This is a genomic window from Bacillus sp. R86525 (assembly GCF_042466195.1).
Taxonomy (GTDB): domain Bacteria; phylum Bacillota; class Bacilli; order Bacillales; family Bacillaceae_G; genus Bacillus_A; species Bacillus_A nitratireducens.
Window position 1 is genome coordinate 4032094 of sequence record NZ_JAXHPX010000007.1, and the last position, 57671, is coordinate 4089764.

General features: G+C 34.7%; 63 protein-coding genes, 1 pseudogene and 2 riboswitches (2 of these 66 only partly in view). Of the genes and pseudogenes, 15 read left to right on the forward strand and 49 right to left on the reverse strand.

Annotated elements, in window-relative coordinates:
* The 3 genes from SJY24_RS23475 to SJY24_RS23485 form a co-directional block, all read right to left on the reverse strand.
* A protein-coding gene (locus SJY24_RS23475; RefSeq protein ID WP_144506213.1) for an SseB family protein crosses the window boundary here: on the reverse strand, positions 1-157 show its 5' end (the start). It extends 242 nt beyond the left edge of the window; 157 of the gene's 399 nt are visible here — the first part of the coding sequence; its start codon is at positions 155-157; its stop codon lies off the left edge, out of view.
* An 87-nt stretch (positions 158-244) separates the two neighbouring features.
* Entirely contained in the window at positions 245-799 is a 555-nt protein-coding gene (locus SJY24_RS23480) for a cysteine hydrolase family protein (RefSeq protein ID WP_377866359.1), read from the reverse strand.
* A 13-nt stretch (positions 800-812) separates the two neighbouring features.
* Positions 813-1286, reverse strand: coding sequence for a carboxymuconolactone decarboxylase family protein (locus SJY24_RS23485; protein WP_377866360.1), 474 nt, complete (start codon positions 1284-1286; stop codon positions 813-815).
* Between the two features lie 63 nt (positions 1287-1349).
* Between SJY24_RS23485 and SJY24_RS23490 the strand changes: the two genes are divergently transcribed.
* Positions 1350-1802: an Lrp/AsnC family transcriptional regulator gene (locus SJY24_RS23490; protein ID WP_001175507.1), complete on the forward strand. Its 453-nt coding sequence runs from the start codon at positions 1350-1352 to the stop codon at positions 1800-1802.
* Positions 1803-1896: 94 nt separating this feature from the next.
* Positions 1897-2079 carry a DUF3913 family protein gene (locus SJY24_RS23495; RefSeq protein ID WP_000707108.1) on the forward strand — a complete coding sequence of 61 codons (183 nt, stop codon included), beginning with the start codon at positions 1897-1899 and terminating at the stop codon, positions 2077-2079.
* Between the two features lie 29 nt (positions 2080-2108).
* Here the strand turns inward: SJY24_RS23495 and SJY24_RS23500 are convergent, their stop codons facing one another.
* The 19 genes and pseudogenes from SJY24_RS23500 to SJY24_RS23590 form a co-directional block, all read right to left on the reverse strand.
* A complete protein-coding gene (locus SJY24_RS23500; RefSeq protein ID WP_377866361.1) occupies positions 2109-3122 on the reverse strand; it encodes a CPBP family glutamic-type intramembrane protease in 1014 nt (337 codons plus the stop codon).
* Positions 3123-3384: 262 nt separating this feature from the next.
* Positions 3385-4161, reverse strand: a complete 777-nt coding sequence (locus SJY24_RS23505; RefSeq protein ID WP_377866362.1) for an ABC transporter permease — start codon at positions 4159-4161, stop codon at positions 3385-3387.
* A complete protein-coding gene (locus SJY24_RS23510) occupies positions 4161-5063 on the reverse strand; it encodes an ABC transporter ATP-binding protein (RefSeq protein WP_377866363.1) in 903 nt (300 codons plus the stop codon). Before SJY24_RS23510 ends, SJY24_RS23505 begins: the two co-directional genes overlap by 1 nt.
* A gap of 14 nt (positions 5064-5077) precedes the next feature.
* Entirely contained in the window at positions 5078-5866 is a 789-nt protein-coding gene (locus SJY24_RS23515) for an ABC transporter permease (RefSeq protein WP_377866364.1), read from the reverse strand.
* Positions 5863-6561 (reverse strand): ABC transporter ATP-binding protein, encoded by a 699-nt coding sequence (locus tag SJY24_RS23520; RefSeq protein WP_377866365.1) that lies wholly within the window; start codon positions 6559-6561, stop codon positions 5863-5865. The genes SJY24_RS23515 and SJY24_RS23520 overlap by 4 nt, the downstream gene beginning before the upstream one ends.
* The gene (locus tag SJY24_RS23525) at positions 6558-6938 is read right to left on the reverse strand and encodes a GntR family transcriptional regulator (RefSeq protein WP_377866366.1); all 381 of its coding nucleotides are present in this window, start codon (positions 6936-6938) and stop codon (positions 6558-6560) included. The genes SJY24_RS23520 and SJY24_RS23525 overlap by 4 nt, the downstream gene beginning before the upstream one ends.
* A gap of 193 nt (positions 6939-7131) precedes the next feature.
* Positions 7132-8499 (reverse strand): putrescine aminotransferase, encoded by a 1368-nt coding sequence (locus SJY24_RS23530; RefSeq protein ID WP_377866367.1) that lies wholly within the window; start codon positions 8497-8499, stop codon positions 7132-7134.
* On the reverse strand, positions 8500-9993 hold the full coding sequence (locus tag SJY24_RS23535; RefSeq protein ID WP_377866368.1) for an aldehyde dehydrogenase family protein: 1494 nt from the start codon (positions 9991-9993) through the stop codon (positions 8500-8502).
* 391 nt (positions 9994-10384) lie between these two features.
* Positions 10385-12514, reverse strand: a complete 2130-nt coding sequence (locus tag SJY24_RS23540) for a sigma 54-interacting transcriptional regulator (protein WP_016119865.1) — start codon at positions 12512-12514, stop codon at positions 10385-10387.
* Positions 12515-12658: 144 nt separating this feature from the next.
* The gene (locus SJY24_RS23545) at positions 12659-12907 is read right to left on the reverse strand and encodes a biotin/lipoyl attachment domain-containing protein (protein ID WP_000291043.1); all 249 of its coding nucleotides are present in this window, start codon (positions 12905-12907) and stop codon (positions 12659-12661) included.
* Between the two features lie 27 nt (positions 12908-12934).
* A complete protein-coding gene (locus SJY24_RS23550; protein WP_377866369.1) occupies positions 12935-13225 on the reverse strand; it encodes an SAV0927 family protein in 291 nt (96 codons plus the stop codon).
* Between the two features lie 18 nt (positions 13226-13243).
* The gene (locus SJY24_RS23555) at positions 13244-14524 is read right to left on the reverse strand and encodes a Glu/Leu/Phe/Val family dehydrogenase (protein WP_377866370.1); all 1281 of its coding nucleotides are present in this window, start codon (positions 14522-14524) and stop codon (positions 13244-13246) included.
* Positions 14525-14689: 165 nt separating this feature from the next.
* Positions 14690-16060, reverse strand: coding sequence for an APC family permease (locus tag SJY24_RS23560; RefSeq protein ID WP_377866371.1), 1371 nt, complete (start codon positions 16058-16060; stop codon positions 14690-14692).
* Positions 16061-16479: 419 nt separating this feature from the next.
* Entirely contained in the window at positions 16480-17448 is a 969-nt protein-coding gene (nrdF, locus tag SJY24_RS23565; RefSeq protein WP_001203023.1) for a class 1b ribonucleoside-diphosphate reductase subunit beta, read from the reverse strand.
* 93 nt (positions 17449-17541) lie between these two features.
* Positions 17542-18492: a ribonucleotide reductase large subunit gene (locus tag SJY24_RS23570; RefSeq protein WP_306295567.1), complete on the reverse strand. Its 951-nt coding sequence runs from the start codon at positions 18490-18492 to the stop codon at positions 17542-17544.
* Between the two features lie 383 nt (positions 18493-18875).
* Positions 18876-20003: pseudogene (locus tag SJY24_RS23575) on the reverse strand (ribonucleotide reductase N-terminal alpha domain-containing protein); the annotation flags it as partial.
* The gene (gene nrdI / locus SJY24_RS23580) at positions 19990-20349 is read right to left on the reverse strand and encodes a class Ib ribonucleoside-diphosphate reductase assembly flavoprotein NrdI (RefSeq protein WP_000959445.1); all 360 of its coding nucleotides are present in this window, start codon (positions 20347-20349) and stop codon (positions 19990-19992) included. The pseudogene SJY24_RS23575 and the gene nrdI, both read right to left, overlap by 14 nt.
* 479 nt (positions 20350-20828) lie before the next feature.
* Complete coding sequence (locus SJY24_RS23585) at positions 20829-21143, reverse strand: hypothetical protein (RefSeq protein WP_377866372.1); 315 nt, start codon at positions 21141-21143, stop codon at positions 20829-20831.
* A 25-nt stretch (positions 21144-21168) separates the two neighbouring features.
* Positions 21169-21363: a hypothetical protein gene (locus SJY24_RS23590; protein WP_000360788.1), complete on the reverse strand. Its 195-nt coding sequence runs from the start codon at positions 21361-21363 to the stop codon at positions 21169-21171.
* 261 nt (positions 21364-21624) lie between these two features.
* On the opposite strand from SJY24_RS23590, the gene SJY24_RS23595 reads away from it, so the two are divergent.
* Complete coding sequence (locus SJY24_RS23595; protein WP_377866373.1) at positions 21625-22203, forward strand: GNAT family N-acetyltransferase; 579 nt, start codon at positions 21625-21627, stop codon at positions 22201-22203.
* A gap of 59 nt (positions 22204-22262) precedes the next feature.
* Here SJY24_RS23595 and SJY24_RS23600 read toward each other — a convergent pair whose 3' ends face one another.
* Entirely contained in the window at positions 22263-22865 is a 603-nt protein-coding gene (locus SJY24_RS23600) for a histidine phosphatase family protein (RefSeq protein WP_377866374.1), read from the reverse strand.
* Between the two features lie 91 nt (positions 22866-22956).
* Positions 22957-23115 (reverse strand): hypothetical protein, encoded by a 159-nt coding sequence (locus tag SJY24_RS23605; protein WP_377866375.1) that lies wholly within the window; start codon positions 23113-23115, stop codon positions 22957-22959.
* Between the two features lie 255 nt (positions 23116-23370).
* Between SJY24_RS23605 and SJY24_RS23610 the strand changes: the two genes are divergently transcribed.
* Positions 23371-23556: a YkvS family protein gene (locus tag SJY24_RS23610; RefSeq protein WP_001165083.1), complete on the forward strand. Its 186-nt coding sequence runs from the start codon at positions 23371-23373 to the stop codon at positions 23554-23556.
* A 54-nt stretch (positions 23557-23610) separates the two neighbouring features.
* On the opposite strand, the gene queF is transcribed toward SJY24_RS23610, so the two are convergent.
* Genes queF through queC form a run of 4 tightly spaced genes read right to left on the reverse strand, consistent with a single transcriptional unit; the run spans position 23611 to position 25989 of the window.
* On the reverse strand, positions 23611-24108 hold the full coding sequence (gene queF / locus SJY24_RS23615; RefSeq protein ID WP_000918893.1) for a preQ(1) synthase: 498 nt from the start codon (positions 24106-24108) through the stop codon (positions 23611-23613).
* A gap of 18 nt (positions 24109-24126) precedes the next feature.
* The gene (gene queE, locus SJY24_RS23620) at positions 24127-24843 is read right to left on the reverse strand and encodes a 7-carboxy-7-deazaguanine synthase QueE (RefSeq protein WP_377866376.1); all 717 of its coding nucleotides are present in this window, start codon (positions 24841-24843) and stop codon (positions 24127-24129) included.
* Positions 24836-25327, reverse strand: coding sequence for a 6-carboxytetrahydropterin synthase QueD (gene queD, locus SJY24_RS23625; RefSeq protein ID WP_097810148.1), 492 nt, complete (start codon positions 25325-25327; stop codon positions 24836-24838). The genes queE and queD overlap by 8 nt, the downstream gene beginning before the upstream one ends.
* Entirely contained in the window at positions 25327-25989 is a 663-nt protein-coding gene (gene queC, locus SJY24_RS23630; protein WP_227077966.1) for a 7-cyano-7-deazaguanine synthase QueC, read from the reverse strand. Before queC ends, queD begins: the two co-directional genes overlap by 1 nt.
* A gap of 93 nt (positions 25990-26082) precedes the next feature.
* Positions 26083-26126, reverse strand: a riboswitch (PreQ1 riboswitch).
* 207 nt (positions 26127-26333) lie between these two features.
* On the opposite strand from queC, the gene SJY24_RS23635 reads away from it, so the two are divergent.
* Positions 26334-27542, forward strand: a complete 1209-nt coding sequence (locus SJY24_RS23635) for an ATP-binding protein (protein ID WP_377866377.1) — start codon at positions 26334-26336, stop codon at positions 27540-27542.
* A 9-nt stretch (positions 27543-27551) separates the two neighbouring features.
* Here SJY24_RS23635 and SJY24_RS23640 read toward each other — a convergent pair whose 3' ends face one another.
* From SJY24_RS23640 to SJY24_RS23655, 4 genes are all read right to left on the reverse strand, one after another.
* Entirely contained in the window at positions 27552-27668 is a 117-nt protein-coding gene (locus tag SJY24_RS23640) for a DUF6254 family protein (protein ID WP_000038254.1), read from the reverse strand.
* 184 nt (positions 27669-27852) lie between these two features.
* Complete coding sequence (locus tag SJY24_RS23645) at positions 27853-28386, reverse strand: DinB family protein (protein WP_377866378.1); 534 nt, start codon at positions 28384-28386, stop codon at positions 27853-27855.
* Positions 28387-28525: 139 nt separating this feature from the next.
* Positions 28526-30220: a M3 family oligoendopeptidase gene (locus SJY24_RS23650; RefSeq protein WP_377866379.1), complete on the reverse strand. Its 1695-nt coding sequence runs from the start codon at positions 30218-30220 to the stop codon at positions 28526-28528.
* A 160-nt stretch (positions 30221-30380) separates the two neighbouring features.
* Positions 30381-30827 carry a MarR family winged helix-turn-helix transcriptional regulator gene (locus SJY24_RS23655; protein ID WP_000203343.1) on the reverse strand — a complete coding sequence of 149 codons (447 nt, stop codon included), beginning with the start codon at positions 30825-30827 and terminating at the stop codon, positions 30381-30383.
* Positions 30828-31020: 193 nt separating this feature from the next.
* Here SJY24_RS23655 and SJY24_RS23660 point away from each other — a divergent pair, with 193 nt between their 5' ends.
* Positions 31021-32517 (forward strand): DUF3149 domain-containing protein, encoded by a 1497-nt coding sequence (locus tag SJY24_RS23660; protein WP_377866380.1) that lies wholly within the window; start codon positions 31021-31023, stop codon positions 32515-32517.
* A gap of 29 nt (positions 32518-32546) precedes the next feature.
* Here the strand turns inward: SJY24_RS23660 and SJY24_RS23665 are convergent, their stop codons facing one another.
* On the reverse strand, positions 32547-32828 hold the full coding sequence (locus SJY24_RS23665) for a Spo0E family sporulation regulatory protein-aspartic acid phosphatase (protein WP_377866381.1): 282 nt from the start codon (positions 32826-32828) through the stop codon (positions 32547-32549).
* A 481-nt stretch (positions 32829-33309) separates the two neighbouring features.
* Here SJY24_RS23665 and SJY24_RS23670 point away from each other — a divergent pair, with 481 nt between their 5' ends.
* Positions 33310-34080: a divergent polysaccharide deacetylase family protein gene (locus SJY24_RS23670; protein ID WP_377866382.1), complete on the forward strand. Its 771-nt coding sequence runs from the start codon at positions 33310-33312 to the stop codon at positions 34078-34080.
* 62 nt (positions 34081-34142) lie between these two features.
* Here the strand turns inward: SJY24_RS23670 and cbpA are convergent, their stop codons facing one another.
* The 11 genes from cbpA to SJY24_RS23725 all read right to left on the reverse strand — a co-directional run bounded on the left by cbpA (position 34143) and on the right by SJY24_RS23725 (position 46842).
* On the reverse strand, positions 34143-34766 hold the full coding sequence (gene cbpA, locus SJY24_RS23675; RefSeq protein ID WP_377866383.1) for a cyclic di-AMP binding protein CbpA: 624 nt from the start codon (positions 34764-34766) through the stop codon (positions 34143-34145).
* Positions 34767-34891: 125 nt separating this feature from the next.
* Positions 34892-35521 (reverse strand): class II aldolase/adducin family protein, encoded by a 630-nt coding sequence (locus SJY24_RS23680; RefSeq protein ID WP_377866384.1) that lies wholly within the window; start codon positions 35519-35521, stop codon positions 34892-34894.
* Positions 35522-35770: 249 nt separating this feature from the next.
* Positions 35771-38071 carry an NEAT domain-containing leucine-rich repeat protein gene (locus tag SJY24_RS23685; protein WP_377866385.1) on the reverse strand — a complete coding sequence of 767 codons (2301 nt, stop codon included), beginning with the start codon at positions 38069-38071 and terminating at the stop codon, positions 35771-35773.
* A 438-nt stretch (positions 38072-38509) separates the two neighbouring features.
* Positions 38510-39292, reverse strand: a complete 783-nt coding sequence (locus SJY24_RS23690; protein WP_098763079.1) for a DeoR/GlpR family DNA-binding transcription regulator — start codon at positions 39290-39292, stop codon at positions 38510-38512.
* 40 nt (positions 39293-39332) lie between these two features.
* Positions 39333-40517 carry a saccharopine dehydrogenase family protein gene (locus tag SJY24_RS23695; protein ID WP_377866386.1) on the reverse strand — a complete coding sequence of 395 codons (1185 nt, stop codon included), beginning with the start codon at positions 40515-40517 and terminating at the stop codon, positions 39333-39335.
* Complete coding sequence (gene phnW, locus SJY24_RS23700) at positions 40514-41611, reverse strand: 2-aminoethylphosphonate--pyruvate transaminase (RefSeq protein WP_377866387.1); 1098 nt, start codon at positions 41609-41611, stop codon at positions 40514-40516. The genes SJY24_RS23695 and phnW overlap by 4 nt, the downstream gene beginning before the upstream one ends.
* Before the next feature lie 16 nt (positions 41612-41627).
* Positions 41628-42422 carry a phosphonoacetaldehyde hydrolase gene (phnX, locus tag SJY24_RS23705; RefSeq protein ID WP_377866388.1) on the reverse strand — a complete coding sequence of 265 codons (795 nt, stop codon included), beginning with the start codon at positions 42420-42422 and terminating at the stop codon, positions 41628-41630.
* A 179-nt stretch (positions 42423-42601) separates the two neighbouring features.
* The gene (locus tag SJY24_RS23710; protein WP_377866389.1) at positions 42602-44359 is read right to left on the reverse strand and encodes a putative 2-aminoethylphosphonate ABC transporter permease subunit; all 1758 of its coding nucleotides are present in this window, start codon (positions 44357-44359) and stop codon (positions 42602-42604) included.
* Positions 44360-45361, reverse strand: coding sequence for a putative 2-aminoethylphosphonate ABC transporter ATP-binding protein (locus tag SJY24_RS23715; RefSeq protein WP_377866390.1), 1002 nt, complete (start codon positions 45359-45361; stop codon positions 44360-44362).
* A gap of 20 nt (positions 45362-45381) precedes the next feature.
* Positions 45382-46458, reverse strand: coding sequence for a putative 2-aminoethylphosphonate ABC transporter substrate-binding protein (locus SJY24_RS23720; RefSeq protein WP_000750898.1), 1077 nt, complete (start codon positions 46456-46458; stop codon positions 45382-45384).
* A gap of 228 nt (positions 46459-46686) precedes the next feature.
* Positions 46687-46842, reverse strand: a complete 156-nt coding sequence (locus tag SJY24_RS23725) for a hypothetical protein (protein ID WP_000960560.1) — start codon at positions 46840-46842, stop codon at positions 46687-46689.
* 97 nt (positions 46843-46939) lie between these two features.
* On the opposite strand from SJY24_RS23725, the gene SJY24_RS23730 reads away from it, so the two are divergent.
* Complete coding sequence (locus SJY24_RS23730; protein WP_000404296.1) at positions 46940-47323, forward strand: DUF3905 domain-containing protein; 384 nt, start codon at positions 46940-46942, stop codon at positions 47321-47323.
* A gap of 38 nt (positions 47324-47361) precedes the next feature.
* Here the strand turns inward: SJY24_RS23730 and SJY24_RS23735 are convergent, their stop codons facing one another.
* The 5 genes from SJY24_RS23735 to phaR form a co-directional block, all read right to left on the reverse strand.
* Positions 47362-48711 carry a TrkH family potassium uptake protein gene (locus tag SJY24_RS23735; protein WP_377866391.1) on the reverse strand — a complete coding sequence of 450 codons (1350 nt, stop codon included), beginning with the start codon at positions 48709-48711 and terminating at the stop codon, positions 47362-47364.
* Between the two features lie 22 nt (positions 48712-48733).
* Entirely contained in the window at positions 48734-49927 is a 1194-nt protein-coding gene (locus tag SJY24_RS23740; RefSeq protein WP_377866392.1) for an NAD(P)/FAD-dependent oxidoreductase, read from the reverse strand.
* A 94-nt stretch (positions 49928-50021) separates the two neighbouring features.
* On the reverse strand, positions 50022-51107 hold the full coding sequence (phaC, locus tag SJY24_RS23745) for a class III poly(R)-hydroxyalkanoic acid synthase subunit PhaC (RefSeq protein WP_071744751.1): 1086 nt from the start codon (positions 51105-51107) through the stop codon (positions 50022-50024).
* Positions 51108-51190: 83 nt separating this feature from the next.
* Complete coding sequence (locus SJY24_RS23750) at positions 51191-51934, reverse strand: acetoacetyl-CoA reductase (protein WP_000250406.1); 744 nt, start codon at positions 51932-51934, stop codon at positions 51191-51193.
* A gap of 152 nt (positions 51935-52086) precedes the next feature.
* Positions 52087-52569: a polyhydroxyalkanoic acid synthase subunit PhaR gene (gene phaR / locus SJY24_RS23755; protein ID WP_098499884.1), complete on the reverse strand. Its 483-nt coding sequence runs from the start codon at positions 52567-52569 to the stop codon at positions 52087-52089.
* A gap of 198 nt (positions 52570-52767) precedes the next feature.
* Between phaR and phaQ the strand changes: the two genes are divergently transcribed.
* From phaQ to SJY24_RS23790, 7 genes are all read left to right on the forward strand, one after another.
* On the forward strand, positions 52768-53220 hold the full coding sequence (gene phaQ, locus SJY24_RS23760; protein ID WP_000903018.1) for a poly-beta-hydroxybutyrate-responsive repressor: 453 nt from the start codon (positions 52768-52770) through the stop codon (positions 53218-53220).
* A gap of 42 nt (positions 53221-53262) precedes the next feature.
* Positions 53263-53787 carry a polyhydroxyalkanoic acid inclusion protein PhaP gene (gene phaP, locus SJY24_RS23765; RefSeq protein WP_000448577.1) on the forward strand — a complete coding sequence of 175 codons (525 nt, stop codon included), beginning with the start codon at positions 53263-53265 and terminating at the stop codon, positions 53785-53787.
* A 101-nt stretch (positions 53788-53888) separates the two neighbouring features.
* Positions 53889-54332: a MaoC family dehydratase gene (locus SJY24_RS23770; RefSeq protein ID WP_001067911.1), complete on the forward strand. Its 444-nt coding sequence runs from the start codon at positions 53889-53891 to the stop codon at positions 54330-54332.
* A 147-nt stretch (positions 54333-54479) separates the two neighbouring features.
* The gene (locus SJY24_RS23775) at positions 54480-54665 is read left to right on the forward strand and encodes an alpha/beta-type small acid-soluble spore protein (RefSeq protein ID WP_000241212.1); all 186 of its coding nucleotides are present in this window, start codon (positions 54480-54482) and stop codon (positions 54663-54665) included.
* Positions 54666-54778: 113 nt separating this feature from the next.
* The gene (locus SJY24_RS23780; RefSeq protein ID WP_098499885.1) at positions 54779-56098 is read left to right on the forward strand and encodes a TrkH family potassium uptake protein; all 1320 of its coding nucleotides are present in this window, start codon (positions 54779-54781) and stop codon (positions 56096-56098) included.
* A gap of 38 nt (positions 56099-56136) precedes the next feature.
* A riboswitch (yybP-ykoY riboswitch) is annotated at positions 56137-56311 on the forward strand.
* 78 nt (positions 56312-56389) lie between these two features.
* Positions 56390-57184 carry a TerC family protein gene (locus SJY24_RS23785; protein WP_000383309.1) on the forward strand — a complete coding sequence of 265 codons (795 nt, stop codon included), beginning with the start codon at positions 56390-56392 and terminating at the stop codon, positions 57182-57184.
* Positions 57185-57389: 205 nt separating this feature from the next.
* Positions 57390-57671, forward strand: partial view of a formate/nitrite transporter family protein gene (locus SJY24_RS23790; protein ID WP_000893054.1) — the beginning only. 570 nt of this gene lie beyond the right edge of the window; only the first 282 of its 852 coding nucleotides appear in the window; the start codon lies at positions 57390-57392; its stop codon lies off the right edge, out of view.

The following is a 57671-nucleotide window of genomic DNA, read 5'->3' on the forward strand; positions in this document are numbered from 1 at the left end:
GAAGTGTGCCTTCTGTCGCTCCGTCCTCTGCTTCTAATGAACCAGCAACATAAAAATCAGTTGTTAAGAGCAATTCATAAAATTCCTTTTGCTTTTGTTTATCCTCTCCTGCTAAAACGAGTACCTCTTCTATTTTTTTTACTGGAATTTGCTTCATATGATGACACCCCTATTTTCAAAATGATTATACTTAGATTATACGAAATATTCTTATTTTTTTCTACATAATTCCGCAATTATTTTCTTAAAATAGTTTTAAAACATCTTCAGTCGTAACGATTTTAGCAAATTCATCATGTAAGTTTACAAGTGTCATATTGTGGATGTCCTCTGCACTATACTCTATCCCGTCCAAACCTTTACGATTGAATGTAGCCGTCGCATCGCTCACTACATACGTTGTAAATCCTAAATTACCTGCCATCCGTGTTGTAGTCTCCACACAATGATTTGTCGTTAATCCTACAATCACTACCGTATTACATTTTTTCTCTCTTAATTGTTCTTCTAAATTTGTCCCAATGAACGCGCTATTAACGGATTTCCGGATAATTATTTCATCTGGCATTGGTTGTACTTCTTCTTTAAAGTTTACTGTTTCTGCATGTTGATAAAACATCGACTGAACACTTTCTTTATTTACATGTTGAATATGAAAAACTGGCTGTTTCCTTTTTCTCCATTCCTCTAACAAACTTTTCATATTTTCTTCCGCAAAAAGGTTATTCCTCGTGCCCCAGTACGGCGAGTTGAATGCTTCTTGTACATCAATGATTATCAGTGCTACTTGATTAAGCATACTATCCTCCTATTTAATTGGGCTGTAATTGAAACAGAAAACCAAGTTGCTGCGACGCAGTAATAAAACAAATATACGCGCAAAGCTCTACAATTTCTTTTTCCGTCCAATATTGTTTTAAGACATGAAACATATTATCATCTATCGCCTTTCGGTCATGAACAAATGTATGTGCAAAAGTAACTGCTACACTCATTTCTTCTACCTTTTGCATATCATCAGGTCTTCCCTTTGCCATACAGTACGGACATTCATTCCCATACGCTAATGTTCGTCTCACTTGCTCCTTCAACTCTGCTGAAAGAGTTCCTTTATTGTACATTGTATCCTCTAACGCACTCCACGAATATAATATATCCGGATTATGACCTAGTAACTTTTGAAACTTTGTATCTCCTACATTTGATAATGAAATCCTCTCCATCATTTCCCCTCCTATTTCCTTCTGTTTTATTGTAAAATAAATAAAGTTCACTTTACATTTCATATGAATCTTAATTTATATTTTTCCTTTACAAAAAATATCATTTTACTGGAGGTTTATTTACAAATGCAACTAGACCGTGTTGATCGAAAAATTTTAAATGAATTATATAATGATAGTCGCCTTTCCATGCGCGAATTAGCAAAGCGAGTAAACTTATCCGCTCCGTCTACTACAGAACGTGTTCGTAAACTCGAAAGTGAAGGCGTTATTCAAAAATACACAATCGATATCGATTATAAAAAAGCAGGACTTGTTTTAGATTGCATTTTAGAAATCACTTTAAAAAATGGTGATACAACACGTATGCAACAGTTTATTCAATCTTATCCATCTGCAAGTTTTTGTTACCGAGTAACAGGAAGCTTATGCTACATTGTAAAAATTTCTGTTCCTTCACTCGTAGAACTTGAAGAATTTATTAATGATGTTTCTTCATATGCAACGACAGTTTCTCATATCGTATTATCAGAAGTAGCTCTTACTCCGGACATTGAACATATCTTTCCAGAAGATTAATTTATTTTTATTCGCAAATTATTGAAAAACACCTTACAATAAAAATAATATATTATGTATTAAAATACATAAAGTTCGAGAAAGGGGCTTTACATTGAAAATCTGGTTTTATGAAAAAACGGCACAATTAGATGACTTGCTTGGTATTTGGGACAATGTTCCGACCATCCCTCGAATTGGTGAAAAAGTTGAACTTCTAAAAACAGTTCGGATCGTTACAGATATTAAATATGTAAAGAACGGTAATAATTTTCGTGTAGAGATTATTACAAATTAAAAAGTAGCTCTTTAGGAGCTACTTTTTAATTATCTATTATACGCTTTCTTTATAACAATTTTATCTTCTTCTACAGAAACTGTTACATAATCATTTTCTTCTAACCGAAGCTTATTTACAGCTTCATCAGGCAGTTCTACAGCCATCAATCTATCTGTTACTATCACTTGGCTATATATTTCATTTTCTTCTGATGTATTCACTACTTTTTCTTCATTTATGAAACGAAGCGGTGGCACACCTACTTCTTTTACCGTACGCCATTGTTTCCAAATATAAGGGATTAACCAAAGTAATCCAACAATCACAAGTCCAATGCCAATCCATAAATTACTTTGTGCCTGCAATTCCGCAATTGAGATTGTGTCACTTCCATCTCCACTTGCCAATTGCATACTCGTTGCAATCAAATTATTTAAAGCATGCACAGCAATATTCGTCCATATACTTCTTGTCTTTATGTATAGAAGGCACATAATAACACCGAACATGAAAGCACCGATAACATCAAAATGTCCTAGTCCAAAAATAAGAGAGGATATAATAACCGCTCGTTTAATCCCCCATTTGTATGCCATTCGTTGTAAGAAAAACCCTCTAAAAATAACCTCTTCCATTATTGGGGCTAATACACATGCTGAAATGAAAGTAAATATCGTCATGTATATGTTACTCGTATTAATTACATTTCCATCTTCTAACATAGTAACTAAGAAATTAGGTAAAGTATGTGCTAAAATATAAAATTGAATTTGGGATATACCGACTGAAAAAATCATTCCCATTATCGTTGCTAATACAATTAACCCCCAATGTAAACGTCTGGGCTTATCAAAAAAACTTTTAAAAACAACATTATTTTTACTTGTTTTTAAATATAGCCACAATAGTGGAAATACGAAAAATATTGATATTTGTGACATGAACTCTATCGTATTGTCAGAAGCACCTGATAAACTTAATGGAATCATCGTTAGGAACATCCCTATAATCATCCATCCAAAAAAACTACGTAACCTTATACGTGAAAATGCATATTGCATATTGAACACCTCCAGAGATGATATAAAGTGAAACTTTACTCAGTGGGGGTTTGGTTCATCCCCACAAATGGCCGAACAACTAAATTATAATATGAATATAGTTGAAAATCTGCCTATTTTTCTCAAATAATTTCAAACAACATATCTCTTAAAATATATAGTACGTTTTATTTAAAATACCGTATTACTGTTCTTCCAGTTGAAATCTAGGGGAACGTTATGTAATAAAAATCCCCGTTTTTACAAGCGGGGATTTCTTTTATTATAATACGTCACGTTTTTGGAATAATACACTTGATGCTACAAGTAATACAGCAAAGTATGCAACTACAAGTAATAATGAGGTTGTAAACGTAAATTCTGTAAATGGTGGTTCTGCTCCGCCACTTACTAATTTATTACTATCGTAAGCACTTAAATTCAAATGGAAAAATACCACAAATTTCACTACACCTTTTGCAAACATCATCAGTACCATATTAATTGGTCCTTGTAAAAAGAAGAGGAACATCGTAATAATCAATGGTAATACAGACTTTCTAAATACGTTTGCTAAGAAAAATGCAAGCGTCGCAAAGAAGAACGGTGAAAGTACTTGATATAAAGTAGATTTCATTACGATTCCTAACGTTAATTCTGTTTTACTACCATCCTTTACAATTCCGCCAATAATCATTGCAATTAACGTGCTAGCAAATATGATAAATACTATAGTAAGTAACACTGTAATATATTTAGAGAATAAAACGGTAATTCTTTTTCTTGGACGGATTAATAACTGCTTAATTGTACCTTTTTGGAACTCATCAGTAATCATACGTGAAGCAATCGTAATTCCAAAAATTGTTGCAAATAAAGTAATTAAACCAATCTCTGAACTTGCAAAATCTAAATATGATCCTTTAAATTCACTTCCGTCGCCCCACTTCATCATCGCTAAAACTCCCAAAATCTCCAATACTGCAATAACACCAATTAAAATATACATACCTTTTTTCGCATGCAACTTTAAAAATTCATTTTGAATTAATTTAAACATTACGCTTTCACTCCCCCTGTAATTGCTAAGAACTCATCCTCTAACGTTTTATTTTGAACGTTAACTCCGTATACAAGCACATCGTCATTCACAAGTTTCTTTACAAGTTGTGGAATTTCTTCTTTCGTTACAGATACTGCAATTACATTTCCTTGCGCCTTCCCTTTAATGATTTCATTTGCTTTCTGTACTTGATCTACTTCAAACGCTACAACTACTTTCTCATCATGTTTCGCTTGTTCATGTAAGTTGTACTCTTGTACAAACTCACCTTGCTTTATAATAACGACGCGATCACACATTAGTTCAATTTCACTTAATAAGTGACTTGATACGATTACGGCAATATTCTCTTCTTTCGCTAAACGTTGTAAATAATCACGGATTTGGCGAATACCAGCCGGATCTAATCCATTTGTCGGTTCATCTAAAATTAATATTTTCGGCTGATGAAGTAACGCCTGTGCAATTCCTAAACGCTGTTTCATACCAAGTGAGTATGTTTTTACCTTTTTATGAATTGCATGCTCTAATTCAACAAGCTTTACAATTTCAGCGATGCGCTCTTTACTAATTGGAGTAATTGCCATGTTTGCAAAATGCTTTAAGTTTTGCATACCAGTCATATAATCATATAGTTCAGGGTTTTCTACAATTGCACCAATTTGCTCTAACGCCTTTTCACGCTCCGTACGAATGCTATGACCACAAATTGTAATATCGCCTTCTGTCATAGAAATAAGACCTGTCATCATACGAATTGTCGTCGTCTTACCACTTCCATTTGGTCCAAGGAAACCGTACACTTCCCCTTCACGAACCTCAAATGATAAACCTCGAATAATTTCTGTTCTACCAATCCTTTTTCGAACATTTTCTAATTTTACTACTACATTTCCCAATGCCGATTCCTCCTTTAGACTTCTAGTTTTTTGTCGATAATGCGACCTGTTATATAAACAAGTAGAATAAATATTCCTATAGAAAAACTAAGGCTATATAAATTCATAAGCTTTTCCGGAAATAACATTATATCTCCATCTGACGATTCATCTATATAAATTAAATTTCTTATTAAGGGCACTATAGGAGCAAGCCCACCCAACATTTCATATATAACGCTCATCACTTTTGTTACTAATAAAAATAACAAAAATATAATCGTATATTCTAGCTTCTTCTTTTTCAAAGAAAAAACTTTAACGCTAGCTACTGCAAAAAGTAATACAAGCAATATGCTAGATAATTTAAATACATATAACATAGTACTAAAGAGGTGCTTTAATGGATTGAATACACTTTGGGTAAATAACACTTCATAGAGCTCTGTACCCTTTATTATTTTCATAGAAATACCATATAAAAAAACAGAACCTATAACTTCAAAAATAAGGAGATAAATGACAGTATATAACACTATTGCTAAAACAATTGTTTTGCCTGATATCGATGTTAATCGAAATAATGTGCTTTCAGTCATTTTCCCAAATGCAGACACCGCCTGAATAAATATCATCGCTAAAAAGATTATATATACTAGAATAACAAAACCAACTATAATTGTTTGCCTTACCTCTCCTGATTCTTGCTTAATATAATTCCCCAAACTTACGAAAGCTACAGCGATAACGAATATAAATGATAGCAACGAAATAATAATTTGCTTTTTATTAATATTGTACATATATATTAAGCTCGACTTCATCTACTAAACACCTCCTTAAACACATCTGTGACAGCTTTCCCTCTCTGAAAACGTAACTCTTCTACATTTTCATACAATACAATTTCCCCATCTTTTAAAAAGATTACCTCATCAAAAATATTTTCAACTTCATTTATTAAATGAGTTGAGATTAGTATGGTACAATCTTCTCTATAAAATTGTAGAATGAGATCTAATACGTGTTCTCTAGAAACAAGATCAATCCCGCCAAGTGGTTCATCCAGTACATATAACTTCGCTTTTCGAGAAAACGTTAAAATAATTTGAAGCTTTTCAATCATCCCTTTTGATAATGCTATAATTTTTTCTTCTAACGGTATTTTAAATTCTGCAATCGTATCTACTGCTCTTTGAATATCAAAGTCTTTATAAAAATCTCGATAGAAAAATAGGGCATCTTTTACAGTCATCCAATCATCAAAGACTGGCTTATCAGACATAAATGAAACGATTTCTTTCGTCTCTAACCCTACTTTTTTACCTTTAATTGCTATGCTACCTTCAGAAGGGTGCTGCAGGCCTGCAATCATTTTCAATAACGTCGTTTTCCCGCTTCCGTTATCTCCAACAAGACCAACGATTTTGCCTTCCGTAATCTCTATATTTAACTCCCGGATCACTGCTTTTAATCCGTACCGCTTCCATAAATTTTCTATTTTTAATAACTCTGTCATTCGCTCTCCTCCCTTTTCTCATGTAATGAAGAACGAAGGATTGTAAGAATTTCTTCTTCTGAAAAACCTAAATTGTCCATTCCATCTATAAAAGAATGAAGTAATTCTCTCGCCATATCTTTTCGCAGCTCCATAATTTTCTCCCCTTCATTCGTTACATATCGTCCCATTCCTCTACGTGTTACAACAACTCCATCCCGTTCTAGTTCTTGAAATGTACGTTGAATCGTATTTGGATTTACTTGTAATTCACTCGCTAATTCACGTACAGAGGGAATTTTATCGCCAGGCGATAAATGACCCGTTACAATTTCTTTTTTTATGTATTCCATTACTTGAATGTAAATTGGTGTGTTTGGAGAAAACTCGATTTTCATTTCTCCCCTCCTGTCTTAGTGTGTTAGTTAAATAGTACACTAAGACAAATTAAATGTAAATAGTTACAACAAAAAATGTAATAAAAAGGCAGTGTAACTTTTCGTTACACTGCCTTCCTGTAATACAATATAAGTAAATCTATTCTAATTATAGTTTCAATCGCTTGAATTCACATATAACATTATGCGAAATTTATTTTACTTGAGTTAGCACGGATTTAAACGTATTAATAACTGTATCTACTTCTTCATAACTAATTGTAAGAGATGGTTCAATACGAATTGTTTTTGAGTTAATTAATGTTCCCGCAACAAGAATACCTTGATCAAACATCGCCTTTGACACTTCATAACCAATCTCGTCTTTATGGAATTCAATCCCAATCATTAAACCTTGACCACGGATTTCAAAGATTTTATCTTCGTGTCCTTCTGCTGCTTGTTTCAATCCTTTTAAGAAATACTCCCCAACTTCAGCAGCACGTTCTGGTAATTTCTCTTCCAATAATACATGGATTGTTGCAATTGCAGCAGCACATGCAAGAGGATTCCCGCCAAACGTTGTTGTATGCATAAATGGATTTTCAAACCAGCTTTGGAATACTTTTTCTTTCGCAACAATAGCTCCCGCTGGCATTACACCTCCACCAAACGCTTTCGCAAGACAAATAATATCCGGCACAACATCATATAAATCTGCTGCAAACATTTTTCCTGTACGGCCCATTCCAGTTTGCACTTCATCAAAAATAAGGAGCGAATCAAACTCATCACAAAGCTCTCGCACTTGTTTCAAATAATTTTCTGGAGGTAAAATAATGCCGCCCTCCCCTTGAATTGGCTCTAAAATAACTGCTGCAACATCTTCTCCCACTAATGCACATGTCTCAAATGTTTTTCTCATCATATCAATATCGCCGAATGGAACATGACGGAAACCCGGAATTAATGGTAAAAATGGCTTACGGAACATTCCTTTTGCCGTCCCAGATAAAGCACCAAGGCTCTTACCATGGAAAGCACGAGTTGTAGAAATGAAAGTTGTTCGTTCACTATACATTTTTGCTAGTTTTAATGCTGCCTCTACGCTTTCTGTTCCACTATTTGTGAAGAAGGCATATTTCAAATCACCAGGTGTAATATCCGCTAAAATCTTTGCAAGAATTGCTCGAAGTGGATCTAGTAAATCCTGACTGTGCAATGCTTGACGCTTTAATTGATCTGTTACAGCTTTTACTACTTTCGGATTACGGTGACCAACATTATAAATTCCGAATCCACCTAAACAGTCAATGTATTTTTTACCATTAATATCCATAAAACAAGATCCTTCATCAGACCATTCTACTGCTGCAAATTGTCCATCTTTTGTTACTGTTTTTCTATAAGCAAGAAAACCAGGATTCACATGCTCTCTAAATCCGTCTACTGTTTCTTTTTGAATCCAATTTGCCTCTTCTTCAGATACTTTTTCTTTTTCAATTAACTGTAGTACTTTCGTAATATACTCATTTACATTTGATTCTTTCTCATTCAATTTATTTTTCACGTTCGTTTCCATCTAATTCACCTCTACATTTTTTTTATTTGCAAACCAACCAATAGGTTCTACTTCTAGATTTATATTAATCTGCTTAATTTCTTGAAATTCTTCTAAACCAAACGTTCCTAGACTACGACCTATACCACTTTGCTTATATCCGCCCCAAGGCGCCTCATTGTATGTTGGATGATAGCTATTAATCCACGTAATGCCTGCGCGAAGCTTGCGAATTACGCGCATTGCTTTTGCACCATCAACCGTAAATACCCCTCCAGCTAAGCCATAATCCGTACCGTTTGCTAACTCAATTGCTTCCTGTTCAGTTTTAAACTTTTGAATTACTACAACAGGACCGAAGATTTCTTCCTGGACAATGCGCATATCAGGTTTTACATTGACAAAGACTGTTGGTTCAATAAAGAAACCATCACCTTTTCCATCCTCCATTATTCGTCTACCTCCGCAAGCAACGTTTGCACCTTCGTCTTTTCCAATTTCAATATAACGTAATACCTTTTCCATATGTTCTTGACTTACAAGTGGCCCCATTTCTGATTCAGGATGATCACCAGGCCCAACGTTAATTTGCTGCGCTCGCTCTACAAAACTATTAACAAATTTATCATAAATATTTTCTTCTACAAGGATTCTTGATCCTGCTGAACATACTTGTCCGCTACCTGCATAAATACCGAATAGAGCATAATCAATAGCAGTCTCAAAATCTGCATCTGCAAAAATAATATTTGGAGATTTCCCTCCAAGTTCTAACGAAATCTTTTTCATATTATCTGCTGCTGTTCTCATAATGTGCTTACCTGTTTTTGTTCCACCTGTAAAGGAAATCATATCCACTTTATGACTCGCTGCAATTTCATTCCCTACTATTGGACCGGCCCCCATTACCATATTGGCAACACCTTTTGGTAGTCCTACTTTTTCAAGGATTTCGAATAGCTTTGTTGCAGTTATTGGTGTCACTTCAGAAGGTTTAAACACAATTGTATTTCCAGCTGCTAAAGCAGGTGCAATTTTCCATACACTCATCAATAGCGGATAATTCCATGGAACAATTAATCCACAAACACCAACTGGCTCTCTTACAACCATCGCTTGCATCGGATCGGCTACATGATATGTTTGGCCATCTGGCTTTGTAATCAATCCGGCATAATAGCGAAAACAAGCCGCTGCATCTCCAATATCTCCTTCTGCCTCACGGTATGTTTTTCCATTATCCATTGTTTCAAGGTATACTAATTCTTCCATATTTTTATCAATTTCATCTGCTATTTTAAATAAATATGATGCTCTTTCAGCAGTGGATGTTTCTGACCAAATTCCGCTATCGAAAGCCGATCTTGCCACTTCTATTGCGTATTTTGCGTCCTCAATCGTTCCTTCAGGTGCATATGCTATACCCTTGCCATTCGCAGGGTTAATAATCGTTCTTTTTTCTTGATTACTAGAGTCTCTCCATTCACCGTTTACATACATTTTTAAATCTAGCACTATATTGAATCCTCCTTTATCGATCGTTTATATATTTATAAGCAATTTCCATGCCAATATTTAAAATTCAAAAGAATCATACATAAAGTGAAACTTTAGTCAGCCCTTACCAATCGGGCGTTTACGGACAGCAGGGCTTCCAGCCTAACTTCTTTGCTCCACCTGAATTTTGAGGTGGGAGTTTTACTGCCCACAAATAGCGGGATAAACTGACTATTTTCTTAAAAACAACAAACATTTTATGCATTTCCACATACACTATTCCATTTTGCATAAAGTGAAACTTTAATCATTTCCGCTACCACCTTCACCACTCGGGACTTGAATCCGAGAGAATATGTACATGCTGAGCGCACACAAAAAGGAGAAGTCTATGTGACCTTCTCCTTTTTTAGGAATATGAGATGATATCAGCCGCTATCTCTTTTTCACTAACAATCTTTTGATATTTACGACTCACTGAAGATTGGCTGATTCCAAGAGCTTTTGCAGCCTTAGTCGTTGTTTTATACTGCTTCATTGCAAGCAAAATCAATTGTTCTTCTACAGAATGTAGCGCTTCTTGTAATGGTAGTACTCTTGTAATAACTGGTTTTGATTTATTAAAGTCATAACCGGGTGTTAAAAACTTACTAACAAACTCCGCTTCAATTACTGGATCATCTGCTGATACAACTAAACGTTCAATCATATTCTGTAATTCACGGACATTTCCTGGCCATGAATAGAACTCTAGTAAATTAAGTGCATCTGGAGTTAAATGATAATTTTTATTATATTTTTCATTTAACTGTTGTAAGAAATGAAAGGCAAGTACCGGAACATCTTCCATTCGCTCTCGTAAAGAAGGAACTCGCAGCGGAATTACATTGAGGCGATAAAATAAATCTTCACGGAATGTTCCAGATTCGACCATCTTTTCAAGGCTCTTATTTGTAGCGGCAATAATTTGTACATTTATTTTCATAGGTGTTGTACTTCCAATAGGAATTACTTCTTGTTCCTGCAGGACTCTAAGCAATTTTACTTGCAAATGTAAAGGCATTTCTCCAATTTCATCTAAAAATAAAATACCTTGATCAGCTCGCTTAAAATATCCTTCTTTTCCATTTTTATCGGCTCCTGTAAAAGCACCTTTCGTATAACCAAATAATTCACTTTCTAACAAAGTTTCTGGAATTGCACCACAATTTAATTTTAAAAATGGCTTTGAAGATCTGTTTCCAAGTTGATGAATTGCCTGGGCAATTACTTCTTTTCCAACACCAGATTCTCCAGAAATAAGAACATTGGAAGAAAAATCTGCTATTTTTTTAGCTTGGTTAATTATTTGTTCCATTTTTGGACTACAGTAAATAAGCTTCTTAAGAAAACGATCTTTATTTTTAAAGTCATCTAACTCTTTCTTATATTGCTCTGATATCTTCTTTATTTCATGTAATTCCGTCTTCAATCTCGTTGCTTCGGTAATATCCCTTGAGGCAATAATAATACGATGAAGCTCTCCGTTTTCATTGAATACAGGGTTTCCAACTGCTAATATTTTTCTTCCGCTTTTTGTTTCTTGTACAACTGATACCTTTTTTTGTTTTTCCAACACTAATCGCGTAACCGATGGACTAAATAACCCTTTCTTTTCTAGGTCTAAAAGATTTTTTCCTAGCAAGTCCTTCAAATTACTCCCCCAAAAATCATTGATAACAGTTTCACTATAACGAATTAATTCCCCTTTATGATTAACAACTAATATTTCATCATAAATGCTAGACAAAATTGCATGTAAATCTTTATTTAAATCCTTTATATATTCAATTTCCATCGCCATGTCCTCGACCATCGGCAAATCTTGCACAATAATAACCATTCCTTCAATACTTTGATCAAAGTTTGGAATCGGACTATAGTCAACTAATACACCCATCTCATTTGTGATTTGTAATTGATTCAAGATCGTTTTTCCCTTTGTAAATACGTTATTAATGTGTTCTCCATTAAAAATCAGTTCTGCTGGTACATTCATAACTTTTTCAGGAGTCGATTTAATCATCTTCAAACCAGACTCATTACAATTTACAATTTTCTTTTCTCGATCTACTACAAAAATCCCCATTGGAATAGACGTTAAAATAATTTTCAATATATCAACACTCTGATTTTCTTGTTTAAATAGTTCTGCAAAAACATCCTCTCTTCTTATATATCCTGTTAGCTCATCCACTTCATTTTTCACTATGGCAATCGGCGCTCCGATAATTTGAAAAAGAGCTGTTAAAGAAATATCTTTACTAAGATGACATATTGTATCTAGTGAAACAGCATTTGAAAGTAATAGCTTAGAAGTTAATTCCTTACTATTTGATAGCAGATCCTTCACATGAACGTATGCAAATAATTTCTCTCCTCTTTTTAAAAATAGAAAAGATTCTTTTATATTTTTAACATCTATATTCCATTCCTTTTCAGATTGATCGATAGGTAGAGAAACTATGGGTCTAATTTTTGTATGAGCGATGGAAAACATTCTGCTATTCCTCCTTTGAACTATTTAATTTGTATTGTATCATTAAATGCAGATTTTTTTAATTAATCTGAAAATAAAACATTTCTTTCTTTATTTAATAAAAAAAGGAAGATGAGTGCCTCCATCTTCCTCATAGTTCTATCATTAATCACTACCACTAACGAAAAGATCTTCTTGAATATAAGCTAATACCATACCTGGAATTACTTTATCTCCCGCTTCTACTTCTAAAGATTGAACTTCTCCACTACATCCCATCTTAATTACTTCCAGTTTACCATTCATATCTTTAATAGAGAATAATGGCTCCCATTCATAAATTCGAGAATCCTTATCGATAGACACTTTTTCAATTATTCCATAACACGGACTCGTAATAATATCATAATACATAATCAATCATCCCTTTCTTTTATTCTATTAATATTGTTCTTCTAACCTTTGTGACTGAAGAATCATATAGAAAAAGCTTTGAAACTCTTCTATGTCCTCTACCTCAATTCCTAGCTTTGTTGCCCAATATTGTTCCTCTCCAATATCTTCTTGGCTTAATAAAACCATTCTCCCATTTTGAATTGAGGTAACCATTGCTTTTCCAAGAAACTGTTGCGAATACGTAACAGCTATATCGTAACGATGACTATTCGACACAATACAGTAATAACCGATTTGTTGTCTCTCCACTTCTTCTAATAAAATATCCAGTTTCATTTTAGCCCTCCCTTTAGGTTAAAAATGCAACCAACCTCTTAGGCGCGATGCTTCTACAATCTTGCGAACCCCTTCCATATAAGCAGCAATTTTCATATTTACTCCAAAGCGTTTAGAAGTATCAAGTACGTTAGAAAAACTAGATGTAATTTTCTCCTTTAAACATTGATCAACATATTGCTCGGTCCAGTAATATCCTTGGTTATTTTGACACCATTCAAAATATGAAACAATTACGCCACCAGAGTTTGCTAAAATATCTGGAACAACCAAAATTCCCTTTTCTTCTAACATGGTTATCGCCTCTTTTGTTGTTGGTCCATTTGCAGCCTCAATGATAATCTTACATCCAAGCTTTCCTGCATTATGTTTTGTAATGACTCCTCCAATTGCCGCCGGAATGAGTACATCACATTCTTTTTCTAACAACTCCTGATTAGAAATTGTTTCACTAAAGAGATTCGATACTACACCGAAAGAATCTCTGTTTTCTAGTAAATAAGGAACATCTAGACCGTCTGGATTATAAATTCCTCCTATAGCATCTGATACCCCGACTACTTTCACACCAATATCATATAAATATTTTGCCAAATAACCTCCAACATTCCCGAACCCTTGAATAATAACTCGCATATTTTGTAGCGGAATTTGTTTTAACTCACTTACTAACTGAAGTGTATACAATACACCTTTAGAAGTTGCTGTTTCCCGCCCTTGTGATCCTCCTAGCATTAATGGCTTCCCGGTTATAAAGCCTGGAGAGTCAAACTCCCTGATATGGTCATATTCATCTAGCATCCAAGCCATAATTTGCGCATTTGTATACATATCAGGTGCTGGAATATCTTTCGTCGGTCCCACGATTTGACTTACTGCTCTTACATACCCACGACTCAGTAACTCTAGTTCTCTAAAACTCAACTCCTGTGGATTACAAATAATCCCGCCCTTTGCGCCTCCATATGGCAGTCCTGTCACTCCACATTTCAAGCTCATCCAGCCAGCAAGTGCTTTTACTTCTTCTGCCGTAACATCTGGATGAAATCTAATACCACCTTTTGTTGGCCCTGCTGCGTCGTTATGCTGAGCGCGATACCCTTGAAATACCTTTGTTGTTCCATCATCCATGCGGACAGGAATGCTTACTTCTAAAAAACGCATCGGTTTTTTCAGAAATTCGAATACTTCGTCTGGATAACTTAAAAAATGAAGCGCCTCTTTTAATATAGCTTGAAATTCCTCTAAAGGATTTTCAACTTCAACTGTATTTGTATGTCTTTCTGATTGAATCGGCACGATAACACCCCTCTTTATATTTTTACTAATTGTACAAAGCAATAATCGTGCCAAGTGAAAATACTACGTTAATCATATCGTGTCATCCCCTTTACTTATGAATCTTTGAATGACTTATGCAATACTGCATGATTATCAAATAAAAAAAGAAAAAGACATCGGAACTTATCCGATGCCTTTTTCTTTTTTTATTTCCTGTGCTTCTTCAAAATGCATTTGCGGAGGAGCTGAGCGGAACATATTTGTAACATATAGAAGGTACCCAATTCCAATAGCAGCCCAGCAAATCCCTAGAATAAGTGAATGAATATTGAGGTTAAACCATAGTACCGCCACAGTACCAGCACCTAAAATAGGCATAACTAAGAAATTTAAACAGTCTTTTATCGTTTTATATCTTTTTTTCTTAATTACATAGTAGGAAATTACAGATAAATTAACAAATGTAAATGCAATAAGCGCTCCAAAATTAATAAGAGATGCTGCCGTTTCTAAATCAATGAATATAGCGGAGAGCGAAATAATTCCTACAATAACAATGTTATATACTGGAGTTCTCCAGCGAGGATGAATGTATCCGAATATTTTCTTCGGAATTACATTATCTCGCCCCATAACGTACAATAATCTGGATACACTTGTATGAGAAGCTAAACCAGACGCAAGTGTCCCCATGAGCGTTCCTACTAAAAAGAAAGCTTGAAATAGTTTTCCTCCAACATATAGCGCAATTTCTGGAGACGCTGATTCTTTATCTTTAAATACAGATGTATCTGGAAAGAAAGATTGTGTAAAATACGTAGTTGTAATGAATAAAACTCCCCCAATTAAAGCAGTAAGAAAAATAGCTCGTGGAATTGTCTTCTTCGCGTTTGGTGTCTCTTCAGAAAATGTAGTTACTGCATCAAAACCTAAAAATGAAAAACAAAGAATTGTCGCACCTGCAACTAACGGTGATATTTGTATATCCGATTGAAAAAACGGCTGAATGGAAAAAACTTCTCCTGTTCCCTCTCCCGCTAATAAACCTTTTATAACAAGAAAAACAAACACGGCCATTACTAGCACTTGAAATATTACTAAAAAAGTATTGAAGTTAGCAGTAACATTCACGCTAATAATATTTATAAGTGTAATCAGTAGAATAAAACCGATGACCCATATCCAACTAGGAACACTTGGAAAAAATGCTGACAAATAAATTCTCGTTAATAGTGCGTTCACCATCGGTAGAAACAAATAATCCAATAACGCGGACCATCCAACAAGAAATCCAAGCCTTGCACTAATTGTCTTCTGTGTATACGTATAAGCTGATCCTGCGGTAGGAAAAACCTTTACCATTTTGCCGTAGCTTGCAGCGGTAAACAACATCCCTGCTAATGCAATCAAATAAGCTCCTGGAACATGCCCACCCGTTTTTTCCGAAACAATTCCAAACGTATCAAATCCAACCATCGGTGTCATGTACCCGACCCCTAGCATAACAATTGACCACAGCCCTAATGAACGTTTTAAACCAACTACTTTTCCCACCTATCATTCCCCCTACTTTTCCTATCTAATTTCCATTTAAAAATCGACAGCGAAAAGGAAACGCTTTCAAACGACTGTATATACCACACAATCTATTACAATTTCCTTTTGTTTTTAAATATCCATGCAATTTTCGAGCCAATATTTCTGTAGTCAAAAAAAGCACTCCGAAAAAGAACATATAGGTGGAATTAAGCCTCACTTCTTATCATTTTTTATTCATTTTGACATAAGTTATTCAATCTCTCATACTGCTAAATATAAAAAAACAGAACTTTAATCCATTTTTTATTTTCACTTCCTCATAAATTATACTTTTACGAGATAAAAATATTTTCATGAAATAATAACATTATGTAAACCATTAATATAAAAAAAGCTGTCTTTTCTATAAAGACAGCTTTTTTTATAACACTATATTAAAAATTGAATACAAAGTCATCGTCAGCTAACTTTTCAACGTTCGTTGCTTTTACGTAACCATTTCCTTTTACAGAGAAGAAATCATGGTTTTTCGTATCTGTACGTAAACCGTTTAAAACGATTGGGTTAATTTCTTCTTCTTCAAACTTCGGCTCAAGCCCTAAGTTCATAAGTCCTTTATTCGCATTGTAACGAACGAAACGATTTACATCTTCTACAAGACCGATAGAAGTGTAAATTTCTTCTGTGTATGCCATTTCAATTTCATATAGTTCCATTAATAATTCTTGCGTTTCTTTTTGCACTTCTTGTTGATCTTCTGCAGAAAGTTCTGCGAAGAGTTGCTGTGCTAAAATACCGACGAATACGCCGTGAATTGACTCATCACGAATTATTAGGTTAATAATCTCACCACTTGCTGTCAGTTTACCTTGACCAGCTAAGTAAAGTGGATAGAAGAATCCACTATAGAATAAGTAACTTTCTAAGAATACGCTTGCTACCATTGCCATGTATAACTCTTTTTTCGTTACTTCAGGCTTTAATAGACGACGGTAGTAACGAGTAATAATACCAGCCTTTTTCTCAAGTAATGGATGGTTATCTACCCATTCAAAAATATCATCAATTTCTTCTTCAGTAGCTAGCGTTGTGAAAATATGACTGTAACTCTTCGCATGTACTTCTTCCATAGCACCCATGAAAGCTAATACACTTTTCGCTTGTAAATTTTCAAGATGAACAAGTACAAGTGGCATCCCTTCGCCGCCTTGCTTCGTATCTAAAAGTGTTAAACCACCTAATACACGCTTATAAGCAACCTGCTCTTCTCTTGATAATTGTGCCCAAGTATTTTTGTCAGAAGATACCGCGATTTCTTCTTCTGTCCAAAACTGAGCGATGTTTTGCTTCCAAAACATTAAACTAAAATCGTCTTCCTTTTTGTTCCAGTTTACCGCACGCATTCAATCGCCCCTTCTCTAAATAAACATGAAAAATTGATAACTAAGCATGAGCAGGGTTCAGAAAACCCTGCTCATAATGTCACACTTTTTATATTAAACAGTACAAGCCACACACTCTTCCACGCTTAACTTACGTGTTCTTGTATAGTACAGACTCTTTAAGCCTTTTTTATGTGCATAGATGTAGTAACGTGCTAACTCACGTGTTGAAATATCACTATTAACGTAAAGAATCGTACTAATTCCCTGGTCAATATGCTCCTGAATTTCTGCGATTAAATCAATTAATTTAAACTGATTCATGTCGTAAGAAGATTTATAGTACCAGAACGTATCTTTTGATAAATATGGCATTGGATAATATGTTGTCGCATTCGCATACGTTCTTGATTCGATTTGACTTACGATCGGCATTACGCTTGAAGTTGCATTTTGAACGTAACTGATAGATTGTGTAGGAGCGATAGCAAGACGATATGAATTATATAATCCATTCTTCTTCACTTGCTCTTTTAAACTTGTCCAATCTTCTTTTGTTGGAATATGAATTCCTTCAAATAATTGCTGAACTTTTTCAGTTACTGGGCTGTAATCTGTCGTTTCATACTTTTCAAAGTATGTGCCGTTCGCATAATCAGACTTATCGAAGTCTTTAAATGTTTCGCCTTTTTCTTTAGCGATTTCCATACTTTTCTCAATCGAGTAGTAATTTAACATCATAAAGAATGTACGAGCGAACTCTTTCGCTTCTGCACTTTCATATGCGATTTTATTTTTTGATAAATATCCGTGTAAATTCATTGCTCCAAGTCCAACTGAATGAAGCTCATCATTTGCTTTTTTCACAGTTGGCGCATTCGGAATGATCGTCATATCAGAAACAGCTGTTAAAGCTTCCATTCCCGCATGAACTGCTTCACGAATTTCTTTATTTTCCATTACATTTACGATATTTAACGATCCTAAGTTACAGTTAATATCACGACGGATAATGTCATCTGTACCGTAATCATTTATTTCAGAAGTTTCTTGAAGCTGGAAGATTTCTGTCTCGAATGTTCAACCGAGTTCGCTACTACTCAGTCCGTTGCTCATGCAACCGCTGTATGTCACCATACAGGACAGACTATATCATCACCTACAGCATTACCTGGTTAGGTGCTCCGCTTTTCGAACGCCAATCGCTTGCGCTCTACTCCCAAATGGGATAGTCGTTAGGCTTTTACTTATCTTAATCTTTCAGAAAGTCTCTTATTACTTTATGTTGTCCGATAACTCTGCTATACAAAATAATAAGATACATTCTGAAGTTTTATATTTTCATTCTAAGATAAGATTTAGCACGGTAGGTTACCTCAAACTTGAGGCTTTCCCCGTTTAACGGAGTTGTTCGACTAGCATTTCTACTAGAAGGTGCTACATATTTAACACAAGTTCGACATCTTCACAGTTCCAATATCCTTCAATGGATGCTGGTTATTTGCATTTGATTTAAACATTAAGTATGGGTAACCAGACTCAAGCTGAATCATAGCGATTTTAATCAGCATATCACGTGCACTAATATCTAGTGGCTTCTTCTTCACTTTCGGATTGCTCATTAATTCATCGTACATTTCATCAATATCTATATCATCTAAATGTTTTCCGTACTCTTTAAATACTGTATAAGGCGCGAAAACATGGAAAGGTTCGTTTTTCTCAGCAAGTTCAAAGAACTTACTTGGAACGATAATTCCGATTGATAGAGACTGAATACGACTCTTCTCATCGGCATTTATTTTTTTTGTATCAAGGAATTCAATAATATCCCAATGGAAAATGTTTAAGTATACAGCGCCGGCACCTTTTCGTTGGCCAAGTTGATTCGCATATGAAAACGAATCTTCAAGCAATTTCATAACAGGTACTACACCACTTGCGGCGTTATCAATACCTTTAATTTGCTCACCACGTGCGCGTAGCTTAGATAAGTTTAAAGCTACTCCACCACCGATTTTCGATAATTGCATTGCAGTATTAATGTTAAAGCCAATTGAATTTAAGCTATCGTCCATCTCTAACAAGAAACAAGACACCATTTCTCCTCTTCTGCTTCTTCCCGCATTTAAAAAGGTTGGTGTCGCTGGTTGGTAGTTTTGTTTTACAATCATGCTTGCGAAGTGTTTTGCCTTCGCAACATCACCGCGTCCTAAGTATAATGACACAATTGCTACACGATCTTCATAGCTTTCTAAGTATTGTTTTTGATCATTCGTTTTTAACGCATAATCTTTATAGAACTTAGATGCTGCCATATAAGATTGGAACTCGAAGTTTTCACCATAAGCGATGCTATATACTCCCTCTACTTCCTCCAAGCTATACTCGTCCAGAACGTTGTAATAGTAATCGTGTTCTTTCATATACTCCATTCGCTCTGCCACGCTATTAAAATGAACGGTATTCTCTCTAGCTTCTTCCATAAAGACTTCTAACGCCTCTTTATCTTTATGAAGCTGATAAAAACCGTCCTGCATTTGCGTGATTTCATTATTCAGTTCAATGTGTCGCAATCTCCCGCACCCTTTCTTTAAAATATTCTACATCATTATTTGTTCCAGATAACTCAAATTTTGATACAATAGGCACTTCATATTTAGTAGAAATTTTGTCAGCACTTGCACCGAACATGTCTCCCCAATTACGATTGCCGCTTGCAGATACGCCTTTTAATTTTTCATTATTGCGTTCTAAAAAGTCTAAAACACGTTCCGGTACATTGCCAAAACCTGTTGTATACGTAATAAGAATAAAGTCTTCATCTAATACTAGAGCTTCATCAATTTGAACGGCCGGCATATTTAATTTGTGGATGAAACGCTTCACGTTTCCTGTCATAGAATCATATGCAACTAACATTTCCGACCCTCCCTCTCCAATATATATTCTCTGTATGTCGTTTCTTGTTTTCTCTATATATTGTATTACGTTTCAAAATAAGACACAAGATATATGTATAAAATCTTTATTTTTTTAACTTTTACTTTTCGACATGATCATCGTTTTTTTTCAATACAAAGACTATGAAACAACATTCTAAAACTCATGTCAATAAAGTGCTTTTCAAAAAAGTTGTCAACGCATTTAACCTCATTTTAAAAAAGTTAACAATATTTTTTGTCATAAAACAGTAAATGCTGGAGGATTATATTTCTCCAGCATCACGCAAAAAAGAACAGACATTAAACGATAATCTGTTCTAAAAAACGATTACATTTATCAATTTTACTTTATTAAATATTATACATACTCTTTCGTTCCTCGTTACATACTAAAAGATAACTATTATAGAAAAAGATTATTATTATGGAACTTCAATTTATTTATGAAAAAAATTATTACGGGTGCTCAATACGCAAAATATCTTTTATAAATATATGATGTGGATTCTCATCTTTATCGAGCATTGTACATACAGGAGCTTCTTCATCAAAGTATACAATCATTCCTTCTACGTACTGATATGTATGTTGAACTTGTACAGTTACTTTAATTTCTATAGCCTCTTCATATGCTCTTTTTATTTTCTGAAGCATTTTTGCTGAACATTTTCGTTTCTCTGGATACATAACCATTCCCATAAACCTATTCCCAGCTCTATCTTTCCACATATAATCCCAATGTGGTAATATGCCTTGTTTAAAATCTCCCATAATTCTCCTCTCCTTTATCTTCTATTTATGAACGTGGTGTTTCTGAATATGTATAAATTACCTGTCCACCGCGCTGTGCGTTCCCGATAATATGTTTAAAATCTTCTCGACTTACAACAACTTCCCTGAACGTATAAAATACATCTTTCGTCGCAACATACTCCTTTATTTCACCATTTTTCAGCTGATCCAAAATTGCATTTGCTAATTGTTTATCCATGTATTTCACCTCTCTGCAATAGTTTATTTTATCGCATCTTCTATAGGTCGACAACGGTAAAATTATCCCGTTACTATTATTTAATTCACTTTCATTATTTTTATAGCTATATCACTTTATTATATTCGCACTAAATATCATATACTAACATAGCTACTTCTCTATATCAAACTTTTTGACGCTCTGTATAACAAAGTTCCAATCCACTGTTTGTTATTTTATTTTATGCTACAATATATGCATAGAACTAGGAGGGATACTATGATTCGGAAAGCAAAAAAGACAGATGCGATAGGAGTAGCACCTTTACTGTATAACGCTCTGCACGAAATTGCTGAAAAAATCACAGGTAGCACAGTTGAAGCAAAAGTGATACTAGGACTTGAAACATGGTTCGCAAAAGAAAATAATCGATTGAGCTATGAAAACTGTTTAGTGGCTGAACAAGATGGAAAGATAGTTGGGGTTATTGTCGTTTATCACGGTAGTGACGCTGAACAACTTGATGCACCAATCGTACACCACTTAAGAGAACTACATGAAGACGAATCCATTACGTTAGAAAAAGAAGCTGAACTTGATGAGTATTATATTGACACGTTGTCAGTTTCAAATATGTACAGTGGACGTGGCATTGGCTCTAAATTAATCGATGCAGCTGAACTTCATGCAACTGAAAAAGGTCATGAAAAAATCGCCTTACTTGTTAATTTAGAAAACAAACGCGCTTTTTCACTATATGAAAAACTTGGTTACAAAAAAGATAACATCGTTATGCTCGTTGGTGAACCGTATGCCCATCTAATAAAACCATTACGGTCATTAGTTTCTATATCTTAAAAGGACAATTCTTTTTGCTTGTTATGTAAAGAAAGAGGCTGCCAAAGGGACAGCCTCTTTTATGTTAAATTCGTATTTAATACATTTCCATCCATCGCCTCACGAAATGTATATGTTGTACATCCCCATGGCTTCCTATGGAAAATAGGCGAACCTGACCACCCCATTGCCCTCAGTTCAGTCCCAATCATCACATTAAAATAACTATGACCTACAAGAGCAATATGTCCGTGTACGAGCGCATAGCGGTGTAACATATTGGCAGCTTGCCTTGCTCTTTCTCGTACTTCCTTATAAGACTCAACATCCTTACTATAGGCAGCTATCCATAGTGTACGTCCAATAAACATCCATACATTAGGTTTACATTTCAACCATTTTGGAGCATAAAAACCTGTCGGAACTTCAGCTTCCCTAAAAAGAGGATTTTGCACAAAAGATAAAGAATCCGTTAATTCGGTTGCTGATTGCACAGCGCGCCTCTGATCACTCGTTACGACCAATTTCGCTGTTGTAATCGCCTCAATTGTTTCAATCGGTATATGAGCTTCTTTTACCGTAGTTCCTAAATCATATTGCTTTATCCATTCACGAAATGAAATAATTGTCATTGGCGCTATAGTACTGTCCAAACGACCATGACGAATAAAAGAAATTCGCATTCTTTCCACTCCCCATTCATCACTTACGAACTATATTATGTACTATTTCTTATTGCCATCATACCATGCATAAAAAGAAAGTTATATATCATTACATATCCCCACTACTATCATGCGTTATCGATGCTTGCACACCATCCAGTCCATCAAAATATGTAGTTGTTTCATGTTGACGCATTTTCTTCAACTGTATATAAGAAAATAAAAATAATAAAATCGCTATAAAGCTCCCCACAATTTCAAACATCATTTTACCGCCCCTAATTTCTCCTACTTTAGTAGGTCACTGTATCTTTTTCATTATACTCCCATATAAAGATGTATGCATTTTCATTATTCCTCTCCTAACAATACTTTTTCATATATTTTCTTACAAAAAGTGAATATTTTTTGAATTTTTACTTTGGAAACATTTACAAATTAGTAAATATAGTTCAAAATAAGAGGAAATAAAAAATCCCAAATTATTCTTTTTTGGGGAAAACTGTAACAAGGAGAGTTGCTTATGCAGATCGCAGAAACTGGAGATATCATTGAATTTAAAGGTGGAATGCAAGGCCGTGTTCAAAAAGTAAATCAAAATTCCGTTATTGTTGATTTAACAATTATGGAGAATTTTAGAGAACTAGATATGGAACCTCTTACAGTTGTAAGCCATAAAAACTATACTGTCATTAATCAACATGCATAATATAATAGAAAGAAAGGATCTGTATATCATACAGATCCTTTCTTTCTATATATATTAACGATTATCAACTGTTTCTGGATATAGATCGTGGTTCATCATACGGTAGTCTGCCATTTTCTCATACTTAGTTCCTGGGCGACCATAGTTACAGTAAGGATCGATTGAAATCCCACCACGTGGTGTAAATTTCCCCCATACCTCAATATAACGTGGATCCATTAATTTAATTAAATCATTCATAATAACGTTCATGCAATCTTCGTGGAAGTCACCATGATTTCGGAAGCTAAATAAATATAGCTTTAAAGATTTACTCTCTACCATTCTTTGTTCTGGAATGTAGCTAATATAAATTGTTGCAAAATCAGGTTGTCCTGTTTTCGGGCATAAACTTGTAAATTCAGGACAGTTGAATTTTACAAAGTAATCACGGTTTGGATGGTTATTATCAAATACCTCTAAAATTTCTGGGCTATATTCAAATAAATATTTTGTATTTTGATTTCCTAATAATGTTACATCTTTTAAATCTTCATCTAATCTTCCTGCCATTTTAAACATCCCTTCTCATTATACGCCTCGTTTATTTCCCCATACTAACGCATGAAGCTGTGGCAATACTTTCGCATCATTCATTTCTTTACAGTTCACAGCTTTTTCAATAAGCCACTCATACTTATCTAATAATTTTTTAATAAGCATTGCATCATCCACTGTTTTCGTATCATCATTTCCTACTTGTAAGAAAAATGATACATCTGGATAACGTCCATGCATCTTAACTGCATATTCAAAATCTTGATCATCGAATACTACTACTTTTAAACTAATATCTTTTCCTGCTAGTTTCTGAATAACATCATCTAACTTCTGAAAATCTGTTTTCATTGTTGAACTTGGTGGTTTTGGCGAAATCGTTACCTCATCAATTTGAAGTAACCAATCTTGCCATTTACTCCCTTGTGTTTCGATCGCCGTTCGCATCCCATTCTCTTTTAATATAGAAAGAAGCGACTCAATATTTTTCAATAAAACAGGATTTCCACCCGAAATCGTAACATGAGAGAAATTTTCTCCTCCAATTTCAACAAGCTCATTCCAAATGTCTACCGCTGACATTTGTCTAATTTGATCTTTTGCCGATCCGTCCCAAGTAAAAGCAGAATCACACCAAGCACAGCTATAGTCACAGCCAGCAGTTCGAATAAACATAGTCTTTTGCCCGACAACCATACCTTCTCCTTGAATAGTCGGACCGAATATTTCTAAGACAGGGATTTTACTCATCGAGCATCCACTCCCGTCTTACTTCCGCATAACTAGTCGGCGTCTCAAATAGACGAACGAATTCAACACGAGCTCCTTTATATTCGTTCACACGATTATCTTTCGTTAATGCTTCTGCCATCTTTTCATAAATCCAAACAACCATATTTTCAGCAGTCGTATTCATTGCTGGCAATGTTTCATTTAAATAACGATGATCTAAATATATTTCAATTTCGTTTTTCCAAATTTCTTTTATATCTCCAAAGTCAATTGCAAGGCCTATTTCATTTACATACCCGCTAATTCCAAATACAACTTTATATGTGTGACCATGTAAGTTTTTACATTTCCCTTCATAACAGTGTAAATGGTGTGCTGCATCAAATGTAAATTCCTTGCTGACCATTACTCTTTTATTATGATATTTGAGTTGTTTACGCTGAATATCCTCGTCCATTTTTTGTAAATTTTCTACGATGCGAAATCCAAAGAAATTATCCATTAGTTGTTCGCTCCTTCGCGTTCTTGTAAGTACGTATCTAATCCTGCTTTACGAAGTTGACATGCTGGACATTCACCGCAACCATCACCAATGATTCCGTTATAACATGTTAATGTTTTTTCTCTAACAAACTCAAATGCTCCAAGTTCATCTGATAATTTCCATGTCTCCGCTTTATCAATCCACATAAGTGGTGTATGAATAACAAACGGATAATCCATAGATAAATTTAATGTAACGTTTAATGATTTTACAAACACGTCTCGGCAATCTGGATAACCACTGAAATCAGTTTCACATACACCCGTTACAATATGACGTGCTCCAACTTGTTTGGCCAATACAGCAGCAAATGATAGGAATAGTAAATTTCGTCCATCTACAAATGTTGATGGCAATTCACCTTCTTCATGTGTAATCTCCATATCCGTTCTCGTTAACGCATTTGGAGCAAGTTGATTTAATAGACTCATATCTAGTACCGTATGTTTAATACCTAGCTCTTTCGCAATTTCTACTGCACAATCAATTTCTAACTTATGACGTTGATTGTAGTTAAACGTTACAGCTTCCACTTCTGCGAACTGCTCTATCGCCCAAAATAAACATGTTGTACTATCTTGTCCACCACTAAAAACAACTACCGCTTTTTCTTTTTTCATTTCACTCATTCTCCTTCTCTACTACGAATAAGAAGAAAGAACGTTCTTGAACTGTCACAATAAAAAAACAAAACAATACCTAAAGATATTGTTGTTTCCATAGTTTTTTATAGAGGGAGTTCGCGAACCTCTCCCATGCAGTGCATGGAATTTCTTCTTTCATTGACAAAGCTTATTGTAACATATTGTATACTATCAGAAAAAATTTCTGATTTTTCCGCTATTTCGCATTTCATTTCTTTCATTTTATAGTATGATTAATTTAATGTTAGAAGAGAGGAGGCATCCCACTGAAACTCTTTATTATTTACCTCTTTTTAAATATATTATCTATTCTCGTTACTATGCTCGTATATCATTTGTTTTGGAATCAGAAAGGGAAACGATCTCCTAAATTGAATTCAGCTATATTTATTGTATTGTGTTGCCTCGCTACCATACTATGTATCACTTTTGCAGCAAAAACAAATAACGGTTTTCAGTTCGACATGCGACATATCGTATTAATTGTCGGTACGTTAACGGGAGGGCCTATTGCTGGTGGTTCTATTTTAGCTGTATTAAACATTTATCGCTTTTTATTAGGAGGAATAGGTGCGTTTCCATCCTTTATCGCTTCTATTCTCCTATTTATTGTTCTACTATTAACATACAAACTTTTTAATCGAAGTTCTAATCATATAAAAATAACACTTGCTATTTTTTACAGTCTTACTTATGGATTTGGTTGGATACCATTTTTCCTTGCAAGTGTTACAAATGATGCAGATTATATACCACATATCATTGTGTACGAACTATGTACGATGATTGGCACGATCCTTATTTTATATTTACTACACATATTACAAACGCAAGTTCGTCTCCAAAATGAACTTATGAACGCTGAAAAATTTCATTTAATCGGCGAAATGGCGGCTTCCATCTCTCATGAAATTCGTAATCCTTTAACTTCAACGAAAGGATTTTTGCAACTTTTACAGTCAGATACGTGTTCTGAGAAGGAACGAAAATTATATATCGACATAGCCATTAATGGGATCGAACAAGCAAATCATGTTCTTACAGACTACTTAACTTTTGCAAAACCGAGTATTGAAAAAGAACAACAATTGCAAGTAGAAGATGAGTTACTTCATGCGTTATCTTTAATTACACCTCTTGCCAATTTAACAAATGTTCGTATACATTACATAAAACAAAGTACATCTTTCTTTATAGCTGGTGAAAGGCAAAAGCTGAACCAATGCTTATTAAATATTTTTAAAAACTGTATTGAGGCTATGCCTAACGGTGGTGACCTTATTCTTACATTAGTTCCAGACCATAAACATATACAATTGTATATAAAAGATACAGGCGTTGGTATGGATCCAGAACAAGTAAAACGCCTCGGATCACCCTTCTATTCGACGAAAGAAAAAGGGACCGGACTCGGGATGATGGTCGTCTTCAGTGTCATTCAAGCAATGAATGGAAAGATTGATATTATTAGTGAAAAAGGAACAGGTACAACATTTTTATTAACTTTCCCAATCATACAAAAAACGTGATGAAATTCATCACGTTTTTTCTGTTCCTTCAACTAATTCCGCAAAAGCTTTCACTTTTCCATGTGGTTTTTGATTCTCTTTCCGAGCTTTCCAAGCGCGCTCTTCTTCTTTCTTTTTCTTTGACATACTTTTCAACTCCTTTTCTCTTCTCCATGTAGTATTCCAAAATGAGAAAGAAAACTATGCATGAGTAAAAAAGGAAAAGAAGCGTTTCACCGCTTCTTTTCCTTTTTCCCACTATTTGAGCGCGGCCCGATTGGTAAAGAATAATAATCAGTGCGGGATGCCACCCAATGATTAAAGTTTCACTTTATCGCTGTAAAATTGCATGTTTTGCTTCTTTTAGCTGTGTAAGATGCCTTTGTTCGTGCAAATCCAGAAATTGAACCCATTGGTATAAATTCAAATCATTAAAAATAGGATGTTTCAATCCATTTTCAAATAATTCTTTTTCATCTATCACACTATGAAGTGCATGTAATAATTCTTGTCGTGAATGTTCTAGTAATTGAATTCCTTGCAGTTTTTTCATTAATGTTTCTGTTGGTTTCATTTGTTGAGGAGCTTCCCGTTTATATGTGCGATCAAGCGTAAGTTGGAGGTCTTTAAATGGAGCAAGCTTTCCTTCTTTTTTTTGCAAAGCATATACAAGGGCAGATGTGACAGACTGTTCAACTAAATGTAAATGATGCAAAATTTGAATAATACTCCATTTATCACGACGTGGCTTTACATTCACCTCAGTATCATTTAACATTTCAATTTCTGATAACAGCGTGCTTCGTGTAGACTGTAATGAGTGGACTAAAGTTTCTAAACTAACATCCATATTAGATTGAAGCATAATGCTTTCCCCCCTTTTGTTGGTGAAAAGAGGTGCTCCTTATTAGAAACACCTCTTAAATAATTCTGAATTTTCTTTTATTATCTCATCATTTTTCCATTATGTCGATGTTAAACATGTGAAAAAAAGCGCATGTTTTTTACAATTTTGTGTCGTCAACAGCACGTAACCACGCTTCAATTTCTGTAATTACACTTTTTACACAACCTTCAGCAAATGGTGATGTTAAATTTGCAACTTCTACTAATTCTAAGAATGATTTACTTCCACCTTGCTGACAAAGATTCACATAATCTTCCCAAGCCTCTTGTCTATTATCTCTTGCACGTTTCCAAAATTGCAGCGCACAAATTTGAGCTAACGTGTAGTCAATATAATAGAACGGTGAGCTATAAATGTGACCTTGACGTTGCCAGAAACCACCGCGCTCTAAATAATCATTATCTTCATAATCACGATGTGGTAAATATTTCTTCTCTATGTTACGCCATGCTGACTTACGTTCTGCTGGCGATGCTTCTGGATTCTCATATACATAATGTTGATATTCGTCTACAGATACACCGTACGGTAAAAATAGAAGTGCTGAACTTAAGTGTGAGAAATAATATTTTTCCGCATCTTCTTCAAAGAATAACTTCATCCATGGCCATGTAAAGAATTCCATACTCATCGAATGGATTTCACACGCTTCATATGTTGGCCAATTGTATTCTGGAATTTCATACTTACGACTTTCATATACTTGGAAAGCATGACCAGCTTCATGTGTTAGTACATCAATGTCACCAGACGTTCCATTAAAGTTTGAGAAAATGAATGGCGCTTTATAATTCTCAATATATGTACAGTATCCACCACCAGCTTTTCCTTTTTTCGCAACTAAATCTAATAAATCATTATCTAGCATGAAATTAAAAAATTCATCTGTTTCAGCTGATAATTCTTTATACATCGTTTTCCCGTGATTAATAATCCAATCCGCATCACCTTTTGGAGTTGGGTTACCTGTAGCAAACTCAAAGTTTTCATCATAATAAGCGAGCTTTTCTACACCAATGCGTGCTTTTTGTCTATTTCTTAACTCTGTTGCAACCGGAACGATATAATCTAATACTTGCTGGCGATAGTTCGCAACCATTTCTGCATTATAATCTGTACGATACATTCTCGCATATCCTAATTCAACAAAGTTTTTAAAACCAAGTGTTTTTGCAATTGTTGTTCTTACTTTAACAAGCTCATCATAAATACGGTCTAACTCTTCCTCATTCCCAGCTAAAAATCCGTAGTATGCTTCACTTGCTGCTTTACGTTCGCTTCTTTCTTTTCCTTGCATAAACGGAATAAGTTGTGATAACGTTCTTTCTTCTCCTGCAAAGTCAATTTTTGCAGATGCTAACAACTGTGTATATTGTGAAGACAATTTATTCTCTAATTGCAAATCTTTCACTACTTCATCTGAATATGTTTTTAAATCACATTCAGCTAGAGCAAATAATTGCTTTCCATAATACGCTTCTAATTCTTCACGGAATGGAGAATTCATTAACGCCTTATAATATTTTGTTCCGTAGCCTTGTACAACCGGGGAGTATTCATCAAAGAAATCTTGCTCTTCTTTATAAAAAGCATCTGTCGTATCAACAGAATGACGAATATAACAAAGATTACCCATTGTACCAAAATCATTTCGAATTTCATTGATTGAATTAATTACTTGTTTTTGTTCTTCAACCGTTTCTGCATTATCGAACTTTTCTAAAGCAACAGTAAACTTCTCTTTTAATTCTTCAATATTTGGCCGTTTATATTCATAGTCTTTAAATGACATGAACGCGCCCCCTCTCCATTATATGCATCATTACTATAATTCAATGCTTACTTACAAATATCCTCTTATTCTTCAGCAAAATACAGCCGATACTGTCATGATTACATGTAAACAAAAAAGCCTTGGATTTCTTTATCCAAAGCTCCTTTGGAACATATTATTACTTTTCATACTTGCCAATTTTTTTTAATAGATCAAGTAATTCATCCTTTTCATCTTTCGTTAACATTTCGAAAGACTGATGTATAACTTGCTCATGCCCAGGAAAAATAGAAGCAATAAAGCTCTCCCCAGACTCCGTTAATTGTGCATAAATAACACGTCTGTCATTCGGACACGGGATTCTCTTTACTAGTCCTTTTTTCTCTAGCTTATCTACAACGTATGTAATGCTGCCACTAGCTATTAAAATACGCTCACCGATTTGCTGAAGTGGTTGGCCTCCTTTATGATATAGTAGTTCTAATACAGCAAACTCAGTTGGATTTAATCCGTTACTTTGTATGGATTTATTTGTAGTATCCATAACAGAACGATGTACACGGGATAATGCAATAAATACTTTTAAAGATTGAGAAATATCTTCTCGCTCATTATTTGATGTCATACCATTTCAACCCTTCACTTAAATTCTCCGCAACAAAAAGAAAAGCAATGTAGTACTTCATTACAAATTCCAAATGAATATTCACTCATCCCTTTTCCTTTCCCTAATGTAATGCAAATGATTCTTGAATAAAAACATGACAATTTTAACATAGTTTATATATAATGATAATAAAAAAGAAGGAGTACCAAATTTGAAATTCAAATTACAAAGCATAGTTTTTTACATACTGCTTGTTATACTACCAACGATAGGGATCGGTGCCGCATTTTTTTCGTATCACACATATCAAATGAAACAGGAAAACAAACTATCTGCTCACACTGTTCTCTTTTTATATAGAGACTATTTAGACCATCACCTTGGTGAATCTATATCTGCCTTAGAAATGCTCGCAAAAGTCGTAGGGACCGAGACTGGAAACATCAATGGGATTAAACAGATTGTACATGATACGGATGGAAATGATGTACGTTTTTCCGGCCTATATTACGCTACGACAGATGGAATGATTACAATCGCATCCCAAGGCGATTCGCCGCCTATTGACGTTTCTGACCGCCAATACATTCAAGATGCATTGCAATCTAAGAAAACAACTGTATCATCAGTTATTACAGATCGCGTTCTTGGACATCAAGCTATTATGATTGCCTCTCCAATATTTAATAGACAAAAGGAACTCTCAGGCTTATTATTAGCGAGTTTACGTTTTGACTACATTTCAGCCTCTTTAAATGCTATTAAACCACAATATCATTTCGAAGTGACTGATAAACATGATGTAGTTTTTCTAACTGATGATAATAATGAAACAAGCGATGGGCATTCTAACATGCTCACTACCCCACTCCAAAGATTAAATTGGAAGGTCTCTGTTTCTCCGTTACCTATTCATCAACAAACTTTATATCAGTTAGTTTCAATAGAATGTACAGCTACTTTATTTTTACTGTCTATTTTATTTTTACTTGCTCAATATATGTTATTAAAACGTCAAACAAAACTAGAACGACAACAAAATGAAATGCAAAAAATTGAATTGGTTGGAACTTTTGCAGCTAGTACAGCCCATGAAATCCGTAACCCTCTTACTGGAATTAAAGGACTCGTTGCTCTGTTAAAAGAGAAATATAAAGATGACCAGGATCAGTTCTACTTTTCCATCATCGAACAAGAAATAGAACGGATTAATGAAATTGTAAGCGAATTTCTTATTCTTGGAAAGCCAACTGCCATCATTGAACAAACATATGATGTAAGAACGATTCTTAATGAGGTAGCATTAATTATTCAATCTGAGGCGAATCTACATAACATTGTATTTCATTTACATTTGCCAGACCACCCTGTTCATATACTTTGCTCAAAAGACCATATGAAACAAGTGGTTTTAAACATTACAAAAAATGCAATTGAAGCTATGGCTTCTGGTGATACATTAACCATTGTAGTAACAAACAATGAAAAACACGCACAACTGCAAATTATTGATACTGGAAAGGGAATTCCAAAACATATTCAAAAACACCTCTTTCATCCGTTCTTTACTAATAAAGATACTGGAACAGGTCTTGGGCTTGTCATATGTAAACGAATTGTAGAGATGTACAGCGGGCATATATTTATTGATAGTAAAGAAAATAAAGGAACGACAGTTCATATAGAGATTCCATTACACATAGTATAATTATCCTTATCCAAAAAGGATAGTTATACTTATTTCATAAAACCAGCCACAAGCATTCTCCAAAAATTGCTCGATTTTCCTTCATACCCAATTTGAAAAATAGGGACTTTTATAATTGAAAACCATTTCGGTGTTTGTTTTTCTTTGTAACTCTGATACTGTACGATAAGCTTGTCCAATTCTTGACTAACTTGAATGGTCTCCATACTGTTTAACCCACTTGTTAATCCTAAATGAATCATTTCTTCACGTTTCATATGAATATCATGCGAAAGCTTTTCTAATGTGTACTTCCTTTTTACAGTAAACATCCATATCCCCCTTATTATTCTTCCATGCTCTAAACGTCTCTTCTACTTTATTCCTTTAAACATTTAATCCTATTTGAAGAATCAGAAAATTTAACATTTTCCCCCTGAAATTTACAAATCTTTACCCTCACTTTGAGAATTATTACAAATTATTCTATCTTTGTAAATACATTCGCAATAATAGACATTTTTTTCATCTTCTTTTTTGTAAATACTCAGTAAACAGTGGGTTCTCTATTTTCAATGTACTTTTCTTCGACATTTTTTGTTTAATTTATGTAAAAACGTAAAACATAATGATGATTGATAAAGTGAAACTTTAATCAGTGCGGATTTTGCTCCCCCTACTGATTATTAGCTCTCACCAATCGGGCGTTTACCGGCAGTTGATCTCCCACCTAACTTCTTGCTCTAGCCGAATTTTGAGGTGGGAATCTTACTGCCCGCAAATAGCGGGATAAAATAGAAAGGAACTATTTAAATGCGCAAATATACTATTACATTTCTCGTCTTCACCCTGTTCATACCCTTCTTCCTATTTCCAATTCAAGCAAACGCTCATACAAATAAAGTTGCTATTGTCATCGATGATTTCGGCAATAATATGAAGGGAACTGATAGGATGTTATCACTTCCTATTCCACTCACTATTGCTGTTATGCCATTTCTTCCTTCTACTAAACAAGATGCAATAGCTGCCCATAAAAAAGGGCATGAAGTTATTATACATATGCCCATGGAGCCAATTAGAGGAAAAAAAGAGTGGCTTGGACCAAAAGCGATTACAACAGATTTAAGCGATGAAGAAATAAACAACCGACTCGAACAAGCAATTCAAGAAGTACCTCATGCGATAGGAATGAACAATCATATGGGATCAAAAGTAACCGCCGATGAAAGGATTGTACGTCTTATACTTTCTGCCTGTAAAAAACACGGTTTATTTTATTTAGATAGTAAAACAAATCCTAATAGTGTTGTCCCAAAAATCGGTAAAGAATTAGGGGTGCCTATCATTGAAAATCAATTATTTTTTGATGATGTATATACGGCAAGTCATATTTCAAGACAAGCCCAATTACTCATCAAAAAAATCCAAGAAAAACCAATCATGGTAGCTATCGGGCACGTTGGTCCTCCAGGTGAAATTACATCACGTGTTATTGAAACTTCTATTCCTAAAGTTCGGGAACATGCAGACTTCATTTTTTTATCTGATTTAGTATTATCTCCACCTCCTGTTTCAAAATAAGATTCATTTCTCGTACTAAAAAAGGTACCTATCTACATATAGCAGATAGGTACCTTTTTAACTTAAATATGATCTACATGACTCACCCTAAATCCCTTTTTCTCTATCTTTTCAATTAATTGCTTTAATTTTTTTTCATTTAACTCATCTGATATATTTACGATAATACGGCGAATATATTGATCACCATTATCAAGTGTAAACAGTCCACCTATATTGTATGCCTTTAACAATGTCCCCAGCTCTTTAATTGTCCCCTTACAATCTTGTGTTGCAATTGTTAATATATAACCACCCGTCCGCATACCGAACGAATCTTCAATAACATCAAATACATTAGAATGTGTTAAAATACCGACAAATTCATTATATTCATTTAAAACCGCTAAAAACGGGAGACGACGAATCACGTAAAAAGCTCTAAAAAAAGAATCCTTTTCAAAAATAAACGAATTTGGATCTTCCAGCACATCTCCTGTACTTACATGCTCTAATCCGCTATTACACTTCTTCTCTAAAAGATCTACTTTATAAATGATCCCCGTGAATTCCTTCTCATCTTCTGCTAATACGGGGATTGCCCGAAATCCCGTTTCATTCATAATTTGCAAAGCCTTTTCACCAGAATCATTCGTTTTACAAAATGTCACCTGCTGTTTTGGCAGAAAATGATATTTAACTCGCAAAATATGTTCCTCCTTACATGTCAACATGTAATCTATATATAATAAGGAGACCTATATTTTATGAGTGAAATTTACTTTTAAAACGCTTTCATTTTTATAGAATGGTAACCACTGTGAATACACCTTTATATAACAGAACTTTTTGCCCCTTTTATCATTAAAAGCTTTACGTGATAGTTCATTAAATATTCTATACCTTCCAACCATTTTTTCGCTTCTTCTGGTGATTTTCCCCACACGAGCATTCCGTAATTATGAACAAGGACTACTCCTCCACCTTCAGTAAAATTCGGAACATTACTTTCCAATAAATCAGCGAATTTTTTTTCATCTTCTACAATTGGAATTGTCATTTCTGTAATGCCTTCTTTGCCAAAAACACGTTCCACGCTGCGTTTTTCGAATGTTACTTCTCCTTCTTTCCCATATAGCTCTGACATTAAATGACTATCTACAGTCTGTACCTGTAAAATGCATTCTGCACTGCTTTTTTTATAAATATCCGCATGCATAAACGACTCTGAAGCTGGTTTTTCTTCGTTTTCAAATACTGGCTCACACATACAATTTACTACAATAAAGTCTTCTTCAGAAAATACTCCTTTATCTCTTCCCTCTACATTTACCAAAAATGTTAATGGCTCTTTTGACGTACACATCGATAAACTAATTTTTGTACCATAAAACCAATCGCGAAGTGCCAGTTCTGCCTTCACATCTTTTAATTCGTTCCATTTCTTCAGAAAAAATAACATTTCGTCACCCCCGGCGTAATATTAATATAATGTTCGAATCCTTTCTATGTAAAAGGAATGTTTTTTGATTATTCTAAAAATTTAATTGAATTATCACACGAGAATGCCTTTTTGTCAATATGGTTTCAGCACCTATCGGAAAAATAGACATATCACCTATAAGCACTCCTGTCTATTTCTCACTTGATTTTGTACATATAAAAAATACGTTATTCTTCTTATTAAAGAATAACGTATTTTTCTCATTTATTATTTTTTTATTGCGTTATACAAAAATTGTGCATATTGTTCACGTGTTACGAAATTATCCCCTAAAAAGTTCCCATTCCCGTCACCTTTTGATATATTATTATCCGCTAAAGCTTTCACATATCCTTCTGCCCAATGACCGGTTGGTACATCTTTAAAGTTCACTTTATTATTTCTATCTTCTTTTAACTGAAATACTTTATGTAATACTGCAGACATTTCATATCGAGTTAATACTCCATCTGGACGAAACCCCCCAGTACCATCTCCTTGCATAATTCCAGCTTGCGCAACTGTAGCAATATCTTGCTCGAACATATGCCCTTTCGTATCTGTAAATCTCTCTTTCTGCTCTACTTTATTTTCTAATTTCAAGTACCTTTGTACTAAAGACGCAACTTGTCCACGAGTAATACTATCCCCAAATCCAAATTGTCCATTTCCATATCCCTTGAAAATATTTTCTTTCGCTAAATAATTAATTGCTTCTTCTGACCAATGTCCTTTTGGTACATCTTTAAATTCTACTACTTCTACTTTTTCATCTTCTTTAGAGGTATTGTCTTCTTTAGAAGTGTTATCCCCTTTACTTTCTACTACATTTTGAATAACAGACCCTGTGAAGAAGATCCCTGTATCCGCAAATGGATCTTTCACTCCAAATTCATATACCTTCTCACCTGGCGTACTCCATTTAATTACACCGTTACTATACGTACCACCATCACTCTTCAATCGAATTTTCGTAGAAATTCCACCATCTTTTTCATATATAGGCACTTTCACTTCTTTATTTACTTCTGCTTCCTCTAGAAATACTTTTTGATTTTGAACATTAATATAAGCTTTCTTACTTAGTTCTATTACTGGTCTAACATCGCGGATTTCATTTGCAACAAAACTTAAATATACTAACTTATTCAAATTACTAACTGGCGATAAGTCTGAAATATAATTTGCTTCTAAATCAAGCTTTTGTAAGTTTACTAGATTTGATAATGGCGTAATATCCTTTAACTCATTATTAGGTAAATCTAATTCTGTAAGCTGAGTCATTTTAGTAAGTGGTGTCACATCTTCAATTTGGTTTTTCCCGATAAATAATTTATTTAATTGCTTCATTTGATCAATACCCGATAAATCTTTAACCTTATTACGCGTTAATACTAAGTCCTTTAAAGGTAATGAATATAACGGTTTAATATCTTCAATTTGATTACCTGCTAAAGTTAAGTATGTTACATTTTTCAACGCGCTTAATGGAGTAACATTCGTAATTTTATTATTTGCTAAATTCAAGTAATCTAGTTGTTCCATTTTCGCTAATGCTGTTACATCTTCTATTTGGTTGCCTGATAGATATAAACTTTTTACATTTTTCATTTCAATTAGTGGTGCAACGTTTGTAATTTTATTATTACTCAAATCAAGGGATTCTAAATTATCCATCTTAACAAGTGGTGTTACATCTGAAAATTCATTACCACGCAAAGCTAAATGATTTAATTGCTTTAAATTCGCAAAGAACGATGGATCTGTTATCTTCGCATTCGCAACTGTTAAAGATTTTAAATTTGGCATATATTTTAATGCACTATAATCAAGAATCTCATTCGTATTTAAAAACAAGTCCTTTACTTGTAATAACTCTTCTTTCGTAATTGGTGTATTTAAATCTTTTCTATTAAATACTTTTTTATTAACAAGTTCTCTTAATTTGTTATCTGTTATCATATTTTGACTATCAACTGGTGTATCCGTTTCCGTATTGCCTAAATTAGAGTTATCATCTGGTTTCTCTGTTTCTTTTTCGCCTACAGTTGGATCTTTAATTTCAAATTGAACTTGATATTTGTGATCATATCCAATAGCTGGAATAAATATATGCATTTGCATATTGTGCTTCTGCTCAAATTCGCCAATTTCAAATTGGACTACTTTCGTTCCATTTTTTCTTTTGTCTTCTGACAGAACCTTCACATCATGAAATACACCAGGTTGATTTCTATCTTCTATTCTAAGATATTGAAAATAATCGCTATCTTGCATTGTTACAGTAACAATTTTTTTCCCGTCTTCAATTGCTACTTTAGGATTTTTTATGTACTGAGAAACCATAGATGGCTCATCTTTTTGATCCTTATATATTTTAATCTCAGTATCATACGTGCGATCACTGGCTGCTGCTAACGACTGGTTTGCTTCAATTTTTATTGCTGCTAATGCTGGAGTAGAGTATGCAGCAAATGGAATAGCTAATGTTGTTGCTACTACTAGAGCTTTAATATAACTTTTTTTCAAAATAATATCCCCTTGTCTTATATATATTTTAATTGATAATCCCTATCAATTACTAACATAATAAATGATAATGAATCTCATTATCATTGTCAATGAGAATATTAAATTAAGTTTATATTTCCATAGATACAAAATAAAAAACCCTTTACTCAAAGGGCTTTTTTACCTATCGTATGAAGAATTTCACTTTTTTCCTTTTCATTAATAACGCCAATTTTTTGCAAAATGTTTGCATACAATACAAGTTTATTATATATCCGTTCTGACATACTTCCCCTTCTTTCCTTCGACCAACTTTTTTTGTATTGGTAAATTATATGAACGAGATGAGAAAATGTGTCCACTTTTTGCATAAATACAAATCTTTTATTTTGTTACTTACTGATAGTAAAACTCCCACCTAAAAATTAGGTGGGAGTTTAGATGTATTCAATTCATTTAGCAAATTGTCCATTGAATATTATGCTTTTTGATTTCCTCTTCAAAACTATAGGGCATTTTCTTATCACAAATTACATGTTGAATACGCGAAAACGCTGCTATTCGGTAATTTCCTTTTACCCCTACTTTTGTATGATCACATAAAATATATGTTTTCTCCGCTAATTTCATCATCGCTTCTGACAGTTTCGCCTTTTCTAATTCAAAACTAGAAACCCCAAAACCAGGCAACAATCCATCAATCGAAACGAATGCTTTATGAAAATGAAATTGCTGGATTACTTGTTGCGAAATAGACCCCGACACACGTGAATGTTTTGGGGATACTTTTCCACCAATAAATAAAACTTCACCGTGAAACATCTTTTTATTAATAGAAGATATTAATTGTGTTGCTACTGGAAATGAACTTGTTACAATCGTTAAATTTTTACGATGAACAAGATATGGTACCATTTGAAGTGGTGTACTTCCATCATCAATCGCAATAACATCTCCATCTTCTACAAACGTTGCTGCTTTATACCCAATTCTTTTCTTCTCTTCTATATGCAGCATCTCTCGTTCTAACATGGGCGCCTCTATTCCAGCTCCTGGAAGTTGAACGGCTCCACCATACACTTTCTTCAACTTCTTTTCACGATCTAATTCTTCTAAATAACGGCGAATCGTCTCTGTTGATACAGCAAACTCTCTCGCTAATTCTGAAACTTTTACTTTCCCTTTAAACTCTACCTTCTCAAGAATTGTTCGCTTTCTTTCTTCACCTACTACAGACATAGCCTCACCCCATTTATATCTACCTCATAAACTGCCTTACTTATACAAAGTTATAATTTTCTTTTTCAGTGAAAATCTCTTCATGAATATAAATACCACGCTTTTCTAATTCGTCAAAAATGATTTGTGGATTTTCAAAAGCTTCTTCAGGAGTAATAACACCAACTTTATTAACTACTCCTTTTGCAATTAACTCTGTAGCGACTCCGAATGGGATTCCAACATTTCTTGTATAAGCTCTTAATTTCTCCCAACCTACTACAGAACCATCAGATAACGGATGTGTATGATATAACACATGTCTTTGTTTTTCATTATTTTTCATACCTACTACCTCTACATGAAGTGCATAACCATAAAGCTCTGTTTCTTGTCCTTCTTTCGATTTTAGTAGATACTTCGAAATACAATCCATAATACCTATTTCTTTACCGTTTATTTCAATTTGATCATTACGCAATATACCATAATCATATAAAGCACGAATGAGCTGCATATTTTGCTCAGGCCAAGTACCTCTCGTTTCTATCAGCACAACACCTTTGTCCTCCAGTGCCTTCGCCAACGTAATCGTTTCTGAATGCGGGATTATATACTGCGTTGTTTTTCCATAAGGCGCTGGTAATTCGATTTCTCTTGGGCGCGCAAACGGAGGTACTTGCTTAAATTCACCGTCTTCATACACTGTACGCGATGGTAAATGTGGATCATATTCATATGTCGTTGTTTCTGTAATTGATGCAGAAAAAGCAATCGGACGATATGAGCCATGGCTTACTCGAACTGACTCTACAGTATCTAGCTGATTTGCTGCATGCATAGCCATCATTTGCGTTACACCTGGTGTCATACCGAACCCAGGTAAACATGTTTTTCCGTTTTGAACAAATATAGAATGGGATTCATTTTCTTCACCAAATCCATTCAAGTTCACACCGTGACAGCCGGCATCTGCAATACAACGAGTGGACAAGCCATTTAACTTTATCGTCGTGCCGTCCATTACAATGTCATAGCCTTTCATTTTTGCAACAGTATCCTCATGATTTGTCACATCGACTTTTACAAAATCAACGCGAGGATCGTTTAACCACTCTACTACTTTTCGGCCTTCTTCTTCATTGAAATCAGCAACAGTAATTGTTCCAAATGATGAGAATTGGACTAAATCTAAAATTGCTTCACGACAAATTTTCCCTGCCCCACCTAAGCAAAATACTTTCACCCTATAACAACTCCTTTAGCAATACTATCAACTAAACGATTAATGTCTTCTTCATGTACATCACCGATATTTCCAATACGGAACGTGTCTATTTTCGAAATTTTCCCTGGGTAAATAACAAATCCGTACTGCTTTAATTCGTTATATAATTGCTGAAATTCAAATCCTGCTTCTGGATAAATGAAAGATGTAATAATAGGAGATTGATATTTTTCATCTACTAGTGGCTTAAATCCGATTTCTCCCATTCTGTTCACTAATAATTTTTGATTGTTATAATATCGATTGTAACGAGCTCTTACTCCGCCCTCTTTTTCTAGTTCCAGGAGCGCTTGATAAAAAGCGTGTACAACATGTGTAGGTGACGTAAAACGCCATTTTCCATTTTGATTTTCCATCGTTTCCCACTGATCGTATAAATCTAATGATAATGAACGTGCCTGCCCTTGACACTTCAACAATTCATCACGCTTTGCGATAACAAAGCCGAATCCAGGCACACCTTGAATGCACTTATTTGCACTACTAATTAAAAAATCACTTTGTAAATCAGCAATGTCTATTTCAATACCGCCGAAACTACTCATTGCATCAACAATTGTAACTTTTCCATACTGCTTCCCTAATTTACATACATCTACAATTGGATTAATAATACCTGTCGTTGTTTCACAATGAACAACGGCAATATGCGTAATCTCTTTATCTTGTTGTAATAACTTTTCTACTTCTACAATATTAGTAGGCTCCCACTCTTCTGTTTGACTGACCACCACATCTATATGTAACATCTCCGCCATTTGCACAATCCGTTTTCCATAGGCACCATTTGTACAAATAAGGAGCTTTCCATTTGTAGGAATAACAGAACCGATTACTGCTTCAACCGAAAAAGTACCACTTCCCTGCATTAAAACTGTTGTGTACTTTTCTTCTTCCTTTGTTGCTAACGATACAAGCCTATTTCTTACATCTTGCACCATCGTATTATATTCAACATCCCACGTACACCAATCGTATAACATAACTTCTTTTACAGTTTTTGTTGTCGTTAATGGTCCTGGTGTTAATAATAAATAGTGATTTTCATTCATGATCGTGTGCCCCCCTTTATGAAATAATAAGTTCTTGTTTCTCGATATGTTCAATTACGTTTTCGAGCTCCTGCATCGTTTCAATTGTAAAATGAGCCCCATTTTCAATGAAACGATTACGAACTACTTCTATTTTTTCACGAAGCTCTAACGGATCCATATTCCCAACTTCCTCTTCCGTTAAACCGAGCTCACTACTACCGAGGATTACACCAACTGTCCACATTCCAGCATTTCTGCCCTCTTTCATATCTGACACGGTGTCTCCAACTTTTATCATATGATTCATTGGATATATACCTAATTCCATCGCATTTTTATAGCACATCCACGGATACGGACGCCCTGCTGGAACATCATTTGGCGTAACAAGAAAATCGGGCTTATACCCTTGTAGTGCTGCTTCTTTTGCTACAATATCCATCATTTCTCTCGTATATCCAGTTGTTGAACCAATTTTAATGTCTTTTTCACGCAATGAAGTAATCACTTCTTTTACACCATTAATCGGTACCGCATAGCGTGGCAAAATAGCAAAGAGAATTTCTTCAAACTCTTCATACATCTCCTGAATATCTTCTTCTGTTGGTAATTGTCCGAAGACACGTTTCCACTCATTCGAAATACGGGACATTTCCGTTAATGCCCTAACATGATCAATTTTCAATAATCCCATTGGTTTGCGAGCTTCTTCTGTTGTAATTTCAACACCGCGTTTATTGAAGATTTCCATAAATACTTCCAGTGGTGCAAAACATCCGTAATCAACTGTCGTACCTGCCCAATCAAAAATAACTGCTTCTATTTTCATTCAATCCATCACCCTTCTTATTTATCCCACTATTCGCCGGCAGTAAGACTTCCCCCTCAAAATTCGGCTGGAGCAAAGAAGTTAAGTGGGAGATCAACTGCCCGTAAACGCCCGATTGGTTCAACTAATAATCAGTGCTGGAGGAACAACCCCCCCCCCCCACAAATTAAAGTTTCACTTTATCTTTTTTGCCATTGTGACGTTCGGTTGCGAAGTGCTTTTGTTCCCCACTCGTATACAACTCTCACTACAATATTTGTAACAACAATAAGTACACTCATTGCAGCTGCTGGTGCTACATTTCCTGCATCATCCATATTTACAATTGAGACAGCAGCTAGTTTAAAATCAGCCGCATACAAGAACACTACTGCCGATACAGTTACCATTGAGTTTACGAAGTAGTACATAACCATTTCTAAAATGGCTGGTAAACACATCGGTACCGTTACTCGAAAGAAAGTTTTATAAAACGGTATGCTCATCGACTGCGAAACAAGCTCAAACTCTCGGTCTAGTTTCTTTAAAGCCGTCGTTGCCGTAACGAATGTTACAGAGTAGAAATGAATGATATTTACTAATACTAAAACGGCAATTGTGCCATATAAAGAATGAAACGGATTTGTTATTGAAAGTCCTAGAATTTGAATTGTTGGTTGACTGAAGAAAAAGACATACCCTAATCCAAGTACTAATCCAGGAATCGCTAACGGTACAATTGAGAAGAAATAACCTACTTTTCTTAAAAATTGTAGCTGTTCTATTTTTTCAATCGCATAAGCGAACACAAATGTTAAAATCGCCCCGATAACTGCCGTAACGGCTGAGACAATTACACTATTTTTAAATGCTTCAAGTCCGTCTCCTGTCAAACTTGAAAAATTAAAATGCTCAAATGTAAAACTCATATTATATGGCCATATTTTCACACTTGCAGCAATACCAACTGCCACAAATAAAAGAATGATCATAAGCGTTACTACGCTACAATATACGAATGAAATAACATCTCTTTTCTTATTATTTATTATTCTGTAAGGTACTGCTTTTGAAGATAAGAGATTCGCCTGTTTCCTTTGCGTAATACGATCAACTGCAAATGCGAAAATGGCTGGGATTAATAAAATCATTCCGACAGTTGCGCCCATGGACATATTTTGCTGTCCAATTACTTGCTTATATACGTCAGTAGCAAGCACATTATATTGTCCACCAACAATTTTGGGTGCCCCAAAATCAGTGAAACTAAGTGTAAATACAACGAACATCGCACTAATTAATCCGTATTTCACACTAGGTAAAGTAACCGTAAGAAACTGCTTCGCTTTACTTGCACCTAACATATTAGAAGCTTCATATAAACGATAATCAGAACCTTGGAAAGCAATTAATAAAATAAGAAATGCTTGTGGAAATGTATACATAACTTCAGCCATTACAATTCCTACTGGTCCGTATAACGGTATTTGTATTCCTTCAAATAAACCAAACATCCCTTTTGTTATTAACCCTTGATTACCAAATAAATATGTAAGCGCAATACCGTGCATCATCGTCGGTGCGAATAATGGTAATAATGCTACGTATTGAAATACGCGCTTTCCAAAAACATTGGTACGAGCAATCGCATATGCATAAGCGAACGCGAGTGTAACTGAAATAATTGTTGTAGCGCCCGAAATCCATATCGTATTTTGTAATGATTGTACTAGCGTTGGTGTTGTGAAATATTTACTGAAATTCGCAACACCAATGAAAGCTCCGTCTTTATCGTAAAAGGCTTGTGTAAATAATTGTAATAGAGGCAATACAAGCATGATAAAAAATGAAAGAAGCATACCAATAATTAATAGTCTTTGTATCCACTCTTCTTTACCGATACGTCTTTTAATCTTTTTTTTCGCACTTTCTACCTTTAAATTTTCTAATATCTCCATCTATACAATGACCTTCTTTCCATATGACAACATATGATTTTCTGAGAAAGAGATTTGAATTGGCTTTCCTTTTTTAATAGCAGTTGCCTCTACTTCTGATGCCAATATATCCACTACGATTTTCTCATTATAAAGGTGTGTTTTCTCTTCTATGACCCGCACTTCCGTCCGGTATACAGAGCCGCGAAATTCCATGCTTTCTACAACTGTTTTAATACCATTATTTTGTACAACTGTTACATGTTCCGGACGAATTGCATGTTCTTCGTTATTTTTCGAAAAGAAATTAATAGAACCAATAAAATCTGCCACAAACGGATTGGCTGGTCTTTGATAAATCTCCTCTGGTGTTCCAATCTGCATAATTTCCGCATGATTCATTACAACAATTTTATCAGCCATCGTTAATGCCTCTTCTTGATCATGCGTTACCATAATAGTTGTTACTCCCACTTTTTCTTGCAAATCGCGCATTTCTCTACGTAACTTTTCACGCACTTTTGCATCTAAAGCTGATAACGGCTCATCGAGTAACAAAATATCGGGAGACAGAGCGAGCGCACGTGCAAGTGCTACTCGCTGCTGTTGTCCACCAGACATTTGAGCAGGATATTTATCTTTTACATTCAGCAAATCAACAAGTTCTAACGCCGATAGCGCCTTCTCTTTTACTTCTGCTTTTCCATATTTTTTTGTCTTTAAGCCATATTCAATATTTTCAAGTGCTGTTAAATTCGGAAATAATGCATACGATTGAAAAACCATTCCGAAGTTCCTCTTTCCAGGTGGTAAAGCTGTAATATCTTTTCCATCCACAGCTATACTACCTGTTGTTGCCTCTTCTAGCCCTGCTAAAATTCGAAGCAATGTTGTTTTCCCACAACCACTTGGGCCTAATAAACATACAAACTCATTTTTTTTCACAGTAAAAGAAATATCTTTTAACGCTGTAAATGCATCAAACTTTTTTTGAATGTGTTGAATTGATAAATATTCGCTCATTTTTTCTCTCTCCCACTCACTTACTTTTTCGGTTCTGCTTTTTGACCAAACTCTTTTTCCCATTTTTCTAAAATTTTGTCGCGATTTTCTGCTGCCCACTTAAAGTCATTCTTTTTATATAACTTTTCTGTCACATCTTTAGGGAATCCATCTGGAAGTTTATAATCATTTTTAATTGTCGCAAATCCATTTTTCTCGAAGTATAACTTCATTACATCATCTGTAATTGCCCAATCTAAAAATGCTTGTGCTAATTTATCATTTTTTGCATTATCTTTTTTAATAAGTGCGTTCGCTTCTACTTCCCAACCTAATCCTTCTTTCGGCAATACAACTTCAACTGGTGCACCTTTTTGTTTCTCTTTCAAAGCACTATAAACCATTGACACACCAACTGGGTATTCACCTGCACCTGCTAATTTCGCTGGTTTTGAACCTGAATGAGTATAAGTTGCCATATTATCATGAAGTTTCTTCATGTAATCCCAGCCCTTATCTTCTCCCATAATTTGTAGCCATGCAGAAACTGTTAAAAATCCTGTTCCAGAAGAAGCTGGATGTGGCATAACTAGCGTTCCTTTATATTCTGGTTTCGTTAAATCTTCATATGATTCTGGCATCGGTAAATTTTTCTTCTTCAATTCTTCTTTATTCACAGCAATCCCCGTCATAAATGCAGTATTTCCTACCCATTTTTCTGGTTGCTTATCATCTTTAAATTGCGGAAGAACACGATCTGCTCCTTTTGGAGAGTATCCTTTTAACATATCTTTTTTATCTAAAGCTAATAGACTAGACGCTGCAGTTCCCCATACAACATCTGCTTGGGTATTTTTTCCTTCAGCTAGCAATTTCGCAGTAATTACTCCTGTTGAATCACGTACAATGTTCAACTTCACATCTGGATATTTCTTTTTAAAAGAATCAAGATAAATTGGTACAAGTTCTTCTTCGATCGCTGTGTAAACAGTTAATGATCCAGATAATTTATCATCTTTTACTTTCGCCCCAGCACTTTCTTCTTTCTTTGCACCACACCCCATTAATAACGAAAATACCATTCCAGTTGCTACAGCTTTAAAGATTGTTTTTTTCACTGTCTCTCTCTCCTTTTACAAATCTTATGTACAACTCAAATATAAACAACTAGTGTAAAAGCAGTATTAAACCAACATTAATCTTTTGTTTGTTGTTTGTTTTTGTGTAATACGTTGCTACTTCTATGTTTTTTCGCATTTTTCTGCTAATATCAACCGTGAAATTTACAAATAATTAAAAAAACCTTTATAATCCCACAAAAAAATGAGGCGTTTGTAAAAAACGCCTCATTTTTGTTTACCTTTTTTTGAATTACGATTTGCGTACTTCGCACTATTTTCTCCTTCATACTCTACTGCAAATTCTGCATCGGGTAAGCTTTCTTTCGGAGTTTTATTATTATTAATTGCTGCATTTTGTTTTACTTTTCTTTTTACCAACATACTCACCTGCTCTCACTAAATAACTTTCTATTCTAGTTTGAAACAACTCAAAGGAATTATTACTGGGAAGTGTTAACAAGTACATAAGAGCTTATATATGGAAATACTACATACGAACAAACCATTACAAAAAGGAGCGATGACTTTGAAGGAGAAAGAAACGATCCAATCGCCAATTTTAGACGAAACGCTCCCTCATCAAATGAACTTTCCATCTTTTAAAGGCACAGGAAAAAAGATGCAACAACCTTTTATAAATCAATATGATGTTGTAATTGGAGACAGTAAATACGATTCCACTAACAGTCCTCTTAATAATTGGAGTGATGAGGTAGATCCTGCCATTATGGCTGGGGAAGAATGGATACATCCTACAAATGATATTGGATGGATTTCAGAAGAAAATCAAGAACTACTTAAAAACGAAGTTGATAAAAAAAATGATGCTTTTATGCATCCTCAATTTGGAATTAACGACTAAAAAACCATTCTACCTAACATAGGTAGAATGGTTTCATACTATCCAATAATAATTCTCTCTTTCGGATATTTATAGCGAGGTGGTTGCTCTCTTCCTCCACTAGCTAATATAAATGTTAAAATACCGACGCGTCCGATAAACATAAGTACAATGAGTACAAGTTTACCAACAGTTGTTAAATCGGGAGTAATACCTGTTGATAGTCCCGTCGTCCCAAAAGCAGAACAAACTTCAACTATTAAGCTCATAAGTGGTACATTTTCTGTAATGGATAAAATAAATAGCGCTGAGGCACATAATAAAATCCCCATCGTCATAACGACAGATGCTTTCAACACATCCTCTTCATGTAGCTGACGTTTGAAAACTCGGACTGTTCTCCCGCCCCTTGCAAATGTATATAACGATAATATACTAACAGCAAATGTTGTTGTACGTATTCCACCCCCAACTGAGCTTGGAGATGCTCCAATGAACATTAAAATGCTCATAAATAAAAGCGTTGGTTGGGATAATTCACGTATGTCCATTGTAGCAAGTCCACCACTTCGCGTTGTCACAGATTGGAATAACGTATAAAATACAGTTTCATGCCATGACTTTCCTATTAAAAAATGATTTCGTTCTAATAAAAAAATCATAATTGTTCCAACAATAACGAGTACAAAAAATGTCGTTGTCGTCAATTTCGTAAATAATGAAAAGCGAAACAGTTGCTGTCGCCTTTTACTAAGGAATTGCTTTACTTCCATTAACACCGGGAAACCAATAGCTCCTAAAATAATAAGCAACATATGAATCATTTGAACAATATAATCTTTTTTGTACGGAATAAGTGATTGTCCTGTTAAATCAAATCCTCCGTTCGTTGTTGCACTCACAGCGGCAAAGAAACCGTGAAAATAAGCTTCTTGCCAAGTCGGGAAATATAGTAAAAATCTTGTACCTAACAGTATCGCTCCAATGAGTTCTATCGAAATAATTACAATTAAAATAGAACGCATCAATTCTACAAGGCCCGATAAATTTCCTTGGTTATGGTCTGCCATAATTAACCTTCTTCTTTGCAAACCAATCTTTTTACCCGTTATTATCCAAACGAATGTACCAAGTGCCATAATTCCTAATCCGCCTAATTGTAAAATCAAGGCTAAAACAATAATTCCTGCTGTTGTAAACGTATCTGAAATAGTAACAACAGAAAGTCCCGTAACACTTACGGCACTAACAGATGTAAACAGTGCATCTATAAATGTCCATTTCACACCAGGCTTCGTAACAAATGGCAAACTAAGTAAAATTACCGATACAACTACCGCTAGTAAATAAAATACAACGATAAGTTGCACGGGGCGTAATTTTTGTAAAAACTTTTTTATATCTCTCATTCCATCACTTCGCTACCTTTTTCTATCGATTAAATAAAGAAAAATCATCACTTTCTTTATTTGTAAATAACTGCTGAAATAGTTTCGCAAATACCATTCCGTATACAGTTCCATTTCCCCCATACGGCAGTGCGTAATATAAATTATGTATTTCTTTATCTTCTTTTAAAATAGGGAGACCATCATGACTGCCACCAAATGCTGCTGCCCAATAGTACTCTGCCTGTATATTTTTATACTGCGGGAACATTTCTTTTACAATGTTAATAAGGATATCACGCTTATGCAATAATTTCGTATCACCGATTGGTTGAATTTGCATCGCTTCATCTAACCCACCAACAATAATGCGGTTTTGATACGTTCGAAAATATAAGTAAGGCCGCGCTGTTTCCCAAATTAATGATTGCTCATGCCAGCCTTCAAATGAATCCACCTTATTTGTCACAACTGCATAAGATGTTTCCACTGTTGTATTTTTTTCTTTCTTTCCGAAAAGTGCCTCATAACCTGTCGCCATAATAATATTCTTTGCTACGATTTTATTTCCTGTGTTCGTGTAACAAATTAAATCATTTTGGATTTGTTTAATATGTAATGCCTCTGTATGCTCATATATAGTAGCTCCCATTTGATTTGCTTTATGCAAAAGGCTATGCGCTAATAAATACGGATTCACCTCGGCATCACCATGCGTATATAACGCTGCTTGTTTTGTAAATGAATACTTCTTCTTTATATGTGAATCAGTAAAATATTCAACCGGGAATCCATAATGACGTAACGTATTATATTCCTCTTGTAAAAATGAAATATCCTCATCTCTACTTGCATAATACAAACTATTTCGTGGAATAAAATGGGGATCAATATCGAGAGTTGGTACAACTTTCTCCATTGTTCTAAGCGCTTCATAACAAAGTCTATATGCTCGTACCCCTTTCTCTTCACCAAATGTATGAATAAGAGAGGTCAACGATTTATCATGAACAAATTGTAATAATCCTGTATTTGCAGCTGTGCTACCACATGCAATTGCTCTTTTTTCAATGAGCATAACACGCATTCCAATTTTCGCTAACGAATATGCTATATGTGCACCCGCTTCTCCACTTCCAATTACTAGCACATCACATATCATATCATTTTCTAACGTTGGATAACAAGGTACAGAAACTCCAGCATTCCAAAACAACTTACCAGTCATAAGCTTCATAATTATACTCCTACAATGTATTTTTCTCCTCCCTATGTTTTGTCATTTTCCATAAAAAAATCCAACTAACATACGCTAGTTGGATTTCTTCTTTTTAATTAGAACGCTCTTCAAGCCAATTCCCAACCGTCGGATATGTTTGCTTTACAGCCGTTCCACCATACACAATAGACATATGTCCTGTTGGTAAACATACATACTGTTTATCTGTGCTAGAAATATGATCAAGTAAAGCCTCTACTTGACATGGCAAAGCAATATGATCACGTTTCGCGGAAATATTTAAGACATTCGCCTTAATATTTGCAAGGTCTACCTTTTGTCCGCGAATAACGAGTTCACCCTTCACTAATTTATTATTTTGATAAAAATCACGAATCCATTGTCTATAAGATTCACCTGGGAATGGAATACCGTCACCAACCCATTTTTGAACTAACTTCCAGCTTTCGACGAAGCGCTCATTTTCTGAACGATCGACTAAAGCAACATATGGACCAACGAAGTTTGTAATTGGTTTTAACATCTTATTTCCGAAATCAATCATTTCTGGCGGAATATTTCCGAATGTATCAACCGCTTTATCTAAATTGAAATATTTCTCATCTAGTAAAGGACCGTATAATCCTGTTTCAGAGAAATCAAAAGGACTTGTCATAAAAATCAAGTTACGAATTGGCATGTGCGGATGAAGTGCTGCATAAATAGATGTTAATGTTCCACCCATGCAATAACCAAGTAAAGAAATCTCGTCCGATTTTGCAGTTCTCATTACTTTTTTCACTGCTTTCGCAATATAATCGAACACGAAATCATCAAATTTCAAATGACTATCTTCTAAACCAAATGTGCCCCAATCAAGCATATATACATCAAAACCACGATCTACTAAATATTCCACTAAACTATTTCCTGGAGTTAAATCCATAATATATGGTTTATTAATAAGAGCATATATTAATAAGATTGGAACTCTCTGCGTTTTTTCTTGTTTTGGAATGTAACGATACAGCTTCGTTTTATTCTTCGTCCAAATAACCTCTTTCGGTGTTAAACCAACTTGTGGTTCTGGTTCGCGTAATAAAATTTCACTCGCTCTTTTCACACGACGATATGCTTTGCGATATTCTTCTGGGTACAACTCTAATTGCTTTTCCCATTCTGTTACGAATGTAGTCATTTTTTTATCCCCTTTTCGGTCGATTTCTTTCTAAAAAAAAGAAGTGCATTCCTGCTATGGATATGCACTTTTTTCTTACTTCATTACATGTATAATCCGCCGTTAATGTTTAATTGCTGACCAGTGATATACGCACCGTCACGGCATAGGTATACTACACCTTTTGCAATTTCATCAGCTTGACCAAAACGTTTTTTCGGGATTTTCGCAACGATTTTTTGACGAACTTCTTCTGGTACTTCTGCTACCATTTCAGTATCAATAAATCCTGGGCAAATTGCGTTTACAGTTACATTTGTTCTAGCAAGTTCTAACGCTAATGATTTTGTAAATCCTAACATACCTGCTTTTGCTGCTGAGTAATTTGTTTGTCCAAATCCACCAGCTTGGCCAATAATAGAAGAAATACTAATGATTCTTCCTTCCTCTGCTTCCGATATGTATGGAAGTACTGCGCTTGTCGTATTGAATACGCTGCTTAAGTTCACGTCAATTACGCGCTCCCAATCTTCACGATTTAACTTCTTGAATGTACGATCTCTTGTAATACCAGCATTATTAACAAGAATATCAACTTTACCAAAATGATTCACAGCTTCTTCTACAAGTCTGTTTGCATCTTCTACTTTAGAAACATCCGCTTGAACTGCATAAACGTCATGTCCTTCTTTTCCTAATTCATTTACTAAGTTTTCAGCTGCTTCTTTACTGCTGTTATAGTTAATAACAACTTTTGCTCCCTCTTCTGCTAATGCTACTGTAATTGCTTTTCCAATTCCTTTTGCCCCACCTGTTACGATTGCTACTTTGCCATTTAATTGAACCATTTCTTTTCCCCCTTAAATGAATTTGTGAACGATTGTTATGAATCATTTTGGTACTCATACTAATTGAGTCCATATATTAATTATGTTTCGTTGTTTATACATGAAAAGAGATTCTCCCTCTCTCTTTTACACGTTATAAACAAACGCGATTATCATTTTTTATTTTCTGGCTTATTTACAGGCTTTACTTCTTCTTTTACAGGTACTTGTAGTTTAGCTAGTACTGCATTTTGCTTTTCTAGCAATTCTAGAATTTGATCAACTTTCGTTTCTAACGTGCGCATATCTTGTTTTACTTTCGTAACATCACGCTTTAATGTAGGAGCTTGTCCTAATGAATCCACCTTCTCTTCTAGAATTTCCTCGATGTTATCAACTTTATTTTCTAAGTTAATAACAAGCGTAGCTACTCTAGCGATATCCTCTTTCGTTGGCACATTCACTTGTTCTAAATAATTTTTTGTCGTATCATTTAATGCTTTTTGATAAAACAAATTCAAATCTAGAACGCTGCCCATCCAAGCAGAATATTCTTCTGTTTTAATTGTTTCATTGAGCGCTTTTCCCCAAAATGTTTCGGTTTGTTCATAAGCATTTTTCCATGCTTGCAATGGATCGAATTTTTGATCAATCACTTCGCCTACACTCCCTTTTTCGTTTTTGAAACAATTCAACCTATTCACTATTTTCTAATATTCCGAATAAAACTTCAAGTCTATATTTTATTTTTCTTTATTTTCTAACAAATGTGTTGACATTAAAAACAGATAGGTGTAAATTGCACTTATAAGCAAAAAATTCCATCTAACTGATTCATGAGGTGATGTACAATCATGCTACATAATGAACCAGAACACCCAGAAAGTTTGGAAAAAAACCAAGCGAAACAACCAAACTCCATGCCAAAAAACTTCTTAGTTCCTTTCTTACTTCTCTGTCTAAAAGACTGGAGTCTTCATGGTTACAAACTCATTCAAATGCTAATGGACATCGGCTTTTCTTCTGTTGACCAAGGTAATGTATATAGAACATTACGCAAGTTAGAAAAAGAAAATCTCATTTCTTCCACTTGGGATACAAGTGAAGGCGGGCCAGCGAAACGAATTTATTCTTTAACAGAATATGGAGAGCAATATTTAACAACATGTGCGACTTCTTTTGAACATTATCAAAATATGTTGCGAACGTTTTTCACGTTATACACCAATGCATTCTTTCCATTTTCTACTTCTCCAGAAAAGGATGAAAAGGATTCTTCATCTTCACCTGGTGGTACAGCAGAGTAATCTGCGTTCACAATATGCAAAAAAACATTTGGAGGTCAAACAATGGAAACTAAGCCATACGAATTAGTCGATGCATTTTGGAAAAACTGGTCTCAATCTCTTTCCCTCTTCTCTTCAGCTGGGAAACAATTAGAGCAACTTACTTTAGAAACGTTAAAACAACAACAAGACGCTTTGCATAAATTAACATCAGGAGTAGATGAACTAGAAAAAGAACTACATCAATTCACTGCTCAGTTCAATAACCAATATACGGATTACGTGAAGCAATTAACTGGAAACTCCTTAAATGATCAAATTAACGAGTGGCAAGAAAAATGGAATGAGCTTTCTACTCAAATGCACCAACTTACTGTTTCTCCTACGAAAACATCTTTGTCTATTCTTACTCAAACTAGCGGTCAATTTGAAGAAACAACAAAACACTTTATCGAACAACAACAATCGCAACGTGAAGAGGTTCAAAAACAGTTAGAAGTTTTTTTGGGAGAGTTCAAGTCCAAACAACTCGAACTCGCAAAGCAGTTCGAGGAAAACTCAAAAAATCTATTTACTTCCATCAAGTAAGAAAAATGTGGCAACTAACTGCAGCACAAACAAAACTCTTTCTTCCTCCTAATACATCAAGATGGCTTACATTTTTCGATATGGAAAAGAAGGAGGACAAAATGAATCCATTTCAAGAAGCACAAACTGTTCCGGAGCTTCGTTACGATGAGATTCAAGTCGGTGATCAAGCATCACTAACAAAAAAAATTACGGATGAGGACGTTATCAATTTCGCAAAATTGACTGGAGATGTAAATCCTATTCATATTCTAGACTCTTTTGCAAAAACGACAATGTTCAAAGAACGTATTGCTCATGGCATGCTCGTTTCAAGTTTTATTTCTACCATTCTTGGAACGAAACTCCCGGGCAAAAATACGATTTATTTATCTCAAAACGTTTCATTCCGTGCTCCTGTCAAAATTGGCGATACACTTCGCGTTGTGGCAGAAGTTATAAAAAAACGTGACGATAAAAAAATCATTACGCTGCAAACAAACATATATAATCAATCCGATGATATTGTCGTGGAAGGTACAGCGACAATACTGAAAAAAGAGTAGCAAATTTGCTACTCTTTTTTTCTATCCAAGAACTTCTAAACACACCGATTACTTCCGTGTATGAGCACGCCGTTTCCACATAAAATAACGGTACCAGTTCAGATAGTACTTAGCTGAACTGGACTACTCATAAGGATGTGTATCAACATGGTAAAAACAAACAAATTACTAGTTCCAGGTGCAGAACAAGCGCTTGAACAATTTAAATATGAAATTGCGCAAGAATTTGGTGTAAGCTTAGGATCTAACACAGCATCTCGTTCTAACGGCTCAGTTGGCGGTGAAGTAACAAAACGTCTTGTTGCTTTAGCTCAACAACAATTACGCGGATAATTATATAACATATGGCTTAGAGGCAGATATTCTCTGCCTCTTTCTTTTTTAACATACATAATAGTTCTTCTTCACATACTAGTAAGAGTAAATTGAAAGGAACGATATGTGACATGAAACGGATTAACATTAGCATGAGCCCTCCCCGTGTTCTTACTTTATCTTTTATTACGCTATCAATTATTGGTACATGCTTATTAAAATTGCCAATTGCTACAACAACGTCTATTTCATGGCTCGATGCCTTATTTACAACGGTTTCTGCTTGTACGGTTACAGGGCTTGGTGTTGTGGACACCGGAAAAGTATTTACCTTATTTGGTCAATGTGTAATTTTAACGCTTATACAAGTTGGCGGCCTTGGCATTATGAGCTTTGCTGTTTTAATTGCAATTATGCTCGGCAGAAAAATTGGTCTTCAAAACAGAATTTTATTACAACAAGCATTAAACCAAACAAATGTCGGTGGAATCATTCGTCTTGCAAAAGCATTATTTTTATTTTCTTTTGCTGTAGAATGTATTGCTACTTTACTTCTCTCTTTTGAATGGGTACCAAAATACGGGATTGCCAAAGGAATCTATTACAGCTTTTTTCATTCTATCTCTGCCTTTAACAATGCAGGCTTTTCTGTATGGAGCGATAATTTAATGTCCCACTCTCATAGCGTTCTCGTCAATCTTGTTATTTCTTCTCTCATTATTTTAGGGGGGATTGGTTTTACAGTGATCGTAGATATAAAAAGAAAGAAAAACTTTAAAAACCTTACATTGCACTCAAAACTTATGCTCTCTTCCACTCTACTCGTCAATATTATTGCTACAGCTTTTATTTTCATATTCGAGTTCCATAATTCAATTTCCATGAGAGGTTTTACACCATTTGAAGAAGGTATGGCTGCTTATTTTCAAGCGGTTTCAACACGTACTGCCGGGTTTAATACTGTTGATATCTCTGCATTATCAAAACCTTCCCTTTTATTAATGATGCTTCTTATGTTTATTGGTGCTGGCAGTGCTTCAACTGGTGGTGGGATTAAGTTAACAACTTTTTTAATTATGTTTTTAGGCGTATTTAAATTTTTGCATGAACAAGATGATATTGTCGTGTTTAAAAAATCCATTAAAGATACGCTCATTGTCAAATCTTTAACGATTACCATTATTTCAATTTCGTTTATTTTTCTTTCTATTTTAATTTTAAGCATCACTGAACGAGTTCCTTTATTAATGAGTGCTTTTGAAGTATTTTCAGCATTTGGAACTGTCGGCCTTAGCATGAATTTGACGCCACACTTAACAATCATCGGCAAAACAATTATTATCTTTATGATGTTTTTTGGAAAGATGGGGCCTTTAACATTAGCCTTTTCATTTGCACGTAAAAAACAAAGAAAAATAAAATATCCAAACGAAGATATTTTAACAGGTTGACAACCGTATAAATTATCCATATAATGAGAGTACAATAGCATATCTCCAAAGGGGAGTAGCGTCCAAGAACTATTTCTTGGAAACAAAGTCGTCATTACGTAGAACTTAGTTCTTCCGGCTTTGTTGGCATTTTCATTACATATGTCTAGCAAGACCTTTGCCTATCAACGGCAGAGGTCTTTTTTGTTTTTACCAATTCCTTCCACCGTTGATGGGCAGGAGTATGGGGAAGCTAAACAGTGGGGACTTCTTCACTTGTTTAGCATTTATAGAAATGAGAGGAGAATGTACATGGATGTATCATTATTATTGGAGTATGGTTGGGTATTACTCATCCTAATTGCACTAGAGGGGATTTTAGCGGCTGATAACGCTCTCGTTCTCGCAATTATGGTAAAACATTTACCAGAAGAAAAACGTAAAAAAGCACTATTTTATGGATTAGCAGGGGCATTTGTTTTCCGATTCGGATCATTATTTATGATTTCGTTCTTAGTCGATGTATGGCAAGTGCAAGCAATCGGTGCCATTTACCTTATGTTTATCGCTGGTAATCACTTATTTAAAACGTATGTTAAAAAGAATACGGATGAAGACACAGAAGAAAAAGAAGCAAAGAAAAAACAAGAGAACTTTTGGTGGACTGTATTTAAAGTCGAGGTTGCTGATATTGCCTTCGCAGTTGATTCAATTTTAGCTGCTGTTGCATTAGCAATGACTTTACCAAAAACAGGATTAGGTACAATTGGTAGTCTTGATACTGGGCAATTCGTTGTTATCTTTGTAGGTGGACTTATCGGATTAATCATTATGCGATTTGCAGCAACTGCTTTCGTACAAATATTAAAACGTAAACCAGGACTTGAAACTGCAGCATTCTTAATTGTAGGTTGGGTTGGTGTGAAGTTAGCAATCTATACATTAGCACACCCTGCATTAAATGTAATTCCGCATTCATTCCCAGAGTCTACTCCGTGGAAACTTACATTCTGGATTGTATTAGTTGGAATCGCAGTTGGCGGTTGGTTCTTCTCGAAAGAAGTAGAAGTAAAAGTAGAAAAGAATTTAGACGAAAAAGCGCTGTAATTACAGCGCTTTTTCTTTTTTGTTTCAATTCCCTCTCTATTTTCAGAAAAATTTCCATTATACTACTTTCTGTAAGCGTTTTCTCAATTTATGTATGTCCTTTTTGTGAAACATTGCACAAACTTATTGAAACTATGAACAATTCCATGTACTTTATTCATATAAGGAGTATTTATAGATGATGTACTAAAGGAGCGTATTACTCATGCTAGAACAAGGATTAGATTATGTTGTCAAACTGGCTAAGAGCAAAAAGCAAATGCTAGATACAAGTCCAATGCAATATTTCATTCGTGCGGCACTTGCGGGTATTTATATCGGTTTTATTATTGTACTATGTTTTAAATTAGGTAACTTTTTTCACATTGCAGATTCACCAGCAACTTATTTAGCTGCTTCTATGTTTTTCGGAATTGCTCTCGTACTTATTATATATGGCGGTGCTGAATTATTTACTGGCAATACAATGTACTTCACAGTGGCAACT

What these genes read in the sequence shown, in the direction of transcription:
- SJY24_RS23550 (WP_377866369.1), bottom strand. Translation starts at nt 13,225, where the DNA reads ATGAAACTGGATATTTTATTAGAAGAAGTGGAGAGACAACAAATCGGT.
- queF (WP_000918893.1), bottom strand. Translation starts at nt 24,108, where the DNA reads ATGGCAGGAAGATTAGATGAAGATTTAAAAGATGTAACATTATTAGGA.
- SJY24_RS23505 (WP_377866362.1), bottom strand. Translation starts at nt 4,161, where the DNA reads ATGTTTAAATTAATTCAAAATGAATTTTTAAAGTTGCATGCGAAAAAA.
- phaP (WP_000448577.1), top strand. Translation starts at nt 53,263, where the DNA reads ATGGAAACTAAGCCATACGAATTAGTCGATGCATTTTGGAAAAACTGG.
- phnX (WP_377866388.1), bottom strand. Translation starts at nt 42,422, where the DNA reads ATGAAAATAGAAGCAGTTATTTTTGATTGGGCAGGTACGACAGTTGAT.
- SJY24_RS23600 (WP_377866374.1), bottom strand. Translation starts at nt 22,865, where the DNA reads ATGCGAATTTCTTTTATTCGTCATGGTCGTTTGGACAGTACTATAGCG.
- SJY24_RS23785 (WP_000383309.1), top strand. Translation starts at nt 56,390, where the DNA reads ATGGATGTATCATTATTATTGGAGTATGGTTGGGTATTACTCATCCTA.
- SJY24_RS23520 (WP_377866365.1), bottom strand. Translation starts at nt 6,561, where the DNA reads ATGACAGAGTTATTAAAAATAGAAAATTTATGGAAGCGGTACGGATTA.
- SJY24_RS23500 (WP_377866361.1), bottom strand. Translation starts at nt 3,122, where the DNA reads ATGCAATATGCATTTTCACGTATAAGGTTACGTAGTTTTTTTGGATGG.
- SJY24_RS23545 (WP_000291043.1), bottom strand. Translation starts at nt 12,907, where the DNA reads ATGTATTATGATATTATTACGAGTCCGTGTTATGGAATAATTGAAAAA.
- phaQ (WP_000903018.1), top strand. Translation starts at nt 52,768, where the DNA reads ATGCTACATAATGAACCAGAACACCCAGAAAGTTTGGAAAAAAACCAA.
- queE (WP_377866376.1), bottom strand. Translation starts at nt 24,843, where the DNA reads ATGAGTAAAATCCCTGTCTTAGAAATATTCGGTCCGACTATTCAAGGA.
- SJY24_RS23665 (WP_377866381.1), bottom strand. Translation starts at nt 32,828, where the DNA reads ATGTTTACTGTAAAAAGGAAGTACACATTAGAAAAGCTTTCGCATGAT.
- SJY24_RS23770 (WP_001067911.1), top strand. Translation starts at nt 53,889, where the DNA reads ATGAATCCATTTCAAGAAGCACAAACTGTTCCGGAGCTTCGTTACGAT.
- SJY24_RS23640 (WP_000038254.1), bottom strand. Translation starts at nt 27,668, where the DNA reads ATGTCAAAGAAAAAGAAAGAAGAAGAGCGCGCTTGGAAAGCTCGGAAA.
- SJY24_RS23585 (WP_377866372.1), bottom strand. Translation starts at nt 21,143, where the DNA reads ATGGGAGATTTTAAACAAGGCATATTACCACATTGGGATTATATGTGG.
- phaC (WP_071744751.1), bottom strand. Translation starts at nt 51,107, where the DNA reads ATGACTACATTCGTAACAGAATGGGAAAAGCAATTAGAGTTGTACCCA.
- SJY24_RS23480 (WP_377866359.1), bottom strand. Translation starts at nt 799, where the DNA reads ATGCTTAATCAAGTAGCACTGATAATCATTGATGTACAAGAAGCATTC.
- SJY24_RS23690 (WP_098763079.1), bottom strand. Translation starts at nt 39,292, where the DNA reads ATGTCTGTAGTAGGTGAAGAAAGAAAGCGAACAATTCTTGAGAAGGTA.
- SJY24_RS23780 (WP_098499885.1), top strand. Translation starts at nt 54,779, where the DNA reads ATGAAACGGATTAACATTAGCATGAGCCCTCCCCGTGTTCTTACTTTA.
- nrdF (WP_001203023.1), bottom strand. Translation starts at nt 17,448, where the DNA reads ATGCGTGCGGTAAACTGGAACAAAAAGGAAGACGATTTTAGTTTAATG.
- SJY24_RS23485 (WP_377866360.1), bottom strand. Translation starts at nt 1,286, where the DNA reads ATGAAATGTAAAGTGAACTTTATTTATTTTACAATAAAACAGAAGGAA.
- SJY24_RS23670 (WP_377866382.1), top strand. Translation starts at nt 33,310, where the DNA reads ATGCGCAAATATACTATTACATTTCTCGTCTTCACCCTGTTCATACCC.
- queC (WP_227077966.1), bottom strand. Translation starts at nt 25,989, where the DNA reads ATGAAAAAAGAAAAAGCGGTAGTTGTTTTTAGTGGTGGACAAGATAGT.
- SJY24_RS23590 (WP_000360788.1), bottom strand. Translation starts at nt 21,363, where the DNA reads ATGGATAAACAATTAGCAAATGCAATTTTGGATCAGCTGAAAAATGGT.
- SJY24_RS23610 (WP_001165083.1), top strand. Translation starts at nt 23,371, where the DNA reads ATGCAGATCGCAGAAACTGGAGATATCATTGAATTTAAAGGTGGAATG.
- nrdI (WP_000959445.1), bottom strand. Translation starts at nt 20,349, where the DNA reads ATGTTAGTTGCATATGATTCTATGACAGGAAACGTGAAGCGTTTCATC.
- SJY24_RS23710 (WP_377866389.1), bottom strand. Translation starts at nt 44,359, where the DNA reads ATGGAGATATTAGAAAATTTAAAGGTAGAAAGTGCGAAAAAAAAGATT.
- SJY24_RS23775 (WP_000241212.1), top strand. Translation starts at nt 54,480, where the DNA reads ATGGTAAAAACAAACAAATTACTAGTTCCAGGTGCAGAACAAGCGCTT.
- SJY24_RS23655 (WP_000203343.1), bottom strand. Translation starts at nt 30,827, where the DNA reads ATGACATCAAATAATGAGCGAGAAGATATTTCTCAATCTTTAAAAGTA.
- SJY24_RS23725 (WP_000960560.1), bottom strand. Translation starts at nt 46,842, where the DNA reads ATGTTGGTAAAAAGAAAAGTAAAACAAAATGCAGCAATTAATAATAAT.
- SJY24_RS23605 (WP_377866375.1), bottom strand. Translation starts at nt 23,115, where the DNA reads ATGATGTTTGAAATTGTGGGGAGCTTTATAGCGATTTTATTATTTTTA.
- SJY24_RS23490 (WP_001175507.1), top strand. Translation starts at nt 1,350, where the DNA reads ATGCAACTAGACCGTGTTGATCGAAAAATTTTAAATGAATTATATAAT.
- SJY24_RS23530 (WP_377866367.1), bottom strand. Translation starts at nt 8,499, where the DNA reads ATGGAAACGAACGTGAAAAATAAATTGAATGAGAAAGAATCAAATGTA.
- SJY24_RS23540 (WP_016119865.1), bottom strand. Translation starts at nt 12,514, where the DNA reads ATGTTTTCCATCGCTCATACAAAAATTAGACCCATAGTTTCTCTACCT.
- SJY24_RS23740 (WP_377866392.1), bottom strand. Translation starts at nt 49,927, where the DNA reads ATGAAGCTTATGACTGGTAAGTTGTTTTGGAATGCTGGAGTTTCTGTA.
- queD (WP_097810148.1), bottom strand. Translation starts at nt 25,327, where the DNA reads ATGGATAATTTCTTTGGATTTCGCATCGTAGAAAATTTACAAAAAATG.
- SJY24_RS23635 (WP_377866377.1), top strand. Translation starts at nt 26,334, where the DNA reads ATGCTCGTATATCATTTGTTTTGGAATCAGAAAGGGAAACGATCTCCT.
- SJY24_RS23525 (WP_377866366.1), bottom strand. Translation starts at nt 6,938, where the DNA reads ATGAAAATCGAGTTTTCTCCAAACACACCAATTTACATTCAAGTAATG.
- SJY24_RS23515 (WP_377866364.1), bottom strand. Translation starts at nt 5,866, where the DNA reads ATGAAGTCGAGCTTAATATATATGTACAATATTAATAAAAAGCAAATT.
- phnW (WP_377866387.1), bottom strand. Translation starts at nt 41,611, where the DNA reads ATGAATGAAAATCACTATTTATTATTAACACCAGGACCATTAACGACA.
- SJY24_RS23715 (WP_377866390.1), bottom strand. Translation starts at nt 45,361, where the DNA reads ATGAGCGAATATTTATCAATTCAACACATTCAAAAAAAGTTTGATGCA.
- SJY24_RS23595 (WP_377866373.1), top strand. Translation starts at nt 21,625, where the DNA reads ATGATTCGGAAAGCAAAAAAGACAGATGCGATAGGAGTAGCACCTTTA.
- SJY24_RS23730 (WP_000404296.1), top strand. Translation starts at nt 46,940, where the DNA reads ATGGAAATACTACATACGAACAAACCATTACAAAAAGGAGCGATGACT.
- SJY24_RS23650 (WP_377866379.1), bottom strand. Translation starts at nt 30,220, where the DNA reads ATGTCATTTAAAGACTATGAATATAAACGGCCAAATATTGAAGAATTA.
- SJY24_RS23680 (WP_377866384.1), bottom strand. Translation starts at nt 35,521, where the DNA reads ATGTTATTTTTTCTGAAGAAATGGAACGAATTAAAAGATGTGAAGGCA.
- SJY24_RS23735 (WP_377866391.1), bottom strand. Translation starts at nt 48,711, where the DNA reads ATGAGAGATATAAAAAAGTTTTTACAAAAATTACGCCCCGTGCAACTT.
- SJY24_RS23750 (WP_000250406.1), bottom strand. Translation starts at nt 51,934, where the DNA reads ATGGTTCAATTAAATGGCAAAGTAGCAATCGTAACAGGTGGGGCAAAA.
- SJY24_RS23645 (WP_377866378.1), bottom strand. Translation starts at nt 28,386, where the DNA reads ATGCTTCAATCTAATATGGATGTTAGTTTAGAAACTTTAGTCCACTCA.